Source organism: Dongia deserti (assembly GCF_003574735.1).
Classification (GTDB): domain Bacteria; phylum Pseudomonadota; class Alphaproteobacteria; order Dongiales; family Dongiaceae; genus Dongia_A; species Dongia_A deserti.
Window position 1 is genome coordinate 1 of sequence record NZ_QORW01000020.1, and the last position, 54970, is coordinate 54970.

Sequence of the window (54970 nt, forward strand, 5' to 3'; positions counted from 1 at the left end):
CCGCCTGCGCGCCAAGCGATGAAACAGCGCAGGACCTGAGGGGCTGCTTACACCTCAGGTGATGAGGCCGAAGTCGCCGTACACGAACGCTTCCGGACGATACGTCGCGAGAACAACCCTCTCCTCGGCACGCACGGTGACGAGGTTCTTCACGAAGTTGTCGCGATCTTCGGTGCTGATCTCGACCGCGGTCTCTTCGCGCTCGAATAGCTCGCAGCCGATGGCGAACTGCCCGACCAAGAACTTGTCGCGCTCCATTGCCGTGCTCAAAGCGACAGGCTTCTTGAACAGCATCGGCTCCGCGGTGGAGAGGGGACCGCCAGGAATCAAATAGTGCCCGTCCTCGGCCTTCTCCTGGAGGATCAGCTGCCAGTCCGTCGGATGCATGACGATGCCGTCCGGCTCATGGTCGATCGCCCGGAGCTGAGCGATCGCCGCGCCGATGAAGTCGGCCTTGCTCGTCAAGCTGAGGCCGGTCGGCGCGGCGAACGCCGTCGCGTCGATCGTCAGGCCCGACAGGTTCTGTCCCGTGCCGCTCCCGAAGAGAAGCTGCTGGTCCTCCTTGAGCTGGACGCCATATCGCATGCGGCCATCGAGGAAGCTTTGCAGCCGGGGCTCGTCGGCGAGGATTTGCTTCGACGCTCGCGTTGTGTGCGCGATGGTGATGGGCGTCGCGGTCACCAGCTCGAACGTGAGCGTGGACTCCGGCTTCTCCTCGCCCTCGGTCACCGGCCTGGCGTTGTTGGTGAAGCCGGTTTCGCGATTGTACTCGACTGTGCCCGAGCCCGTGGTAGTGACCGTCATGAGATCGCGGACGCGGACCGCACGCTGCGCCGGGCCGATGATCTCCGGCCGATGATCGCGCGCGCCGCTGGGGCCGTTCGGCGGGCCCGAGAGGATCGCCGCGTTGACCGTGAAGCGCGACCGGCCGTGAGCCTCGCAGCCCTTCGCCGCATTGCGCAACACGTCCGGCTCGAGCGCAGCAACGAACGAGCTGGCGGACGCGCCGCCATACCTCAGGCGGGCGAGGACGCCGGTACGCGCGGCGACCACCTTCTCGAGATCTTCGTTGCGGGTCTGGAGCGCGTCGATTCTGTCTTCGAGCTTCTCGATCTTCTTGGCCTGCTCATCGCCGACGCGCGTGAGTTCCACCTTCACCTCCGCCAGCGTGCGCATGAGGCGCGCGCTAACGTCACCCTCATCGTTGCGCACGGTGCCGATGACGCCGGCCGGACGGTCCGCAGCGCAAAGCACGGCAAGCGATACCGCTGGTAGTCTGGATTTACTCATGGAGATTTGCCTCTTTTCTGAGGCGGGATCGGAAGGCATCGCGTGCACACCCCAATCGCCGCCGTTGTTACACGGTAGTCTCACGCGCTCATTGCGCGTTCGACCGGTTGCGACTGGGTGTGGCAGCGCCCGACATGCCACGTGATCCAGGCGAGGCGGGGTTCTCCCGTCTCTAGGCAGCGCCCGGCATGCCCTGTCGCAACCGTCACCGATTCGCCTCCGTCGCGTCAATGCCGTCGTATAGAGTCGTCAATGCCGCACCTGATCGGTCCCGATTGCATCGAACGCGCCGGACTCGATCTTGTCGCCCAGCTCGCGAAAGCACCGCGCCGCCATCTCCGACCCGACCAGCTGCACCTGGCCGATCGCCGCCGCCGCTGCGAGCTCTCGCATGAGAATCGACGCAGACACACCCCGCTTGCCCGCCAGATCGATTGCTGACCTCACGATGAAGATCGCTTGCTTCGCCTGTTCGTCTTCGATGTTCCGATCCATGGTCCACCTCCGTGATGTTGATCGTTTAGATTCGATGCGCCGGCAAAATAATCGGCGGCGCCGGCGCAGCTCCACCGCACGCTCTAGATGCTGCGCATCTAAGCGACTCTGCTGACTCGAGTTTTTGAGAGCGGCTCGCGCGGCTGGAACGCAGAGGCCTCGGAAGGCCTCGAAAATCACGTCAGCCGCGAAAAAAATCTGCGCGTGACAGCCCCACCGGTCCGGAATCGGCGCGCTCCAGACTTTTGACCCACCCTCCCCCGGCGCGAAGCGCATCATCGGACCCGCCTCACGATCGTGCCGGCGCCGTCCTCGGCCTTGCGGCACGCGAACTCGTGCCCATACTTGCGCTTGTAGTAATTGGCGTTGCGGGTCGCCGCGTGAATGCCTTGCGGCACATGGAAGGTCTCGCCGACCGCGACGGTGCGCCACAGGCTCGGCACTTCAGCTGCGTGCGCGAGGAGATTGGCGCTCATGCCGTTGCCCTCGCTGGCCGCACGACGATCTCAACGCGTTCGCAGCTCGGGCTCTCCCGGCGAAAGCAGTCCAGCAACGCATCGCCGTAGTGATTCGCGATCCAGTCTCGGGCGAAGCGGCCAGCGATCGCGACGCGGACAGTCGCGCCGGTGTTGCTCTCGATCCAGGCATCCCGAAACCACGCCCGGAACATCACATCGCCGATGCGCTCCCGGAGGCGGTCGCCAGCAGGACCGAGCGCGTGCGGCTGTTCGAACTGGACGGCTGCTGTGTCAGTCATCTTGGCTTCCTCACTTCGATCTCGAGGCGCGAGATCGCGAAGCCTGCGCGCCTCCAGCAGGCGATGACGGACTCGGCATAGTCGCGGATGATCCTCTCTCGGACGAACGCAGTGGCGGAGAGCGTCAGCGTTTCCTCATCGACGCGCTCGAACTTGACGTCACGGAACCAGGTGGCGAAGGCGTGCTCGTTCTTCCTGCCGAGCATTTCCGCGAGCAGAGCGCCGGCATGGCCAAGATGGTTCCCTTGCCCTGGCGCAGCATCGGCCGCGCCCTCGCGCGCGCGCTCGCGTGCAGGGTTCAGATACGAAGTATCTGTAAGGGTAGGGAGGCCACCCGTGGCCTCCATTGCGGCCGGATTTGGCCTCCTATCCTCGCCCAATGGAGGCCACCCGTGGCCTCCATTGGGGGGTTTATGGAGGCCACCCGTGGCCTCCATTGGAGGAGGCAAAGGACGCACGCCGGTGCGTCCTTCCGACCCGGAAAGGACGCACGCCGGTGCATCCTTTCCCCGGCGAATGCGTGCATGCTCATGCACGCTTTTCCATGCCTCGTCGATGCGATCAGCGAGACGCCGGCCGGCGTTGGTCGCGGCCACCTGGCACCGCTCGAAGGCCGGCAGGTAGACGTTCGCAACGCCCTTTCCGCCATAGACGCGCCGGCCGTCGGCGCGCTGACCGAGATCGCGGCGCTGCACGATGAGATAGCCGCGGGCCTCGAGCTCGGCGATGGCGCGGCGCACGGTGCGGAGGCCAGCCCGCATCGCGGCAGCGATCGATTCCTGCCGCATGAACGTATCGCCCCTGTGCCGGTTGAAATGCGAGCCGATGATGCATCCGACTCGCAATGCTTTATCCGAGAGATCGGGATCGAGCGCCATCGCGTCGGTCCACTCCATGCGAAGCTGCTTAGGGATCAGGATCAGCTCGCCACCTGGTCGAGTGCTACCGGCCGATCGGCGGGCGAGTCGCGTCATGGTGAAACTCGATCGAAGCCACCATCACGCCGCGCGGGCCGCGCGCGCGGCGGCGCGCTGGTCCAGCCATTCCTTCACTTCGGCCTCGATGTAGACGGCAGTGTTGGGGCCGAGCGCCACGGGCCTGGGAAAGCCATGGTCGCGAATCCAGCGGCTCAGCGTCATCCGATTGTTGACGATGCCCTGCGCTTTGAGGTCGCTGAACTTCAGATAGGTCGGGAGTTGCATCACGTCGCTCCGGTTCGTTGGACGTGACGCGGAATTATCTACATGGAGCGCGGATACGCAAAAGGAAGTTTCGGAAGCTATTCGCGCGGTTTCTTTCCGTTGGGCATTTCCGCGAACAGCGGCCACACGTCCGGCGGAACGTCCCACTCACCGGCAAGCATTCTTTGCCCCTCCGGACCCCGGAGCGGGATGAGAACGGAGTTGCGCGGATACGTTGCGATCGCCTCGGCAAGTGACGTTTTCTCTGTGAACGCGCGCTCCCTCGGCCGACCCTCGTAGTACCTCTCTGCCTCGGTATGCAGCTTCGCCAGCGACGACGTGCCGTAGCCTGTCACCTCGGCGCCGAAGAGCTTTTTGGCGAACGCGGCGATGCGGTCGCACGCCGCGGTCTTGTATATGCCGTCACGCCGCATCAAGAATTCGACCGCCGTCCAGACTGCCAGCATATCGCCCCGGTTGCCCGGCGGATGTCCGCGCCCATTGCCGCTCGCCTTGGCCTTCTCCGTCACGCTCGGGGCACCATAGCGTTCGACAAGCCACGCCAGCGTCTCGAGATCATCATCCGTCCAGGGCGCGCTCACGACGCCCTCGCCTTCCTGCCGCGCGCACTCCGCGCCTGGTCGATCGGCGTGACGGTCGCCGGCGCCGGCTCGACGATGCTCAGCAGCTTGTGGGCCCATTGCTGCAGCGCGTCCCGCTTCTCGTCCTGATACTCATGCCAGTCGTAGTTTTTTTCGACACCCTTCCGGGAGTGCGAGATTACCCGCTCGCGCACGTGCTGTTCGACCTTCAACCCGGATAGCCGCGTCCGCACCGTGCGGCGGAGATCGTGAAACTCCCAATGCGTCGGCCCCCACGCCCACACGTCGGATGGCGCGGCCGATCCAAACGCGGTCAGAATGCGCGCCTCAGCCTGTTTTGGCGACGTGATCTCAGTCACGCGGCAATAGCCCCAACTCTCGCCGTGCCTAATGCCGACGATGCGGCCAACATCGGTTTCCTTGAACGGAGCGTGCCCCGTTGCGACCAGCTTCACGGTCTTGCCCTTGGCCGCGCGCTGCGTCGTGATGGAGACGGCCAGGCTTTGCCCAGGACGGGCCCTAGCCTCGCTCTCGTGCCGCCGCATCATGAGAACATCGAGCCTGTCCTTCATCTTGGAAAAGCCGTCTACGTGCTTCTCGCCATCTGTCGTGGTAAAGACGAAATCGCCTCCCTCGCCGGCCGTAATGCTGCGGAACAGATCGGCCGCGGCCGGAACTAGCGGAACGATGTGGCCGGCTTCCATTTTCATGCGCTCCGGCGGGATCACGAGCGACGGCTCGGCCTTCGGATTGTCACGCCAGCCGGCGGGCTGGATCTCCGGCCAGGACGCCTCGCCGATTTCGTCCCTGCGCTGCCCGGTCAAGACCAGAAGGCGCACCAGCGGGGCGTAGGGCTGCCCGAGCTCGCCGGCCGCATGCCATACGTCGGACAACTCAGCATCGCTCAGGACGCGGTCGCGGGGCTTCCTGCGGCCGATCAGAGTCTTTGCGTCGATCGCCTTCGCGGGGTTGAAGCCTTCTTTCAGCCCATAGCCGCGGCCCGGCTGCGCCGCCCATTTGAACAAGCCGGAAATCCAGATCAAGGAATTGTGGGCGTGGTAGGGCGCCTTGCGATCCACGATGGCCAAGATCGCGGCGCCGATGTCGTCCGACGTGATGTCCGTTATGGGCCTGTCGCTCCATCGCTTGCCCATCTCGCCCTGCAGGACCGACTTCGCCTCGCCGGCCTTCGCCAGCTTCGACGCGCGGCGCTGCAGATAGTCGACTACCACCACGGCCCAGGTGTTCGCCTTGCGCTCCGCCTCTTCGGCCCTCTTCCGCTCTTCCTCGGCGCGTTGGCGGGCCTCTTGTTCCCTCGGGTCAATCCCGCGCTGGATCAGCTCCAGCCATGCCCGGGCCTTGTCCCTGGCATCGGCCAGCGTGATCGCCCCGACTTCGCCAAGGGAGCGCGGCGTCGGGTGTTTCGGATTGAGGGGGAAGCGCGCCACCAGCACGTAGCTCTTCGAGCCGGCGTCTGTGACCCTGAGCCACATGCCCGGCACCACGCCGTCAGGAAGCATCAGGCGCTTTCCCTTTGGCGCCTTCAACGATGAGTTGACCTTGCGATCGGTGAGAGCATGTTTGCCCATGCCGGTTGCTCCTCTAAGGACACTCGGGACAACAAGGACAACGCCGGGACAACAAAATGAGCCGTTAGCCGCTGTTATTCCCTGATTTCGAGTGTTGTCGAGAAACGGGCCAATAGCAATGACTTTCCGCGATTCTGCGGGCTCGACTGTGATGCGATGTTGTCCGGAATGCTTTGTGTCCGACCGGCTGTTAACCGGTTGGTCGCTGGTTCGAATCCGGCCCGGGGAGCCAGTTTTGAACGGGTCGGAAGCCCATGGTTTCCGACCCGTCTTCATTTGATCCGGCCAATGCCTGCGCTCCCTTTACCGGGCCAGCAGCGGCACCTTTTGGCGCCGTACGGCGGTCGGTCCCAGGATCTGCGGCGTTTGATCGTACTCGAGCTCGGCGAGTTGCGCCCTGGTCTTGGCGACGAGCCGCTCGAAGCTGATTGACCGTTTGGCTGCGTTCTCGCGCCGCAGGATGTTGGCCAGCGAAAACGTGAAGGCGCCGTAGCTGACAGCGCCATGCCGGTACTCGTAGGACAACTGCTCCTCGCCGCAGGCCTCGATGATCAGCGGCAGATAGGGCCCGATCGGCTGCTTCCGCCTCCGCCCCTTCTTCAGCCGATCATACTCCCTGGCAGAGAGGCCGCGCAGCATGGCCGCCCGGCCCAGGCGCTTGGTCGCGCCGTTGTGGCCGAAATACTCGATGGCTGTTTCCTTCTGGCGCGTGAACGTCTCGTTGATCCGGTTGAAGTCCCGGCTCACCCACATCTGGCTCTTGATGTCCCATTTCAGTTCGCGGTGGCGGATATCGTCAGGCGGCGTCAATCCGCGCGGCCGATGGGCGCCATCCCGATGAATGCCACCGGAATGGCAGCAATCGAAAATCATGATCAGGCGGCATTCATAGGGCAGTTGGCTATAGAGGCCGTATATCTGGTCGTCGGAAATCGCCTTCTCTGGCGTCCAGTCGAAATCCCAGGGTACCAGTACCTCGACCTGATGGTCCGGCTCGAAGTCCTCGCCATATTGCGGAATCTTGGCGCCGTGACCGCTGTAGTAGAAGATGAGTTCGTCGCCCGGTTTCGGGTCGTCGAGCAGCCATTTCAGGCGATCGAGAATGCCTTTGGCCGTCGCCCGCTCGTCAAGGCACGTCCGGATCGCTTCCGGCGGCACGCCGCATTCCTGCAGCACCGAGCTCATCGTGAAAACGTCATTGACGCAGCCTTCGAGACGATCGGGTTCGTTCGGATAGTTGTTGATGCCGATCAGCAGCGCTTTCTGCGTCTTGCGGCGGGGTGCCGGTGCGCCACGGGCCAATGTCCTCGGCATCGCTCCGATGACTCTCGCGCCTGTCGCTTCGGCGGAGATCGGCCGCCAAACGTTCGCGATCGTCGCCGGATGGCTGAGGTAGCGTTCGGCCGTGTGATCGGCGAAACCCGCGTCGTCGAACCGCGTATCCGTCTGACGGAAATTCGCCCCTTCCCATAGGCGGATCGGCGCCGTGAAGACGTCGTCCTCCTCATTATAGAGATGATGCCAGAAATCGACATCGAGCGGCTGGATACGGCCGTTGGTGATATTGCGTACGACAAAGGGGTTGCCGATCTGCGATCCCAGCGTGACGTATTTCGCGCGTTTCAGAACGTCGCGGATCTTGCCTTCCTGCGCATCGTCATGGCTGAAAGCGTCGTACGTGATCAACGAGCCCAGGCTGTGCGCCAGAATGATATCGGGCTCGTTCTGGCGTACGGCATCCAGGATCCGTTGCCGGCTCGCGCGCTTGAAACCCTCCTCCTCGACCCAAGCGACGACGTAGCCGGCCGTCCACTGGATCTTGTCTGCGACGTCGGTGAGAACACCGCGCTTGCGGCGACTGATCGATGCAACCCCGCTGGCCGTCAGCTTCCAGAATGCCCGGGCACATTTCCAGGCTGTCAGCTTCGTCCTCTCGAAAATGTCGTCATAGGTGACGTACTCGCACACGGGTACAACACCTCCCGGGAAACTCTGCTTAAGCGCCGCGGTCCACCTTTCCTTCCAGTCGGACGTGCGATGGTCGCCAAGACCATGAACTCCCAGAACCCTCAATGACTTTGGCAAGCCACCCTCCCCCCGTTTTTCAGGTCGAGTAACTATATCGCAGGTTGCAAATCCCGGCGACAACAAACGCGTTTCTCCCACTGCGAAGACACCGGGCGCACGCCGCAGCCGGAGGAACGCGGCGACGAATGGGCCAAATTTTTGATTTGGCGGGCCCAACGCGAGCGCCTTGACAAACCGCCCCGCGCGCTATATTTAACCACATAGTTATTTAACTTGATGGTTTATCACGGATGACCCCAGACCGCCTCAGCGCCACCTTCTCCGCCCTCGCCGATCCGACGCGGCGCGCGATCCTGGCGCGGCTCACTTTGGGTGAGGCTTCGGTCAACGAATTGGCGGAACCATTCGACATGAGCCTCCCCGCCGTCTCCAAGCATCTGAAGGTGCTGGAACGTGCAGGGCTCATTGCGCGCGGGCGCGCGGCGCAGTGGCGGCCGTGCACGCTGCAGGCTGGTCCTTTGAAGGACATCGCCGATTGGGTCGAACAGTACCGCCGCTTCTGGGAGCAGAGCTTCGATCGCTTGGACGACTATTTGAAGGAACTTCAAGGCAAGGGAAAGAAACATGGCCCCAAAAAGCAACCCTGAGACCGATCGCGAGATCGAGGAACGCACGCTCGTCCTCTCGCGCGTGTTCGATGCGCCGCGTACTCTCGTCTTCAAAGTGTGGACGCAGCCGGAGCATCTCGCGCGCTGGTGGGGCCCGCGCGGCTACAGCTTGATCACCTACAAAGCCGATGTGCGTGCCGGCGGCACGTACCGGTTCGGCACGCGCTCGCCGGAGAATACCGAGCATTGGGCGCACGGCACCTATCAGGAGGTGACGCCGCCCGAGCGGCTGGTCTTCACCCATGCCTGGGAACATCCCGACGGCTCGCCCAAGCACGAGACCGTCGTGACGCTGAGCTTCGCAGAGCAGGGCGAAAAGACCAAGCTGACGCTCAAGCAGACCCTGTTCGAATCCGTCACAGCCCGCGACCTGCATCACGGCGGCTGGAGCAGCACGCTCGATTTGCTCGAAGAATACCTCGCTACACTCTGACAGGAGACAGACCATGCAGCACCGCATCGTTTCCCGCGACCAGTGGCTTCAGGAGCGCACGGCTTTTCTGGCCAAGGAAAAGGAACTGACCAAGCTGCGCGACCGCCTGAGCGAAGAGCGCCGCGCGCTGCCGTGGGTCAAGGTCGAGAAGAGCTATGTGTTCGACACGCCGGACGGAAAGAAGACCCTGGCGGACCTGTTCGACGGCCGCAGCCAGCTCATCATCAAGCACTTCATGCTGGCGCCTGGCCAGAAGGAAGGCTGCGTCGGCTGCTCCTTCGAATCCGATCACGCCCAAGCCGCGCTGGTGCATCTCGAGAACCACGACGTCTCTTATGTCGCCGTAGCACGCGCACCGCTCGCCGAGATCGAGGCCTTCCAGAAGCGCATGGGGTGGAGCTTCCGCTGGGTTTCCTCGTTCGGCAGCGACTTCAACTACGACTTCAACGTTTCCTTCACCCCGTCACAGCTGGCCAACGGCACGGCCTTCTACAATTACCGCGCCGGGCCGGTGCCGCTCGAGGATTTGTCGGGCCTCAGCGTGTTCTACAAGGACGAGAAAGGCTCGATCTATCACACCTACTCGACCTTTGGCCGTGGCGCGGAGGAACGGCTGGGCACCTACGTCTTCCTGGACATCACGCCGAACGGCCGCAACGAAACCGGCCCCAGCCATACGCTCGCCGATTGGGTCCGCCATCACGATCGCTATGGCGCGCCCGGCCACGTGAGCGCCGTCGGCCGCTGGGTTCCGGCGGAACAAGGTGCGGCTTGCTGCCATGGCAACGCCGCGGAATAGACACCTCTCACGGTGGAGGGGCGATCATGCTCTGCTGTGCAGTGGGTGTCGCGGCGGTCGCGACCGGAGCGATTGGATGGAGACGATTCCGACGTTTCTTTCCGGAGCGTCTGAATGCACAATCGCTCCTGGCCGCGGCTGTTACAGCGACGATCGTACTATCGATCACAGCCTTGACGGTGGAGCATTTTTCGCACCACGCCGCCTATGCCAGCGACAGCACGGCATTGCTGCGCGATCTCGGCTCCCTGCCCCTCTGCCGCAGCGGCACGCCGGCCGATCGCATCACGGATCTTGCGAGTATTGAGGAGTAGTCATGGCTGCGACAGCGAATGCCACCCGTGAAATGGCTCAGCACGAGCTCGTCATCACCCGCACCTTCGACGCGCCGCGCGCGCTGGTCTTCAGGGCCTGGAGCGCACCGGAACATATGGTTCGCTGGCTCGGACCCAAGAACTTCTCGGTGCCATCCTGCACCATGGACTTCCGCCCGGGCGGCGCCTACCGCGCCTGCATCTGCTCGCCTGACGGCAACGAATACTGGATGCGCGGCATCTATCGCGAGATCGTCGAGCCGGAACGGCTCATGTTCACCTTCTCCTGGGAGGAGGAAGGCGAACGCGGGCGCGAGAACCTCGTCACCGTGACCTTTGCCGACCAGGGCAACAAAACACGCATGACATTCCGCCAGGCCTTCTTCGAAACTGTCGAAACGCGCGACTCCCACAACGAGGGCTGGAGCGAGTGCTTCGATCGCCTGGCGCAATTCCTCGCTGGCGAGCGTTGAGACTAGGAGGTAACCATGAGGATCCAGGTAAGCGCGTTCCGCTGGGTGCCGCCTTTCGCTCGCGGCTACGTGCGTGATCTGCGCGTGCGCTGGGCACTCGAGGAAGCCGGCCTTCCCTACGAGGCGGTGCTGATCGACGGGCAGGTGCAGGGCTTCCCCGACTATCGCCACTGGCAGCCCTTCGGCCAGGTCCCCGCCTATCGCGCCGACGGCGTCGAGATGTTCGAATCCGGCGCAATTGTCCTGCACATCGCGGCTCGATCGGAGGCACTGGCGCCGAAGGATCCGGCCGGCTGGGCCCGCGTGATGACGTGGGTATTCGCAGCGCTCAACTCGGTCGAGCCGCACGTGCAGGGCCTGGCGCAGATCGACATCTTCCACGCCGGCGAAGCCTGGACCACGGAGCGCCGTCCGCAGGTCGTCGGCATGATCGAGAAGCGGCTCGCGGCGCTGTCCACGTGGCTTGAGGGGCGCGACTATCTCGAGCACCGCTTCACCGCAGGCGACCTGATGATGACGACCGTGCTGCGCGCGATCAAAGACGACGCGATCCTCGCGCGCTTCCCGGTGCTGGACGATTATCGGCGCCGATGCGAATCCCGCCCCCCTTTCCGCCGCGCGCTCGACGCCCAACTGCGCGACTTCCAGGAGGCTATGTCATCATGATGAAGACCTATCACGGCAGCTGCCATTGCGGGGCGGTCCGCTTCGAATGCGACCTCGACCTCGCCAAAGGCACCAGCAAGTGCAATTGCTCGGCTTGTGCCAAGGGCCGCTTCTGGAAGGCGATCGTGATGGCGGATTCATTTCGCCTCAAGCAGGGCGCGGAGGCCCTGGCGGACTATCAATTTGGCCGGCACGTCATCCATCACCAGTTCTGCAGGACCTGCGGCATCAAGCCCTTCGGCCACGCCAACGTGCAGGAGTTGGGTGGCGAATTCTATGCCGTGAACGTGGCCTGCCTGGATGATGTCACACCCGAGGAACTGGCCGCCGCGCCTGTGCAGTATGAAGACGGCCGGAATGATCGCTGGGATGCAGCGCCTGCCGTGACACGTCATTTGTGAGGAGGAGCGAAATGCAGCGTCCCGTCGTCTCCCGCGATGAATGGATCACTGCCCGCAAAGCCCTGCTGCTCAAGGAGAAGCAGCTCACGCGCCAGCGTGACCAATTGGCTGCCGAGCGGCGCAAGCTGCCCTGGGTGAAGGTCGACAAGGCCTACGTCTTCGATGGCTCCAACGGCAAGGAAACGCTTGCTGATCTGTTCGATGGCCGCAGCCAGCTCGTTATCCAGCACTTCATGTTCGGCCCCGATTGGGAAGAAGGTTGCGTCGGCTGCTCTTTCGGCGCGGACCATGTCGACAGCGCGCGGCAGCATTTCGAGCATCGCGACCTTTCCTTCGCGGCGGTATCCCGCACGTCGGTTGCGAAGATCGAATCGTTCAAACGCCGGATGGGTTGGCGATTCAAATGGGTCTCGTCGTTCGACAGCGACTTCAACTACGACTTCGGCGTCTCCTTTACCAGGGAACAGCTTGCAGGGGGCGAGGTCGTCTACAACTACGGGCCGATCGAAAGCCAGATGGAAGATCTGTCCGGCATCAGCCTGTTCTACAAGGACGAGACCGGCTCCATCTTCCACACCTATTCGACCTATGCCCGCGGCGACGAGCTGCTGAGCACGGCCTACGCCTATCTCGACCTCGCTCCCAAAGGCCGTGACGAGGAAGGCCTGCCCTTCCCCTCCGCCTGGTGGCGGCACCACGACAAGTATGAGGATGAGGGTCTCAAGGCAAAGAAGATCGGCTAACAGAAGCGATCTTTGCTGACACTCATCGCTCCGCCGAGCGCGCGCGATGTGCCATGAGCGACAAATAGTGCTCCTGCTCGAACGACTGGATCGAGCCGGGGCGGGCCCCCCTCACCTGCTGGATCGCATCGCGGGCGCTGAAGCCATACTGCATGAGGATGAGCGACGCGACTGTTCCGGTCCGCCCGAGGCCGGCGTAGCAATGGATGAAGACGCGTCCGCCCTCCTGCAGCCTCCGGTCCAGGCGCGGCCAGAGATCGACCCAGGCAGTCTCGAACCGATGGTCGGGCGCCATCATGTCGCAGATCGGCAGATGCAGCCATTCGACGCTGTGCTCGGCCAACGCCTCCGCTAGCAGATGCACAGGCGCGCCCGCTTCGGTCAGCTCATGCTCCTCCATCAGCGAGAGCATCGCGTGCGGCTTCCATTCCGCGATCGCCTTGAGGTCGTCCCTGAGGCTCTCGGGTGCGCGCACCAGTCCCAGCGGTGAGAGCCTCAGCCTATGGCCGGGGCAGCAGCCGAGGCCGAGGCGCCCGCCGTTTGGGAGTTTCAGTTCGTTGAATGTGTAGTCCATGGCCGTATCATAGCACTTCGCGCCGAAAGAAAACCCCGGCCGCGAGAGCCGGGGTTTCCGTCCTGATCTTCCGCCGGCGGCAGCTTTACATCGCCAACGCTTTCTCGATCACCACATGGGTCCAGGCGCCTTCCGGCTTCTTGCTGATGACGGGGTCGGAGCCGCCACCCATCAGCGTGTCGACGGTGCGGTTGTAGGCCGCCTCGTCCAGGTAGCCTGTCCCCTTTGGGTTCTCGCCGACCAGCTTGGCGATCTCTCCCATCATGCGCTTCTGGTGCTTCTCAGTCTGCGCGCCGGTCTCGTCATTCTCCAGCGTGATCATCGCCGCCTCGTCCGGGTTGGCGACCGCATAATCCCAGCCCTTCATCGAGGCCTTCACGAATTTGGCCAGCCTCTCGACCATCGCCGGATCCTGCAGGCTCTTCTCAAGCGTGTAGAGCCCATCCTCGAGCGTCGCCACGCCCTGATCCTCGTACTTGAAGGTGGTCAACTGGTCCGGCTTCATGCCGGCATCGATCACCTGCCAGTATTCGTTATAGGTCATGGTGGAGATGCAATCGGCCTGCTTCTGCAGCAGCGGGTCGACATTGAAGCCCTGCTTAAGCACCTTCACGCCGCCGGCGCTGCCATCGGTCTTGAGGCCCAGCTTGGCCATCCAGTTGAGGAACGGATATTCGTTGCCGCCAAACCAGACACCGAGCGTCTTGCCGGCGAACTTGTCTGGCGAGGTGACGCCGCTGTCATTGCGGCAGGTCAGCATCATGCCGGACTTCTGAAACACCTGGGCGATGTTGACCAGCGGCACGCCCTTCTCGCGCGTCGCCAGCGCCGAGGGCATCCAGTCCACCACCACGTCGGCGCCGCCGCCGGCGATGACCTGGCTGGGGTTGATGTCCGGTCCACCCGGCTTGATCGTCACGTCCAGCCCGACTTCGTCATAGAAGCCTTTGTCCTTCGCCACGAAATAGCCGGCGAACTGGGCCTGTGTCACCCATTTCAATTGCAAGGTCAGCTTCTCGGCCGCCTCCGCCGCGCCCGCTGACAACGCCACTAACGCCGCCGCTGCAACTGCGCCCCTCCAAGTTCTCGCACGCATCGTCTGCCTCCTTGTTTATGCGTTCATCGACTGCGGTAAGATGGATGCCAAAATGTGAAACTGCGCTCGAGCAGTGCCAGGATGCCATATGAGGCCGATCCGGCGACGGCGGCGACCGCAATGGTCGCCCACACGACATCGACGTTCATGATCTGAACCTGGGTGCTGATGCGGAATCCCATGCCGCCCATGCCTGAGCCGAAGAACTCCGCCACGATGCCGCCGATCAGCGCCAGGGTCGAGTTGATCTTGAGCGCGTTGAAGATGAAGGGCAGCGCCGCCGGTACCCGCAGCGCCCACATGGTCTGCCAATAGGTGGCACCATAAGACCGCATGAGGTCGAGCTCCATGCGGTCGGCGGCATTGAGGCCCGCCACGGCATTCACCAGCATGGGGAAGAAGATCATGAAGACGATCACCGCCGTCTTGGATTCCCAGCCAAACCCGAACCACATGACCATGATCGGCGCGACGGCAACGATCGGCACGGCGCTGACCATGTTGCCGAGGGGTAGCAACCCGCGCTGCAGGAACGGCACGCGGTCGACGATCAGCGCCGTACCCAGCCCGAGCAGGTTGCCGAGGATGAAGCCGGTCAGAACGGCCTTCAGGAAGGTCTCCTTGAAATCGTTCGCAAGTGTCGGCGCCTCGCTCTTCAGGGCCTGGAAGATCTCAGTCGGCGCCGGCAGAAGAACGCGCGGGATCGCGAAACCCACGACGACCACCTGCCAGACATAAACCAGCGCCACGCCGAACAGGGCAGGCACCAGCAGGGCGTGGATCCGGCTGGATGGCAGCGCCGAAATGTGCTGCATCACCGTCCAAGCGAACAGCATGATGCCAGCAATGACAAGCCAGAATCCCGGCGACGTCCTCACGCCGTCGATCAATGCCGCGACGAAACCTTCGGAGGCGGTGCGCATCGCGAGTTCCGCAGTCGGCAGCATGATCGGGCCGACCGCCGCGATCAGCGCGGTAAGCGTCCCCAACCAGACCCACAGCTCTCCCTTGGCCCAGTGCCGCAGCCAGCGTTCCCCCGCCACGACCGCCGCAATGCCGAACGCGACGAAGGCGGCGGACAGCGGAAACTGCGACCAATAGACCTTGCCCTCTTCGTAGTAGCCAATCGGCAGAGCAAGGCCGACCGCCATGAGGAACGCGCTGACCCAGGCGTATCGCGGATTCATGCCCGGCCTCCAGTGCGGCGCAACGTCGCCCATTCGATCCCGGCGATCGAGTAGACCAACGTCATGCCGAGGATGGCCGCCAGCACCAGGGCCGACCAGATCTGCACCATCTGGCCGTAGTAGGAGCCCGCCAGCATGCGCGAGCCGAGGCCGCCCTCCGCACCGGTCGGCAGCTCGCCCACGATGGCCCCGACCAGGCTGATCGCGATCGCCACCTTGAGGCTCGCGAACAGGAACGGAATGGAGGCCGGCACCCGCAGCTTCCAGAAGATCTGCCAGCGGCTGGCATTGTAGGTGCGCATCAGATCCATCTGCTGCGGATCGGGCGAGCGTAAGCCCTTCACCATGCCGATCGTGACGGGGAAGAAGCACAGATACATCGAGATGATCGCCTTCGGCACCAGGCCTGTGACTCCGACGCTGGCCAGGATCACGATGATCATCGGCGCAATGGCCAGGATTGGGATCGTCTGCGAGGCGATGATCCACGGCATCAAGGAGCGGTCCAGCGTGCGCACATGAACGATGCCGGCCGCCAGCAGGATGCCGAGCAGAGTGCCGAATGCGAACCCGACGAGCGTCGCCGACGCGGTGATGTAGGCGTGGTAGACCAGCGAGCGCTTGCTGGTGACCTTGAGCGCGGCGGTCGAGTTCCACAGATCGACCGCGATCTGATCCGGCGCCGGCAGCACCGGCCGCTCCATATTCCAGGTGCCCTGGATCAACTCGCTGATCGAATAACCGGGATCGACCTGCTCTAGTTGCTCGGAGACGCGGTTGTAATTGAGCGCGATCGCCAGCGCATACCACAGCACGATGATGATCGCGAGAACCGTGAAGATCGGCAGTACCCGCCCCTTCGGCGAAAGAAAGCCGAGCGCGGCGGTCATGCTCGCCCTCTCAGTCATACGAATGCCCGGCCTTCAGACCTTCACGGACCCGGTGCGCCAGCTCGATGGCCGCGGGCGTCTCGCGCGTCTCGAGCGTTCGATGATGCGGGAGGGTGCTGTCGATCACATCGACGATGCGGCCGGGGCGGGCGCTCATCACGACGATCCTGGTGGAGAGCAGAACCGCCTCGTCGATCGAGTGGGTGACGAAGATCACGGTCTTGCGGGTCTTTTCCCAGATCTGCAGCAGCTCTTCGTTCATCCGGTCGCGCGTGATCTCGTCGAGCGCGCCGAACGGCTCGTCCATCAGCAGCAAGTGCGGATCGAACGACAAGGCGCGTGCGATGGAGACGCGCTGCTGCATGCCGCCGGAGAGCTGCCAGGGGAACTTCCTCTCGAAGCCATTGAGGCCGACCAGCTCCAGGTAGCGCTTGGCCCTGGCCTCCCGCTCCTCTTTCGGCACACCCATGATCTCGTGGGGCAGCTCGACATTGCGCCGCACATTGCGCCAGGGATAGAGCGCAGCTGCCTGGAAGATGTAGCCGTAGGAGCGCTTCAGCCGCGCTTCGCGCGGCGAGACGCCATTGACGGTAATCGTGCCTTCCGTCGGCTGCTCCAGGTCGGCGACGATGCGCATCAGAGTGGTCTTGCCGCAGCCCGACGGGCCGATCAGCGACACGAACTCGCCGGACCGGATCGCGAGATTGATGTTTCTGAGCGCAACGACCGGCGCATCGGCGGTCTGGAAGGTCAGGCCGAGATCGCGGATATCGATGATGACATCCGACGAAGCCGCCTTGCCATCAGGCCCGCGGCCGCGGATGGGTAGATCGACGACCTTGGCCGTCGGCTCAGAGGGCATTGGCGCGCTCCACGACGGCGCGCAACAGGACATCGCAACCCGCACCGCAATCCTCGCGCGTGGCGCTCTCGATCTCGTTGTGGCTGATGCCACCCTCGCACGGGATGAAGATCATGCCCGTCGGCGCGACGCGGCTCATGTAGCAGGCATCGTGGCCGGCGCCGCTGATGATCGGCATGCTTGGCATGCCAAGTTCCTCTGCGCCCGCCTTCACCGCGCCGACACAGCTCGTGTCGAACTTCACCGGCGGCGAGTACCAGATCTCCTTGAAATCGAGCTCGAGGCTGTTCTTTGCCGCAGCTTCCTCGCAGGCAGCCTTTGCGCCGGCGGCCATCTTGGACAGCACCGCATCCTCCGGGTGACGCAGATCGATGGTGAAGAACACCTTGCCCGGAATCGTGTTGCGCGAGTTGGGGCTGGACTGGATGAGCCCGACGGTCGCGCAGGCGAATGGCTGGTTGTCGTGTCCGATGCGGTTGATGGCGGTGACAACATGCGCCGCACCGACCAGGGCATCCTTGCGCACCTTCATCGGCGTCGGGCCGGCATGGGCCTCCTGCCCCACCATGGTCACCTCGAACCAGCGCTGGCCCTGCGCGCCCTGCACCACGCCGATGGTCTTCTTCTCGTTCTCCAGGATCGGGCCCTGCTCGATGTGCGTCTCGAAGAACGCGAACACCGGGCGACCGCCGACCTCTTCTGGGCCGTCATAGCCGATGCGCTTCAGCTCCTGGCCCATGGTCTTGCCGTCGAGGTCGGCGCGCGACAATCCGTAGTCCAACGGGAACACACCGGCGAACACGCCCGACGCGACCATGGCCGGGGCGAAGCGCGAGCCTTCCTCGTTGGTCCAGACCGCGACCTCGATCGGCCGCTGGGTCTCGTAGTTGAAATCGTTCAGCGTGCGCACAACCTCGAGGCCGGCCATGATGCCGTAGATGCCGTCGAACTTGCCGCCGGTCGGCTGGCTGTCGATATGGCTGCCGGTCATGACGGGCGACAGCGAATCGTCCTTGCCCGGACGGCGCGCGAAGATGTTACCCATCTTGTCGATCTTGACAGTGCAGCCGGCGTCCTTCGCCCACTGGCAGAACAGGTCGCGCGCTTGGCGGTCGAGGTCGGTGAGGGCCAGCCGGCAGACGCCGCCCTTCTCGGTGGCGCCGATCTTGGCCATCTCCATAAGGCTGTCCCAGAGACGGTCGGCGTTGATGCGCAGATTGGTAGCCACGTTCAAACTCTCCCAGTTGTTCGCCAGCCCCAAAATCAGAGACTTAGCGGCTTTTTATCGGATTCGCCGCCCATAATTTTGTAACGAGTTTGGCGCTGTCTGACCAAACGGTCAACTCCGTTTCCGCAGGAAATCCGCGCTTTCCGGGCGTCCCGGCAGGTTGAGCCGCGCGGTCTGCGCTGGCGTTTCTGCGATCACCTTGCCGCGCCTGAGGACCGCCAGCCGCGTCGCGCGGACGCGGATCGCCTCGACCGGATCGACGGCCTGCAGGATGACCAGATCGGCGTTCTTGCCAGGTGCGATGCCGTAGCCCTCGAGCCCAAGGATGCGCGCGGGATTCTCGGTGACTGCGGCGAAGCAGGCGCGCATCGCGTCCTGCCCGGTCATCTGCGCGACATGCAGGCCCATGTGCGCGACCTCCAGCATGTCGCCGGAGCCCATGCCGTACCAGGGGTCCATCACGCAATCGTGGCCGAAGGCGACGGTGAGGCCCGCCGCCATCAGCTCCGGCACGCGCGTCATGCCGCGGCGCTTCGGGTATGTATCATGGCGTCCCTGGATGGTGATGTTGATCAGCGGATTGGCGATCGCGTTGAGCCGCGCTTCGGCCATCAGAGGGATGAGCTTGCTGACATAGTAATTGTCCATGGAGTGCATGGAGGTGAGGTGCGATCCCGTCACCCTGCCCTGCAGCCCCAGGCGCTGCGTCTCGTAGGCGAGCGTCTCCACATGGCGCGACATCGGGTCGTCGGTCTCGTCGCAATGCATGTCGACCGGCAGGCCTCGCTCCGCCGCGAGCTCGCACAAGGCGCGAACCGAGGCCGCACCGTCCGCCATGGTGCGCTCGAAATGCGGGATGCCGCCGACCACGTCGACGCCGCGGTCGAGCGCGGTCTTGAGCAGCTCCATGGCGCCGGGCGCGCGGAACACGCCGTCCTGGGGGAAAGCGACAAGCTGAAGGTCGAGATAGGGTCTGACCTTCTTCTTCACCTCCAGCAGCGCATCGACCGCCAGCAGGCGCGGATCGCAGACGTCGACGTGCGAGCGGATCGCGAGCAGCCCTTTGGCGACAGCCCAGTCGCAATAGGCCAAGGCCCGCTCGGCGATCGCCTCCTGGGTCAGCAGCGGCTTGAGCTCGCCCCACAATGCGATACCTTCGATCAACGTACCGGACTGGTTGAGGCGCGGCAGGCCGAGCGACAGGGTCGCATCCATGTGGAAATGCGCATCGACGAAGGGCGGGCTGACCAGGCGGCCCTTGGCGTCGATCTCCTTGGCGGCACTCGCATCCAAGGCCGGTCCGACCTTCACGATCTTGCCGCCTTCGATGCCGATATCGACGTCCTGCCGCCCGTCCGGCAGGTTGGCGCCGCGAATGATGAGATCGAGCATGGGTCTCTCCGTTCAGCGCTCGCCCTTGCGATAGGGGATCATCAGCGCTCGTGGATAGCCGGCGCGCCGCGACATCGCGATCAGCGCCAGGATCGACAGAATATAGGGCAGCATCAGGAACAGCTGATAGGGCAGATAGGCGCCGGCCAGCTGCTGCAGGCGCAATTGATACGCGTCGAACGCCGCGAACAGGATCGCGCCCAAAAGCGCCTTGCCCGGGCGCCAGGAACCGAACACCACCAGCGCGATGCAGATCCAGCCGCGCCCGTTCACCATGTCGAAATAGAACGAGTTGAAGGCCGACATTGTCAGAAAGGCGCCGCCCAGCGCCATGAAGGCGCTCCCGACTGCCACCGCGCCGACGCGCAGCCACGTCACGTCGATGCCCTGCGCCTCCACCGCTGCGGGATTCTCGCCGACCGTGCGCACCGCCAAACCGATCGGCGTGCGGTAGAGCACGTAGGCCACCACGATCACCGCGACGAACGCCAGGTACGTCAGCGGCGTTTGGCGGAACAAAGCGTCGCCCAATATCGGGATCTGCGACAGCACGGGCACCTCGAGTGGCGCAAAGGTCTGGATCTTGGGGGGCGAGGTCACTTCGGGGAACGCAATGCGGTACGCATAGTACGTGAGCGAGGTGGCAAGAAGCGTAATGCCGATGCCCGTGACATGTTGCGACAGGCCGAGCGGCACAGTGAGAAATCCGTGCAGCAATCCGAAGGCTGCGCCGGCCAGCGCGGCTACAGCCACGCCGGTCCACAGATCCGCGCCATGATAGACCGCGACCCAGCCGGCGAAGGCGCCGACGGTCATGATGCCTTCGATGCCGAGATTGAGCACGCCGGCGCGCTCGCAGATCAGCTCGCCCAGGGTCGCGAAGATCAGCGGCGAGGCGATGCGGATCGCCGCCGCCCACAGGCTCGCCTCGAAGATGATGCTGATCCCGTCCATGCCTACCTCAGCTTCAGGCGGAAGCGGGTAAACAGCATGGCCGTCACCATGGTGAGCAGGGCGGTCGCGACCATCACGTTGGCGATGTAGTTGGGCACGCCGACCGTGCGGCTCATGGCGTCCGCGCCGACGAACATGGCGGCGACGAAGATCGCGGCGGCGATCACGCCGACCGGATGCAACACCGCCAGCATGGCGACCACGATGCCCGTGTAGCCGAAACCCGGCGACAGATCGAGGGTGAGATTGCCCTTGAGGCCTGCCACTTCGCTGACACCAGCGAGTGCCGCAAGACCGCCGGAGAGCAACGCCGTCTTCGCCATCACCCAGTTCACCGGGATGCCGGCGAAGCGCGCGGCGCGTGGATTGAACCCAACCGTGCGCATCTCATAGCCGAAGGTCGTTCGCGCATTGATGAACCAGACGATAAGCGCCGCCCCGATTGCGATGATGAAACCAAAGTGCAGGCGCTTGCCCTGGATCAATTTGGGCAGGGCTGCATCGGCGATGACTCTCTTCGATTGCGGCCAGCCCAGGCCCATCGGATCCTTGAGCGGTCCGTCAAGCAGCATGCTCACGAACAGGATCATGATGAAGTTCAGCAGCAGGGTCGTCACGACCTCGTCGACGCCGAAGTGCGTCTTCAGATAGGTCGGCCCGAGCAGGAGCAGCGCGCCGGCCATCATGGCGGCCACCATGATCATCGGGACGAGGATCTGCGCCGGCAGCGGTAGCGCGCCCGTGCCGAGCACCACGGTCATGATCGCGCCCGCATAGAGCTGCGCCTCCGCGCCGATATTCCACAGCTTGGCGCGAAAGGCGACGGCAACCGCGAGGCCGGTGAAGATCAGCGGCGTCGCGCGCGTCAGCGTTTCGACCAACGCAAATTGCGTTCCGGCAGCGCCCCTGACCACGGCGGCGAACACGGAAAGCGGCGAAGCGCCGCCGATAAGCGCCAGGACCGCCGCGACGAGAAAACTCACCGCGATCGCGACGAGCGGCGCGATCACCCAGATGCTGCGCGTCGGTTCGGTGCGCGGTTCAAGCCGCATGGGCTTCCCCGCCGAAGCCGTGACCGGCCATCATCAGGCCGAGGTGACGGATGGTCACGTCCTTGCGCGCCATCGGCGCCGACATGCGGCCGCGATACATCACGACGATGCGGTCGGAGAGCGTGAGCAGCTCATCGAGATCTTCCGAGATCAGCAGGGTTCCGGCGCCGCTGGCTCGCGCCTTCAAGAGCTGCTGATGCACATAGCGCACCGCGCCGATATCGAGGCCGCGAGTCGGCTGGTTGGCGAGGATGATGCGGGGATCGCGCGCCATCTCGCGGCCCAGGATCAGCTTCTGCATGTTGCCGCCGGAGAGGAGCCGCGTCGCGGCCTGCGGGCCTGGGCAGCGCACGTCGTAGTCCGCGATGATGCGGGTCGCAAAGTCGCGGACGGCCCTCCAGTCGATCAGGCCGCGTTTCGAAAAGGGCGCTTCGCGATAGCGCGCGGAGATGACGTTCTCTTCCAAGGACAGATCGCCCACCACACCGACCGCGTGCCGGTCTTCGGGGATGCGCGCGACGCCGGAGGAGACCATCCAGGCGGGATCGAAATGGTGGATCTCCTGCCCGAACAGGGTAAGCGAACCGTTGCTCGGCTTCACAATGCCGCTGATGACATCCGCGAGCGCACCCTGCCCGTTTCCGGACACGCCCGCGATGCCGATGATCTCGTTGCCGTGGAGTTCGAGCGAGACCTCCTGCAGGCGCGGATGCCCCTCGCCGGCCAGCGTGACGGCCTTCAGAGCCAGGGCGACCGGGCCAACGGGGATCGGCTCGACCTTCGGTTCAGGGATCGGGCGGCCAACCATCAGCTCGGCCAGTTCGTGACGGTCCGTCTCGGCGGTGCGCCGCTCTGCCACCAGCTTCCCCTGGCGCAGTACCACGATGCGGCGGCTGACCGCCATCACCTCATGGAGCTTGTGCGAGATGAAGATGATGGCGAGGCCACGTTCAACCAGCTTCTTAAGCGTGGCGAACAGGGCCTCGGTTTCTTGCGGCGTGAGAACGGCGGTCGGCTCGTCCAGGATCAGGATGCGGGCGTCGCGGTAGAGCGCCTTCAGGATCTCCACGCGCTGCCGTTCGCCGACCGATAGATCGGCGATCCGCGCGTCAGGCCTGACGAGCAGGCCGAAGGTTTCCGACAGCCTTGCGAGTTTGGCCCGCGCGTCAGCATGTCTTGAGCGAGCGCGCCACAGCGGCTCAGTCCCCAGCACTACGTTGTCGAGCACGGTCAGATTGTCGGCCAGGGTGAAATGCTGGTGCACCATGCCGATGCCGCGTGCCAGCGCTGCCTTGGGCGAGCCCGGTGGCAGGGCTTCTCCGAATGCTTCGATGCTGCCCTCATCGGCCACGTAATGGCCGAACAGGATGTTCATGAGCGTGGTCTTGCCGGCGCCGTTCTCGCCGAGCAGCGCCAGCACCTCGCCGCGATGCAGATCGAGGCTGATCGCATCGTTCGCCACCAGCGGGCCGAAGCGCTTGGTAATGCCGCTCAGTCGGAGGACGATTTCGTTCGCCGGGTTCGGGGGTTGAGTCGATTCAGACGGCATAGCGACACCTCTTCCCCCCTTGTGGGGGAAGGATGCGGAGCCTTGGCGAAGGCAGTGAGCCTAGGCGAAGCTGGATGGGGGGTGACGCCGCACGAGCATTCGAATGGGTTCTCTGCGCTCTACGTTGCTCTGAGATGGCCAGCAATTCGTCATTGGTTGCCGACAGTCGTGCGGCGTCACCCCCCATCCCAACCTTCCCCCACAAGGGGGGAAGGGGCTCATCAAGCGCTGGCAACAAGCGAAATTACTCTCAGCCCGACTTGGGCTCGCTGTCGTCGATCTCGACGGTGAAGCTGCCGTCCTTGATGGCCTTCTCCTTCTCCGCCACCATGGCCATTGCCTCGGCCGGCACCTTGCCTTCGAAGGTGCCGAGCGGCGAGATGCTGCAGCCGCCCGCCTTCATGAAGGAATAGACGCCGTAGTCCTCGGCCTTGAAGCTGCCGGCCTTCACCGCGTTGATGGCAGCATCGAGCGTCGGCTCGAAGTGCCACAAGGCCGACACCACGACGGTGTCGGGATAGTCCGCTTGCGTGTCGATCACATTCCCGATCGCCACCACGCCGCGTTCCTTCGCGGCATCGGAGACGCCAAAGCGCTCGGCATACATCACGTCGGCGCCGGAATCGATCTGGGCGAAGGCCGTCTCCTTGGCCTTCGGCGGATCGAACCAGGAGCCGATGAACGCCACCTGGAACCTGGTGTCCGGCGCCGTCTCTCGCACGCCGTCCATGAATGCGTTCATCAGCCGGTTTACTTCCGGGATGGGGTAGCCGCCGACCATGCCGATGTTCTTCTTCTTGGTCATGGCTCCAGCAATGATGCCCGTCAGGTACGAGGCGTCCTGGATATAGTTGTCGAACACGGCGAAGTTCGGCACCGATTCGTCAGGCTTGAAGCTGGAGCCGATCAGGAAGGCGCGATCGGGATAGTCCCGCGCCACGGCGCGGGCGGCATCCTCCACCGCGAAGGCTTCGCCGACGATCAGCTGATGGCCGGCTTCGCAATATTCGCGCATCACGCGCTCATAGTCGGTGTTCGCCACCTTTTCGGAGAAGGTGTATTCGATGTCGCCGCGCTGCTGCGCTGTAGTCGCGGCCTTGTGGATGCGGCTGACCCATTGTTGCTCCACCGGAACGGTGTAGATCGCGGCAGTCTTGATCTTGCCCGCCGCCAGACTCCGACGCGGCAGAGTGCCGAGCGCGGAAACGGCAGCGATCCCGCCCGTCGCGAGCAGGACATTACGACGTGAAAACAGCATTTCTGCCCCCTATCTCCCTGTCTGTTGCCCGCTTCGCGGGCGCCTTCCCTGATCCTGTTTCCTGATCTTGCGCGCACTCTAGACTATTCCGCGGCCTTGCGCATCGGGTTGCGCGGATCCTGCGTCCAGTTGAGATAGGGCTTGCCTGTATCAACCGAAACCATGCTGATGCAGTCCGGCACCGGGCAGACATGGGCGCATAGGTTGCAGCCCACGCATTCCGCCTCGATCACCTCATACCGCCGCGTGCCGTTGTCCTTGATCTTGGCAATCGACTGGTGCGAGGTGTCCTCGCACGCGATGTGGCAGAGCCCGCACTTGATGCACTTGTTCTGGTCGATCCGGGCGATGCTCTTGTAGTTGATGTTGAGGAACTGCCAGTCGGTGACGTTCGGCACCGCCCTGCCCCGGAAGTCCTCGATGGTGGCGTAGCCCTTGCTGTCCATCCAGTGCGTGAGGCCGGAGATCATGTCGTCGACGATCTTGAAGCCGTAATGCATCGCCGCGGTGCAGACCTGCACCGTCCCGGCCGACAGGCTGATGAACTCCGCCGCGTCGCGCCAGTTAGCGATGCCGCCGATGGCGGAGATCGGCAAACCAAAGGTATCCGGATCGCGCGCGATGTCCGCGACCATGTGCATGGCGATTGGTTTCACGGCCGGGCCGCAATAGCCGCCATGGGTGCCCTTGCCGTCCACCGTCGGCGTGGGCGCCATGATGTCAAGGTCGATCGAGGTGATGGAGTTGATGGTGTTGATGAGAGAGACGGCATCGGCGCCGCCCTCCTTGGCTGCGCGTGCCGGCTTGCGGATGTCGGTGATGTTGGGCGTCAGCTTCACGATCACCGGCATGCGCGTGTGCTGCTTGCACCACTTGGCGACCATGCCGACATATTCCGGCACCTGGCCGACCGCCGATCCCATGCCGCGCTCCGACATGCCGTGCGGGCAGCCGAAATTGAGCTCGACCGCGTCGGCGCCCGTATCCTCCACCAGCGGCAGGATGCCTTTCCAGGCCTCCTCCGTGCAGGGCACCATCAGCGAGACGACGACGGCGCGATCCGGCCAATCGCGCTTCACCTGCTTGATCTCGCGTAGGTTCACGTCCAGCGGGCGGTCGGTGATCAGTTCGATGTTGTTGAAGCCGATCATGCGCTGGTCGGCGGAATGCAGCGCGCCATAGCGCGAGCTGACATTCACGATCGGCGGATCCTCGCCCAGGGTCTTCCACACGACGCCGCCCCAGCCCGCCTTGAAGGCGCGCACGACGTTGTATTCCTTGTCCGTCGGCGGCGCGGATGCCAGCCAGAACGGGTTGGGCGACTTGATGCCGAGAAAGTTGCTGCGAAGGTCGGCCATGTCGGTTCTCCCTTTCCAGCCGTTCGCTATTTCGCGCCGCGGAGAGTGCGATCGATCGCGTGGGCGGCGACCTTACCGTCCTCGACGCCCTGTACCGTAAGATCGGTGCCGCTGGCGACGCAGTCGCCGCCGGCCCAGACATTGGCAAGCGAGGTCTTCATTTCCTCATTCACCGCGATCTTGCCGTCCGCCAGATCGAGCGACTCACGGGCCTTGCCGTTGACCGGATCCTTCACGAACTTCTGCCCGATCGCCTTGAACACATGATCGCACGGGATCGCGAAGGTGTCGCCGGTGCCGACCAGGCGGCCGCGGTCATCCAGCGCGGTGCGCTCGAACTCCACTTCCTTGACCGCGCCGTTGTGCCCGATCAAGCGGACGGGGCGCGCCCAGTGCTTGATCTTGACGCCGTTGATCTGCGCGAACTCCTGCTCATGCCAGGTCGCGCTCATGTTCTCCGGCGCGCGGCGATAAACGAGCGTCACATCCTCGGCGCCAAGCTTCTTGGTCTGCACTGCGATATCGATCGCGGTATTGCCGCCACCGATCACAACGACCTTGCGGCCGACTTTTAGTTTGCCCTTGTCCGATGCCTGGCGCAGGTCAGCAATGTATCCGACCGCATCCATGACGCCGGATAGTTGCTCCTCGCCCTCCAAGCCTAGTGCATTAACGCCTGAGAGGCCGAGGCCCAGGAACACCGCATCGAAGTCGCGGCGGAGCTGATCAAGTGTGATGTCGCGGCCGAGTGCCTGGCCTGTCTTCACGCTGATGCCGCCGATGGAGAGGACAAAGTCCACTTCCGCCTGCGCGAAGTTATTGACTGTCTTGTAGGCGGCGATCCCGTACTCGTTGAGGCCGCCCAGCTTGTCCCTGGCATCGAAGATCGTGACATCGTGCCCGAGCATCGCCAGCCGGTGCGCGCAGGAGAGACCTGCGGGCCCGCCGCCGACGACCGCGACGCGCTTACCGGTCGGCGCCTGGCGCGTGAAGGGATAGCGTCCGTTCTCCATCAGATGATCGACAGCAAACCGCTGCAGCATGCCGATATTGACCGGCTTGTCTTCCGACGTGTTCCGCACGCACTTGTCCTCGCACAGAATCTCCGTCGGGCAGACCCGCGCGCACATGCCGCCGAGGATGTTGGCTTCCAGGATCTTCTCCGCCGCGCCCAGCGTGTTGCCGGTGTTGATCATGCGGATGAAGTTCGGGATGTCGATCGAGGTCGGGCAGGCCTCGACGCACGGCGCGTCGTGACAGAAGTAGCAGCGGCTGCTTTCGATCAGCGCCTTCTTGCGATCGAGCGGCGGCTTGATGTCCTCGAAATTGGCGGCAATCTCATCCGGCCGCAGGCGGCCGGCGGCAATGTCCGGTGTTGCCGATTGCGTCATCAACCCCTCCCATGGGTCTCAGCCACAAATTCACTCCGGCTCGAGGTCCGCCACGCGGCCCCTGAACCGACACTGGCTTAGTCCACGAGCAGTGTGCGGAGATTTGACCAATTGATCAAGATTTTTCTGACCGAATGATCAAGTTTTTTCTTCCCTTCATCGCCGGGAGGGAGTCCAATATGAAACGATATCAAGAGGAGATCAGGTGTTTTGGCAGTAAGCGATCAAGTGAACGCTGACGTCGGCAACGGGGGCGGCGTGCGGCAGCGCAGCCGGGCCAGCATCGAGCGGCGCATTCTGGAGGCCGCGGAATCGGTTTTCGCCGAGGCGGGATTCAACGGCGCCACCACCGCGGAGATCGCACGCCGCGCGGCGATCCCCAAGGCCAATCTGCATTATTACTTCAACACCAAGGAAGAGCTGTATCAGCAGGTGCTGACCGGCATCGTCAACACTTGGCTGCACACCGCGGACGAGATCACGATCGATGCCGATCCGGCGCAGGCCCTCGCCCACTACATCACCGCCAAGGTCGAACTGGCGCGCGAGCGGCCCATCCCATCACGCGTGTTCGCCAACGAGATCATCCACGGCGCACCGCATCTCGGGAAATATCTCGGCAGTGAGCTGCGCGCCTGGGTCGATACGAAGGCCAAAGTGATCCGCGGCTGGATCGCCGCTGGCAAGATGCGCGACATCGACCCCAAGCATCTGCTGTTCATGATCTGGGCCAGCACGCAGACCTATGCCGATTTCGCCTCGCAGATCTCGGCCGTGCTGGGCAAGGAGCAACTATCACCGCAGGAATACAAGGCCGTCGCACGCCAGGTGACGGAGATCATCCTGCGCGGATGCGGCCTGACGCCGCCGACTCAAATCTGAGCAGGATAAAGAGACGTCGCCGCGGAAAGCCGCGGCGACGTCACAAGCGTTCAGTGCCGCGTCACTTTGGATCTGTCAGCCTTGCGCATCATCATTTCCGACGCCACCTCTCCGGCAACGTCGATAAAGTGCGCGACTTCCTGCATGCGCAGTTCTCGCGCCATCTTGCTCAACCGAACGAGTTCCTTGCGAATATGGTTTTGGTCGACGTTACTCATGTGTGCTTTCCCCTCATCTAGCAGCCACACCCAAAGGCCGCCCAGCCTGATCCCTTAAGCTGGCCCCTCGTTCGGGTCATCACCCCCACCCAGCGCCACAAAGGCTCTTCGGCCTTGGTGTCCCTGCATGGGCGATGAACACTCCATCATCAAATCGATCGATCCGACGTCGAATATCCCGCGGCACATCGCAATCGAGCCCCACTTTTCCTCGCCTTGCGGCGAGGTACTCTCGCGAGCGACGCCCCGAACGTTTGCCGACCGGAACAAAAAACCTCAGGCCGTCGGCAAGCCAAAGTGTCCACAGTTTTCTTGTACCGAGTCAAGCGCGGTCCTATTTCGAGGACGTAAAGCCGCGCGCCGTTGAATTGACAGGCAAAAACCGCGGCCTCGATATCCTGCTTTTATCATACGATTGGTGACGGCAATTCTCGCCGGGCGAAAAACAAAACGGCCGGCGAAACGCCGGCCGCTTCAAGGGGAGGAGGACTGCAATTATTGCGCGGCTTTGCGCGGGACGGATCGCGGCGAACGTGCTGCATTCACCTTGGCCAACGCTTCGAACATGGAATGGAACGGCGGACGGTTGATGTAGCGGCCCGCGCCCTGCTCGACATTCAGCTGACCTTTCTCCCACACCACCTTGCCCTGGCTGATCGTGTGGCTCGGGATGCCCTTCACATTCATGCCTTCGAAGATGTTGAAGTCGACCTTCTGATGATGCGTCTTCGCGGAGATCGTGCGCGACCCTTCCGGATCCCAGACGACGAGATCCGCGTCGGCGCCGACGCTGACGGAGCCCTTGCGCGGATAGATGTTGAAGATCTGCGCCGCATTGGTCGAGGTGACCTTCACGAACTCGCTTGGCGTCAGGCGGCCGGTGCCGACGCCGTGGTGCCACAACACCGACATGCGGTCTTCGACACCGCCGGTGCCGTTGGGGATCTTGGTGAAGTCGGTTCGACCCATCGCCTTCTGGTCAGCGCAGAAGCAGCAATGGTCTGTGGCGGTGGTCTGCAGGTTGCCTGATTGCAAAGCGCGCCACAGATATTCCTGGTTCTCCTTCGGCCGGAACGGCGGGCTCATCACGTGTGCGGCCGCATAGTTCCAGTCGGGATGGCGATAGACCGAATCATCGATCAGCAGATGGCCGGCGAGCGCCTCGCCATAGACGCGCTGACCTTCGAGCCGCGCACGGATGATCGCTTCGACCGATTCCTTGCAGGAATTGTGCACGATGTAGAGCGGCGCACCGAGCACCTGCGCGATGCGGATGGCGCGGTTGGCAGCCTCGCCCTCCACCTCGGGCGGGCGCGACAGCGGATGACCTTCGGGACCGGTGATGCCGCGCTTCAGGATCTCCTGCTGCAGATGGAACACCAGCTCGCCATTCTCCGCATGCACGGTGGCAATGGCGCCCAGCTCCTGGCAGCGCGCGAAGCTTTTCACCAGATTCTCATCGGGCACCATGATGGCATTCTTGTACGCCATGAAGTGCTTGAAGCTGTTGACGCCGCGATCCTTCACCAGCGTCCCCATGTCGCGATAGACCTCATCGCTCCACCAGGTCACGGCGACGTGGAAGGAATAGTCCTGGCAGGATTTCTGCGCCCACTCGCGCCACTGATCATAGGCGGTCAGCAATGAGGTCTGCGGCGCCGGGATCACGAAGTCGATGATCATGGTGGTGCCGCCGGCCGCGGCCGCGGCCGTGCCGGTGAAGAAATCCTCGCTCGCCACCGTGCCCATGAAGGGCAGCTGCATGTGGGTATGCGGATCGATACCGCCTGGCATCACATACTGCCCGCCGGCGTCGACGACGCGGGCGCCACTGGGCGCATCCAGATTGGGACCAACCGCCTTGATCACGCCGTCGGCGCAATAGACATCGGCGCGCGCGCTGCCTTCGGCCGTCACGACGGTGCCGCCACGAATCAGCAGGGACATGTGCTGACCTCCCCTTCAATTTTTCCGGTGGGACTGCTCAGGCTGGCATCCCGAGACTTGTCCAATTGGTCAGATTCTACCGCAGGGTGAAGGGAGAGACCAGAAGGAATTCAGCGTGCCCGAGGATCAGCAAAAAAGGCAGGCCCCGAAAGCCTGCCTTTTCTGCTGATCTTTCAGCGACGGATCGCTCTTGAGGCGACCCAGAGACCGTGTCATCCCAGAACTTGGACCGTGGCTCGCGCCAACTCGAAAACGCACTGTCAGCCTGCGACCGACAGGCGCAGGAAGGTATCCCAGCTTTCCCCGGGAGTCACGCGGAAACTTCATGCCTGACCTGCATCGCCGGCATGTAGCATAACCGTCGCCTATGGCCGGCTAAGGAAAGGAAATTTGGGGCGAGTGACCGGGATTGAACCGGCAACCCCCAGATCCACAATCTGGTGCTCTAACCAATTGAGCTACACCCGCCACCGCGCCGGGGGTCTAAACCAGGGAGCCCGCCCGGTCAAGGGTTTGGGCGATAGTTGGGCTTGGTGAACTTCCCTTTCAACGACATGGCTGCTGTCGCCATTCCGCAAATTCCTGTCGGCGGGGACAGCCATCGGCCGTGGCCAAGTCCATAAAATCCGCCGCTGACTAAGGGGACCACCGGCGGCGGGCCCCATGACCGCAACGAGGACTGCGAAGAGGAAACAAGAGATGCTTCAGTTGGCGAGCGGCATGAGCCGCCTTGGCACCGAATCCGCGTTCGAGGTCCTGGCGCGCGCCAAGGCGCTGGAGGCCCAGGGCAAGTCCATCATCAGCCTGTCGATCGGCCAGCCGGACTTCCAGACGCCGGGCCACATCGTCGAGGCCGCGATCAAGGCGCTGAAGGACGGACATCACGGCTATACCCCGGCCAACGGCATCGCCCAGGTGCGCGAAGCGGTCGCCGCCGACCTCAACCGCCGCCACGGCGTGGAGGTCGATCCCGGCAACGTGCTAATCGTGCCGGGCGGCAAAGTCACCATGTATTTCGCGATCTCGATGTTCGGCGAGCCTGGCGCCGAGATCATCTATCCCAACCCCGGTTTCCCGATCTACGAATCCGTCATCAAGTTCGTCGGCGCGACGCCGGTGCCGCTGCCGCTGCTCGAAGAGAACGGCTTCGGCTTCAAGGCGGAGGATGTGCTGTCGCGCATCACACCAAAGACGCGCCTCATCATCATCAACTCGCCCGCCAACCCGACCGGCGGCATCTGCGTGAAGGCGGAGATCGATAAGCTGGTCGCCGGCCTCGCGCAGCATCCCAATGTGGCCATCATGTCGGACGAAATCTATTCCGAGATGCTCTATGACGGGAACGTGCACACCAGCCTCCTGAAGTACCCGGAGATCGCTGACCGGCTGATCGTTCTGGACGGCTGGTCCAAGACCTACGCGATGACCGGCTGGCGCATGGGCTATTCAGTCTGGCCGAAATCGCTGATCGACCACGCGACGCGGCTCTGCATCAATGTGCATTCCTGCGTGAACGCAGCCGCGCAATGGGCCGGCATCGCGGCCTTGACGGGTCCGCGCGGCGAAATCGACAAGATGATGAAGGCGTTCGACGAGCGCCGGAAGTTTGTCGTCACCGAACTGAACAAGCTCCCCGGCGTCTCCTGCATCACGCCGCTCGGCGCGTTCTATGCCTTCCCCAACATCAAGAATACAGGCCTCAAGTCGAAGCAAATGGAAGTCGGCCTGCTCGACGAAGCGGGCGTTGCCTCGATTGCCGGAACCAGCTTCGGCTCCTACGGCGAAGGCTATCTGCGCATCTCCTACGCCAACAGCCTGGAGAACATCGCCGAAGCGATGCGCCGCATGCGCGGCTTCCTGGAGCAGCACCGCAAAGCGGCGGAGTAAACTCAGGCAACAGCTTGGGAAGAAATGGGCCGGCGCAATCCGGCCCATTTCTTATTTGGCGAACACGCTGCGGTCCCAGTGGCGCAGCAGGAACAGCGCCAGGAAGCCGCCGAGCACCGGCACGCCCGCGATGAACAAGTGATTGATGGGATCGCCCCAGGGATTGATGAGTTCGCGCCACGTCACCAGCACGGTGATCGTGTGCAGGGCCAAGGCGGCGCCGTAGACGACGGTGCGGAACAGGCCCAGGATCATGCAGAGTGCGATGGCAATCTCCGCTGCGCCGAACACGTAACCGAGCGTCTGCGACACATCCAGTCCGTAGAAGTGGCTCCAGATCATGATGTTGGACTGGGGCACGACGAACTTCTCAACGCCCCACTGCAGCAGGAACAAGCCGAGCGTAATGCGCAGCGCCAACAGAGCGCGGAACAGTGCCTTCGAAAGAGCTTCGTCTGGCATCGGATCCTCCTGATGTTCTCACCGACTACCTGGGCAGCGGTGTTACCGTACCCTGCGTAGAAAGGGCACTGTCAGGAAGTGACAGCAAGCGATATGGCCGGCCAGCTACTAGCTGGGGGGAGATGCTGCACCCGCCTCCGCGACGATCATATCGGCGAGCTTGGCGTAGCCGGCGGCCTTGAGCCTCTCCACTTGGCCCTGATCGGAGCTCGCACGATTGATGGAAGCGCTGATCGCGCTGTTTTCGATCGACTCCGGCAGGATCATGCGCCAGCGGCCAGTTTCCACCTCGATGATCGCCGCCTTCAACCGGATGCGCATGTCCTGCGATTCATCCGGAACGACAGCACCGACAATCGGAACCCACGAGATGGCCTTGGTGACGCCGCCTGACCGCAGAGCTTCCAGTTCACCCCAATAGACCAGGATATGCCGATAGCCACCCTGTGCGGCCGCCAGGCGGAGCCGTTCGCCGAATGAGCCCGGCTGCGCGGTGCTGGCCGTGTTGGCATGCGGGTAAGCGGGCCGGCTTGGAACGCCGGAGAACGGTGACACTTGGAAGTGGTGCTTGAGCGCGTCAGTCATGAATTCATCCGGCACCAAAGCACCGGATTGCACGACCAGCAGCGGCTTGCCAAGCTCGGCCGCGACGGGACGGTTGTCCGCCAGGGCGGCCTTGATGTCGCCGCCGAACTTCTGGTCGCGCTCTTGCGGAACAAACAGGTCGAGCTCGTCGATCTCGCCTTGATAGAAGGCGTTCCTGCCGTAATAACCGTCCTCCTGATAGCCGGAATTCGAGATGGAGCGCGAACTGCAGGCGCCGAGGGCAGCCGCCAGCAGCGCCAGCGCCATGACGCAGGTCCGAAACATCGATGTCCCCTGTCTTACCGTAGACCGGACTTCACTACCGCCACGCTGCGGCTAGAATGCGGCGGGATTGGGGAAAGACCGGGACGAAGAAAAGTTTGCGTGCCCTGTCGAAATCCGCCGCGGTCGAACGTCATTGAGCCGGCGGTGCATGGGCGCCGCAGCAACGGCCAGGAGATGATCATGAAATACATGCTGCTGATCTACGGTGACGAAGAGAAGATGCGCGCGATCCCCAAGGAGGACGCCAGCAAGATGCTGCCGGCCTATTTCGCCTATACCGAGGCGCTGAAGAAGGCGGGCATTCTGCTGAGCAGCGATCGCCTGCAGTTCACGAGCAACGCCACGACGATCCGCATCCGCGACGGCAAGACCAATGTGGTGAACGGCCCGTACGCGGAGGCCAAGGAGCAGTTGGCCGGCTATTACCTCATCGATGTGCCCGACATGGACAGCGCCCTGTCCTGGGCCTCGCGCTGCCCTGGCGCCAGCTCCGGTACGGTCGAGGTCCGGCCGGTCTGGGTGATGCAGTAAGTAGGTCCGTGACGACAAGGCAGGGCGAGCAGCCGGGCCACGTGGCGGCGGAAGCCATCGCGCGCCGGAGCTATGGTAAGCTGGTCGCCTTTCTTGCCGCGCGCACGCGCGATGTTGCAGCGGCGGAGGACGCCCTGTCGGATGCCTTCGCCGCCGCGCTCGCCGAATGGCCAGCACATGGAACTCCCAGGCGACCCGAAGCGTGGCTGCTGGCGGTGGCGCGGCGCAAAGCGATCGATGCCGCGCGGCGCCGCCACACCTGCGATGCCGCCGCAACCGACCTGCGCCTGATGGCCGAAGAGATTGAAGGCCGCATGACGAACGCATCGGAGATTCCCGATGAGCGCCTGTCGCTGATGTTCGCCTGCGCGCATCCGGCAATCGATGCCTCCATTCGCGCGCCACTAATCCTGCAGACCATTCTCGGCTTCGATGCGGCAACCATCGCATCGGCATTCCTGGTGGCACCGGCAACGATGAGTCAGCGCCTGGTGCGCGCGAAGCAGAAGATTGCGATAGCGGGCATTCCGTTTCGCACTCCCGAGCGCGCCGATCTGCCGGAACGTTTGGACGCGGTGCTGGAAGCAATCTACGCCACCTTCACCGAAGGCTGGTCCGATCCCGTCGGCACGGAAGCAAAGCGGCGCAACCTGGCCGAAGAGGGAATCTGGTTGGGCAGGCTCGTCGCGTCGCTGCTGCCGGACGAGCCGGAGGCACTCGGTCTGCTCGCGCTCATGCTCTATGCCGAAGCACGGCGAGCAGCGCGGCGCGATGCCCAAGGCGACTATGTCCCACTGGAAGAGCAGGACACTGCGGTCTGGGACGCGGCACTCATCACTGAAGCGGAAACGCTGCTGCGCGCCGCCAGCATGAAGGGCGCACTCGGGCGGTATCAGCTGGAAGCGGCGATCCAGTCCGCTCACGTGGTGCGTCGCCTCGCCGGCCGATCCGATTGGGATGCCATCACCCAACTCTACGATGCGCTATTCGCCCTCACCCGATCGCCGGTGGTGGCGGTCAATCGCGCGATCGCAATCGCCGAGACGCGCGGCCCGGCGGCGGGCTTGGCTGAACTCGACGCATTGCACGCGCATCGGCAGTTGGCCGCGTATCAGCCGTACTGGGCGGCGCGGGCCGGATTGCTCGCCCGGTCCGGCGCAGCGGCGGAAGCGGATCGGGCGTACGAGCTGGCGATTGGACTGGAATCCGATCCGGCCGTCCGGGGCTTTCTGGAGCGGCGCCGAGAAGCGATCTGGGCGCGATAGCGCATCTGCCCAAATTGCAGGCACAGTCGCACAAATCTTGGGCAAAGAGGGCGTTGGACATGGCCCAAAAATGGCGCAAAGCTGGGTGTTGACCCGCGTTGTCGCTTGGCATGACCCTTGCTGATACGCGGTTGGTCGCAGGCCATTCAGGTGTTCAAATGAAGAAAATCGAAGCCATCATCAAGCCGTTCAAGCTCGACGAAGTGAAGGACGCGCTGCACGAGGTCGGCATTCAGGGCTTGACCGTCACCGAGGCAAAGGGCTTTGGCCGGCAGAAGGGCCATACCGAGCTCTATCGCGGAGCGGAGTATGTCGTCGATTTCCTGCCCAAGATGAAGCTGGAGGTCGTGGTGGAGGACCACATGGTGGAGCGTGCCATCGAGGCGATCCGCCAGGCGGCCGCCACCGGACGCATCGGCGATGGCAAGATCTTCGTACTGAACGTCGAGGAAGCGATCCGCATCCGCACCGGCGAACGCGGCCCGGAAGCGATCTAACCAGAACCCGTTGTGGGGGGCACCGGCGGCCTGACCGCCGGACTAGTCAATCATCTTCAGAGATCAGGAAGGTATCATGTCGAGCGTCAGAAAAGTGTTGGATCTCATCAAGAAGGAAGAGATCCAGTATGTCGATTTCCGTTTCACCGATCCCATGGGCCAGTGGCAGCATCTGGCGCATCACGTGTCGACCATCACCGAGGAATTCCTGACCGAAGGCGTGATGTTCGACGGTTCGTCGATCACGGGCTGGAAGGCCATCAACGAATCCGACATGACGCTGATGCCGGACTGCGACACCGCGGTGCTGGACCCCTTCTCCGCCCAGAAGCTGCTGGTCATCTTCTGCGACGTCGCCGAGCCGCTGACCGGTCAGGCTTACGGTCGCGACCCGCGCTCGATCGCCAAGAAGGCGGAAGCCTATGTGAAGAGTTCCGGCGTCGGCGACACCTGCTATTTCGGCCCAGAGGCGGAGTTCTTCGTGTTCGATGACGTCCGCTACGACGTCAAGATGAACGAGACCTATGTCTATCTCGACTCCGAAGAGGGACCGTACGTCTCCGGCAAGAAGTTCGAAGAAGGCAACCACGGCCACCGCATGAAGGTGAAGGGCGGCTACTTCCCGGTAGCGCCGCTGGATTCGGGCGGTGACCTGCGCTCGGAGATGCTCTCCACCCTCGCCGCCATGGGTGTCGAGGTGGAGAAGCACCACCACGAAGTCGCGCCGAGCCAGCATGAGCTGGGTGTGAAATTCGGCACGCTGGTGCACTGCGCCGACGCGATGATCAAGTACAAATACGTGGTGAAGAACGTCGCACACGCCTACGGCAAGACAGCGACCTTCATGCCGAAGCCGGTCAAGGGCGACAACGGCTCGGGCATGCACGTGCATCAATCGATTTGGAAGGGTGGCAAGCCGCTGTTCGCGGGCAACGGCTATGCTGATCTGTCCGAGACGGCGCTCTACTACATCGGCGGCATTATCAAGCATGCCAAGGCCATCAACGCCTTCACCAACCCGACAACGAACAGCTACAAGCGCCTGATCCCCGGCTTTGAGGCTCCGGTGTTGTTGGCCTACTCCTCGCGCAACCGCTCGGCCTCCTGCCGCATTCCGTACGTGGCGAGCCCGAACGGCAAGCGCGTCGAGGTCCGCTTCCCCGATCCGCTCGCCAATCCGTACCTGGCCTTCTCGGCCATGCTGATGGCGGGCCTGGACGGCATCCAGAACAAGATCCATCCGGGCGACCCGATGGACAAGAACCTCTACGATCTGCCGCCGGAAGAGCTGGCTGACGTGCCGACCGTGTGCGGCAGCTTGCGCGAAGCGCTGCAGTCGCTGGAGGCCGACCACGCCTTCCTGCTCAAGGGCGACGTGTTCAACAAGGACTTCATCGAGGCTTACTCGGCACTCAAGTGGGAAGAGGTGTATGCCCTCGAGCACACGCCGCACCCGATCGAGTACCAGATGTACTACTCCAACTAAAACCCTACCGCGGCCTGCGACCCGCGGAATACCGATCGCCCGCCCCAGATGTCTCCCTCGGGCGGGCGATCTTTTTGTTTGACATCGTATCGGCTAGCTTGGGCGCTCACTTCACCCCCTATTGCGAGCTGGCCCATGACCACCAATTCTCTCTCCCTCGAAACCCTCTGCGCGCAGGCGATGGGCTGGATCGAGCCGACGACCAAGGCAATCGTCCAGCCGGTTCACGTGGCGACCACCTATCTGCGTGACGAGGACAACGAATACAGGTCCGGCCGCTCCTATATTCGCGAGGACAATCCGACCTGGGACCAGGTGGAGGAGCTGCTGACGCGGCTGGAAGGCGGTGCTGCGACCCTGCTGTTCTCCGCCGGCATGGCGGCAGCGACCGCATCCTTCCTGGCGCTCCGGCCCGGCGATCACGTCGTGGTGCCGCAAGTCATGTATTGGGGCCTGCGCAAATGGCTGCTCGGGCCCGCGACCGATTGGGGCCTGAGGGTCGATCTCGTGGACATGGCCAGCCTCGATGCCGTGCGCACAGCCATGCGGCCGGGCAAGACCAAGATCATCTGGGCGGAGACGCCGTCCAACCCCATGTGGCAGGTGTTCGATCTGAAGGCGCTGGCGGAGATCGCCCATGGCGCCGGCGCTCGCCTGGCGGTGGATTCGACCTGCGCGACGCCGATCCTGACGCAGCCGATCGCGCTCGGCGCCGATCTCGTCATGCACGCCGCCACCAAATACCTGAACGGCCATTCCGACGTGCTGGCCGGCTCTCTCACGACCGCGCGGCAGGATGAATTCTGGCAGCGCATCTGCGGCGTGCGCACGAGTTGCGGTGCCGTGCTGGGCAGTTTCGAGGCCTGGCTGTTGCTGCGCGGCATGCGCACACTGCCGCTGCGCGTGAAACAAGCCTCTACCAACGCGCTCTACCTGGCGGAACAGCTGGAGCGCCATCCCGGTGTGGCACAGGTGCTCTATCCCGGCCTTCCCAGCCACCCGCAGCACGAGCTTGCGACGCGCCAGATGCAGGGCGGCTTCGGCGGCATGCTCTCCATCCGCGTCAAAGGCGGCGAAGCGGCAGCGATCCGGTGCGCCGCCCGGGTGCAGCTGTGGAAGCGGGCCACCTCGCTCGGCGGAGTGGAAAGCCTGATCGAGCATCGCGCTTCGATCGAAGGTGCGGGCACGCCGGTTCCGGGTGACCTGCTGCGCCTGTCCACCGGTATCGAAAAGGCTGAGGACCTGCTGGCAGACCTGTCCCAAGCCCTGGCACCATAAATAGCCGGCACATCAGGGAAACGGGCGTTTGCTGTACGGCTCTTAGTAGTCTCTTTACCGCTCCGCCTTAGCCTTAGGCGCCAACAGCCTCGATTAAAGGTGGCGGGTGCCATGAACATTTGGGGAAAGATGATGGTGTCGGCCGGTGGCGCCGTGCTGGCAACCATGCTGGTGGGCGCGGTCGGTCTTTTCGGCATGGAGCGAATCAATGGCGCCATCTCGACCCAGGTCGCCGTGGGATCGCTGCTGAAGCAGCACATGGCCGCCGACCTCGGCCGCGCCAAGCTGGTCAATGTGGTGGAGCGCGCCATCCGCATCGGGCGCATGAACCGCAACGAAGGGCCGGCCATTGTCGAAGGGGCCAAGGCCGATGTCGGCGCGCTGGTGCCGAATTTGGTTCAACAACCGCCTGAAATGCTGCCCGAGGATTTGGGCAGAGAGGTGATGGAGGCGCACGCCGCCATGCGATCCTTCACCGACCAGGTGAGCTCGCTGGTCGAGATGGCGTTCGCCGACAATTACAAGGCGAACCAGGGGCTCGAGCCATTCCTGGGCCTGTCCAAGGAACTCACGCAGCGGATGGCGGACCTCAGCAACAAGCTCGAGGCCGTCAGTGAAGCCACGGCCGCGGAGACCGCCGATCTCAAGCAGACACTGATGATGGCCATGATTGGCGTCATCCTGGTTGCCGTCATCGGACTGATCGCCTTCAACCTCGTAGTTTCCCGCTCCGTCTCGCGCCCAGTCGCCCTGGTCACCAGCATCATGGGGCGCATGGCCGGCGGCGAGCGTGCGATCGACATACCGGCGATGAACCGCTCGGACGAGATCGGCCAGATGTATGCCGCGCTCTCCTCCTTCAAAGAAAGCCTCAGCCACGCCGATCGCCTGGCGGAACAGGAGCAGGCCGCGGCCGAGGCGCGCGCCAAGCGTGGCGACCGGATGGAGGCCATATGCCACAGCTTTGACCAGACGATCACAGATTTGCTCAAGGGGTTCGAGGACGTCATGAGCGAGCTGCGCCGGTCGGCCGAGAGCATGGCGGAAGCAGCGCGCCAGACCGAAGCCGAGGCGAAGGCCGCCAACACCGCCTCGCAGTCGGCGGGCAGCAACGTCAACTCTGTTGCCGGCGCGACCGAGGAACTGGTCGCGTCCGTGGGCGAGATCGGACGCCAGACCGAGCGCTCGTCGGAGATCGCGGCCCGTGCAGCGGCGCGCGCGAGCGAAACCGACAAGCAGATCCAGGGCCTGGCAGATGCCGCACAGAAGGTTGGCGATGTGGTCAAGCTGATCACCGACATCGCCGAGCAGACCAACCTGCTGGCACTCAATGCGACGATCGAGGCCGCCCGCGCTGGCGAAGCCGGCAAAGGATTTGCAGTGGTCGCCAGCGAAGTGAAGAACCTCGCCAACCAGACCGCCCATGCGACCGAGGAAATCGCGCAACAGATCGCTGCGATCCAGGGCGAGACCAAGACCGCGGTCACCGCGATCCAAGGCATCTCCGGCATCGTCGGCGAGATCAACCAGATTGCTGCCGCCATCGCCGCCGCGATCGAGCAACAGGACTCGGCCACCCGCGAGATCGCGCGCAACGTCGAAGGCGCGTCGAGCGGTACTCGGTCGGTGAGTACCAGCATAGGGCATGTCTCCGAGGCAGCCACCGAAACAGGCGGCGCCGCCAAGGCCATGCTCGGTGCGGTTGCCAAATTGGCCGATCGGTCAGCTCAGGTTCAAAGCAAAGTCAGCGACTTCCTGCGCGACGTCCGAAGCGCATAGCGCGGGAACTACTTAGCACTTACTCCGTTTTGTCCTCGCCGGGGCTCTTGCTGGCGACCGGCGCCCGCTTAACGGCTCCTTAAGGCTGTTTGGCATAAGCTTTGCTCAAAGGGAGGTGATGCAACGATTCGGCGGTCGCCGTTAGTCGGCGACTGGAGGTTGACATGCTTCGCTGTGTACGACTCGCGTTCCTTACCCTTTTCTGCGGCGCGCTGAGCTGCTTGCACGCAGCCGCTGCCGAAGAACTGAGCACCGACGCCAACATTATCACCGGCCTCGATGTCTCGAGTTCTATCAATGCCCAAGAAACAATGCTGCAAATAGACGGCATGGCCCAGGCCATCCGCTCGCCGGCGATTCTCGCCGCGATCCAGCACGGACAGCACGGCCGGATCGGCTTCGCGGTGTTCGTTTGGGCCGACGGTGACTATCCCGAGCTGGTCTCATGGCGGACCATCGGCTCGCAAGAGGACGCGGAAGCAACCTCTCAGGAGATCTCGTCTCGGCTTGACGCCCTGCTATCGTCAGCCACGCGCTCGGTCGGCACACTGACGAATCTGTCGGGTGCGATGGACCATGCGTCCGACATGCTCGCGCAGGCGCCCTATCGCGCCAAGCGCGCGGTCGTCAATATCATCGGGAATGGTGAGGACAACGTCGGTGAAGATCCGCAACGCGCCCGGGCTGACCTGCTGGCGCGTGGCGCCACCATCAATGGCGTCGTGGTCGGCGGCGATCCTGCGGTGCTCAACTACTATCGCAATCGGGTGATCGGCGGAAGGACAGCCTTTGTGCTGCCGGCCGATAACGCCGAGACGCTGGTCCAGGTGTTCGCGATGAAGTTCGTATCGGAGATCGCGCTTCACGTTCAACCGGCCGAACGGCCGGACCGGTTGTAAGCTCAAACGAATATTCGGCTTGACGCCCTCCCGCGGCGGGGCGAAAGCTATGCTTCGTGCGCCGTCTGCTTACACTCGTTTTTTTGGGCTGCGCCCTATTCGTTGGCCGCATCGGCCTCGCGGACAGCGTTAGGACGGATGCCAATATTGTCACGGGCCTCGACCTCTCCGGCTCGATCGAGGCCCCTGACGCGCGGCTGCAGATGGACGGCATCGCAATGGCGATCCGCTCGCCGCAGATCATCGCCGCGATCAAGTATGGAACCCATGGCCGCATCGGCTTTGCTTTGTTCGTGTGGGCCGACGGCAACTATCCTGTGCTCGCCGCCTGGCGCCTGATCAGCTCACCGGAGGAAGCTCTGGCGGTCTCGGAAGAAGTCGCCGAGCAGTTGCGCGCCATTCGGGCCTCCGACATCGTGGTCAGGCTCGGCGCGCTCACCGATGTCTCAGGCGCCATCGATTATGGCCGCGAGATGTTGCAGGCCGCCCCCTTCGACACCAACCACCGCATTATCAACATCGTCAGCAACGGCGTCGATAACGTGGGTGAACACGCCTGGTTGGCGCGTGACCGCGCGATCGCCCAGGGCGTGACGATCAATGGCATCGCGCTGGGCCGTGACCGGACCATCTACGACTATTTCAAGCGCGAGGTCATTGGCGGTCCACAGGCCTTCGTCTTCTCCGCTACCGATCCCGAGCACATGGTGGAGGTGCTGGCACGCAAATTCACGACCGAGATCGTCTCGACGACAGACCCGACTGATCAGGGGTTCAGATAACTTGCGGCTAGCTCGGCGTAGTGCTGCGCCGTGTAGCCGAAATATTTCAGTTCCGCGTCGGTCAGCGTCCGCATGAGCTTGGCCGGACTGCCCGCCCACAGCTCGCCGCGCTTCACGCGCTTGCCCGGTGTCACCAGCGCGCCGGCCGCGACCATGGCGCCCGATTCCACGACCACACCATCCATGACGCAGGCTCTCATGCCGATGAAGCACCCGTCTTCCAGCGTGCAGGCGTGGATCAGTGCCATGTGACCGATCGTGACATCCGATCCGATGAATGTCTTCGTGCCGGCCGCGCCTTCGCGTTCATGATTGATGTGGACGATCGTGCCATCCTGGATGTTGGTGCGTGCGCCGACCCGGATCGTATTGTCGTCGCCGCGCAACACGCAGCCATACCAGATCGAGGCCTGCTCCCCGATCACGACGTCACCGATCACGACAGCCGTCTCGGCGATGAAGGCACTGGCGGCGACGGTGGGTGTCACGCCATGGTGCGTGCGGATGAGGCCGGCCATGCGATGCTCCTATGGGAACAGGGGCAATTGCTCGAGCGCCGTTTCTTCCGGGAATCCGGCCATCACGTTCATGTTCTGCACCGCCTGACCGGACGCGCCCTTCACTAGGTTGTCCTCCACCGACATCAGGATGGCGCGGTTCGGCACGCGATCGGCATGGACCGACATGAGGACAAAGTTGCTGCCGCGGACGTGGCGCGTCGCAGGGACCGCGCCGTTGGGCAGGACGCGCAGGAAATACTCGTCGCGATAACGCTCCGACAAGGCGGCGCGCAAATGATCGGCCGTGACGCCGGGCGCCATCTTTACATAAATGCTGGCGAGAATGCCACGGCTCATCGGCATCAAGTGCGGCGTGAAGTTGACGATGATCGGCTTGCCGGCGGCTTCCGACAGCCCCTGCTCGATCTCCGGCGCATGGCGATGGTTGGCAACACCGTAGGCATGGGTGCCCTCGGTCACTTCCGAGTAGAGGCTGCCCAGCTTCACGTCGCGTCCGGCACCGGTCACGCCCGACTTCGCATCGATGATGATGTCGTCGACCTCGACCAGCTTCTTCTCGAGCAGCGGGATCAGGGGCAATTGCGCGGCAGTCGGATAGCAGCCGGGATTGGCGACCAGGCGCGCCTTGCGCACCGCATCCCGCTTGATCTCGGTCAAGCCGTAGACCGCTTCCTTCTGCAAGTCAGGCGCGTGATGCTCGTGCCCGTACCAGGTGGCGTAGGAGGCGATATCCGAGAGCCGGAAATCGGCGGACAGGTCGACGATCTTGAGATGCCGCGGCAGCTTGGCAATGACCTCCTGCGTCAGGCCGTGCGGCAGGCCGCAAAACACGAAATCGACGCCGTCCCACTCGACATCATCGATCTTGCTCAACGTCGGCAGATCCAACAGCTGAAGCTGCGGAAAGACGTCGGCGGCGGGTTTGCCCGCCTGCCGGTCTGCGGTCAGCGCAACGATGTCGACCTGCGGATGGCGCGACAGCAGGCGCACCAGCTCGGCGCCCGTGTATCCGCTGGCGCCCAGGATCGCGACCCGAAGCTTGTTGCTCGCCATTTTCCGACCTCGACAGGGTGTGCCCGTTCCGGGGGAGTGCTATCGAAAGCGAGGCCCCCCGACAACAGAAATCATTGTGGCAGGGCCGATTGGCAAGCCTGGCCGCCCGCCCTACTCTGGGTCGAAATCAAGTCCGGATTCTGCCATTGGAAAGGGGATTTCGTGGCGCTACTGATCGGGGGGCTCATTCTCTTCATCGGTATCCACGTCCTGCCGACCTTCGCCGGCCTGCGGGGCGTGCTGATCGCAGGGTTGGGCGAAAAGGGTTACAAGATCCTGTTTTCGGTTGTATCGGTCGCGGGACTTATCCTGACCGGCGCCGGCTACGGCCAGGCGCCACAGCAGCAAATCTTCGAGCCCTCGCAGACGGGCCGCATTTTTCTGCCGGCCGCCATGGCGGTCGCCTTCGTGCTGGTCGCAGTCGCCAACATCCCCGGGCGCATCCGCCGCGTGGTACGGCACCCGATGCTGGCCGGAATTCTGATCTGGGCCGTCTTCCACTTATTGGCGAACGGCGACCTGGCATCGAACATCCTGTTCGGTTCCTTCGCCTTGTGGGCAGTGTTCGCGATCCTCTCGGCCGAATATCGCGGCAAACGCCTGGGCAGCGGCCAAGGCAGCCTCAAGCTCGACTTGGTGGGCGCCGTCGTGGGCCTGCTGGTCTATGCAGTTGTCTTCTACTTCCACGCTGATCTGTTCGGCGTCTCGCCAGTTTGACGTCGCCGCGCGTCAAGCCAAGCGCCGCCAGGCCTGCTCCTCCAGCGCCTCGTTAAAGGCGTTAGACGACCACTCCTCCGCCAGCGCCCTCAGCATGAGCTGAGCCTGCGTTTCAGGCGCGAGGCCGTAGAGCGGCGGGTCGCGATCCAGGTTGGTTGGGAAGGAGTAGCCTTCAGCGCAAGCGGCCACGGCGTTCGCGCACTCTTCGGGGCTGAGCTCGCCATCGTCGCGCGTCGCCAGCAGAGCGGGATAGAGCGCCTGACTCATGCGCGTGCGGTCCACGCTTTCCATGGCACGACCGTAGGCGGACGACACCTGCAGCAGGTTCGCAATGCGTTTGACGTCCGTGGTGCGGTTGCTGCCGGCCGCGTGGAACAAGGCAGGATTGAAGAACACCGCGTCGCCCTTGTGCAGCGGCAGCTGGATGCGGTGGCGCCTGAAATACTCGATGAACTCCGGCCTCCGCCAGGCGAGATAGCCGAGCTCGTAGGTCTGCGAATACGGCAGATAGAGCGTCGGCCCAGTCTCCACCGGCATGTCGCAATGGGCGACCGCACCCTGCAACGTCAGGACCGGCGACAGGCGATGCGCATGCATCGGGAACTGCGCCAGCACGTCTGCCGTCTGGAATCCCATGTGGTAATCGCGGTGCGGCTGCTGCGCCTCGCCGCCCGGATTGACGACGTTGATCTGCGACGTGATCTGATAGCCAGGTCCGAGCCAGGCCTCGCTCGCCAGCGCGATCGGCATATTGCCGTAGTAGCGCGCGAACAGGTGCGGATCGCGCAAGCACAATTTCTCGAGCGCGTTCCAGATCCGGTCGTTGGCACCGGGTTTGGCGAAGTGATCACCGGCGTTGTCTCTGCTGGCACGCTGCTCCGCGATCATGGTGAAGAACCGATCGCTCGCCGCATCGACCACTGCGGGATCGGGAAAGGCGTCTCGGAACAGCAGGATGCCGGGACCGTCCATCAGCGCCCGCGCCCACTCCCCCATCAGCGCCTTACGGCTCTCCGGCTCGGCGGCGGCGCGGCGGATGTCAGTGCCTTCGTAGGTCAGCACGTTCGAGTGAACGGCATTGGCCATGGGATAGTCGGCGAGCCGCGCGTGACGCTCCACCAGACGGCGGAAATCCTCAAGCCGGCAATCGGCGTCGCTGATCCAGATGCGCTGCGCCTGTTCCATGCCGCAACAGTGCCGCAAGCCGCCTGAAAAGACAAAGGCCGGGACAATGCCCGGCCTTCGCTGGTTGCTCGTTCTGGAGCGCTTAGCGTTTCGAGAACTGGAAGCTCCGGCGCGCCTTCCGGCGGCCATACTTCTTGCGCTCGACAGTGCGCGGGTCGCGGGTCAGGAACCCACCCTGCTTCAGCGCGGGGCGAAGATCCGGCTCGAACAGGGTCAAGGCACGGCTGATGCCGTGGCGGACCGCGCCGGCCTGGCCGGAGAGGCCGCCGCCGAGCACGGTGCAGACGACGTCGAACTGGCCCGTGCGGTTCACGACGCCAAAGGGCTGGTTGATCATCATGCGCAGCACCGGCCGGGCGAAATAGACCGTGCTGTCGCGGCCGTTGACGGTGATCTTGCCGCTGCCGGGCTTGATCCAGACGCGGGCGATGGCGTCCTTGCGCTTGCCGGTCGCGTAGGAGCGGCCCTGGGCGTCGACCTTGCGCTCGTACCTGGGCGCGGCGGCCGGCTGCTGCGTACCGCGGGCGACGGTGCCGAGATCCCTGAGGTCCTTCAGGTCCGTGACGCGGCTGGTTTCGTTGCTCATGTTACGCGCTCCGCTTGTTCTTCGGGTTCATGGCTCCGACATCCAGCGTCTCGGGCTGCTGGGCGGCATGCGGATGATCGGCACCGGCGAATACGCGCAGGTTCTTCATCTGCTGGCGGCCGAGGGGACCGCGGGGCACCATGCGCTGCACCGCCTTCACGATCGCGCGCTCCGGGAAACGGCCACCCAGGATCTTGCCCATGGTGACTTCCTTGATGCCTCCGGGATGGCCGGTGTGCCAGTGAAAAACTTTGTCGTTGAGCTTGTTGCCCGTGACCTTCACCTTGGCCGCATTGATGATAACGACGTTGTCGCCACAATCGACATGCGGTGTGTAGGTCGGCTTGTGCTTGCCGCGCAGGCGGTTCGCCACGATCGAGGCAAGGCGGCCCAGCACGACGCCGTCGGCGTCGATCAGGACCCACTTCTTGACCACCTCGCTCGGCTTGGCGGAATAGGTCTTCATTTCATCTGCTCCTGTTGGCCGGCCCGGGAGCAAAGCCCTGCCGGCAGCCGGCGGATCGTATAGTGGAGCAGATTGAGCACGTCAATGGCGCTAAATCCATAAAAATCAATAACTTATTATTTTGGTATCATGATACCACACAACTCGACCTCGCTCTTCTCGACTTTTCTACGGGGTTTGGGAATGATGGGTCGAAATGGACGACCATGTCGCCCGACCCTGACTACGACCTATACAGCGACCAGGACCTGTCCCGGCAGATGATGCCGCGGATCGCGGTGCCGGATCACGAGCATTGGCTGGCCAAGGACCTGGGGCTTTCGGACGAACTCAAGGGCCGTATCTCCCTCATCCCAGACGAGCGTTATGGCGCCGGGCCGCGGCAGGTCGCAGACCTGTTTCCGGCGACCCGCCCGGGCGGCCCCATCGTTCTGTTCTTCCATGGCGGCTTCTGGCGCACCTTGTCCAAGGATCATGTCGGCCACGTGGCCGGACCGCTGGTCGAAGGGGGCGCGGCGGTGGTTCTGCCCGGCTACGACCTCTGCCCGGTCGTCTCATTGCTGACGGTGGTTACCCAGGCCAAGCAGGCCCTGCTTTGGACGCGGCAGCAGGCACGGCGGCTGAACGCCGATCCCGACCGCATCTACATCGCCGGCAACTCGGCCGGCGCGCACTTGGCCGCCATGTTGATGATGGAAGATTGGACGCGCCACGGCCTGCCCCGCGCACCAATCGCAGGCGCGATCCTGGTCACCGGCATTTATGACCTGCGGCCCATCCCGCGCATCCAGGTGAACGAGGATGTGCGGCTGTCCGCCGAGGACGTCGTGACGCTGAGCCCGCAATTCCTGCCGCTCCGTTGCCGGGTGCCGGCGATCGTTGCGGTCGGCAACGCCGAGCCGCCGCTTTGGATCGAGCAATCGCGGCGCTTCGCCGCCAAGCTGTCCGCCACCGGTGCCGACGTCCGGCTGATGGAGTTGCCGGGCCTGCATCATTTCTCGATCACCCATTCGCTGTCCGATTCAACCGCGCCGCTTACGCGCGCCTTACTTGATCTGGTTCACCGATGACCACCATGAGCAGCCTCGCCATCCAACCTCTGTATGACAAGATTGGCGCCACTTATGACGCGACGCGGCATGCCGAGCCGGCCATCCTTGATGCGCTGACCGAGTTGCTGGACCTCCAGCAAGGAGCTGACGTGCTCGATATCGGCTGCGGCACCGGCAATTACACGACTGCGCTGGGCGCGCGCGGCTACGCCATGCTGGGCCTCGATCGCTCGGGCCTGATGCTCCGCACCGCACGCACGAAGGCGCCCGGTTTGCTGCTGATCGGCGCGGACGCTGCCAATCTGCCCTTCCCCAATCGCACCTTCGACGGCGCGATCTGCACCCTCGCGATCCACCATTTCGATGACCTGGAAGCATCCTTCGCTGAAGCAGCACGCGTGCTCGATCGCGGGCGCCTCGTAATTTTCACCGCGCTGCCGGAGCAGATCAAACGTTACTGGCTCAGCGCCTATTTCCCCGCGATGATGGCGGACGTGGCGGACACGATGCCGGACTGGCATACGATCGAGATTTCGCTGCGGCGAGCCGGCTTCCGCACGTGGACACAGAAACTCCATTGGATGCCGGAACAACCGGTCGACATGCTCCTTTACAGCGGCAAGCACCAAGCCCATCTCTATCTTGACCAGCGGGTGCGGGCAAACATCTCCGCCTTCGCCAATCTGGCCGACCCGGACGAGTTGGGCGAAGGGCTCGAGCGTCTGCGCCGCGATCTGGCGCGAGGAAAGTTCGAGGATACCACGGCCGAATATGAAGACGTCGGCGGGGACTATTTGTTCATCGCCGCGCAAGTCTGAACACCGGGAGAAGCGCCATGGATATTGCCCTGACATCATTCGCCGACAGCGACCAGCCTAGGGTTTGCCCCGAGACCGATTTGATCCTGCGGGACGAGTTGGAGCACGGCATCGTACGATTGACGATGAACCGGGCCGAGGCACGCAATGCCCTCTCGCTGGAGATGATCCGCCAACTGATGACTCAGTTCGAATCGATGGCCCACGACGACAAGGTGCGCGTCGTGATCCTCGCCGGTGCCGGCCCCTGCTTCTGCGCCGGGCACGATCTGAAGGAGCTGCGCGCCAATCCGGATATCGATTTTCATGGCAAGGTCTTCAGCCTAGTCGGCCGTCTGATGCTCGCCATCGCGGATTTCCAACGGCCCGTGATCGCGGAGGTGCAAGGTATCGCGACGGCAGCGGGGTGCCAGCTGGTTGCGACGGCAGACATTGCAATCGCAGCGGAGGACGCGCGCTTTGCGACGCCCGGCGTCAATATCGGCCTGTTCTGCTCGACGCCGATGGTGGCGTTGAGCCGCGCGGTCTCGTCCAAGCATGCGATGGAAATGCTGCTGACGGGCGACATGATCGGCGCCAAGGAAGCGGAACGCATCGGCCTCATCAACCGCGCGGTGCCCGCGAGCGAGCTGACCAATACGACAATGGCTCTGGCGCACAAGATCGCAGGCAAATCGATCCAGACGCTGAAGATCGGCAAGGGTGCGTTCTATCGACAGCTCGATATGGATTTGAAGCACGCTTATGACTATGCCGCGCATGTGATGACCGAGAACATGCAGGCGCTCGACGCGGCGGAAGGCATCGATGCTTTCCTGCAGAAGCGGAAGCCGGTCTGGCAGGACTGCTAAAGACCTCGGGTTTGCCCGACTCGCCTGCTCGACTCTAGTGTTGGAGCTTTCACGCTTCGATATTGGAGCCTGCGTACCCCATGAGCCGTCGCTATCCGCGCTGGACCACACTCGAATTTCTCGACTTCTGTCACCCGCGTATTCGCGAGATTTATAACTATTGGAACGGCAGGCGCGGCGACCGTTTGATGCCGCGGCGGGCCGATATCGATCCGATGGACCTGCCGAGCTTTCTACCCGGCATTGTCATGGTCGATGTCGGATATGAACCTTATAGCCTCACCTATCGTCTGGTCGGCACGCGCGAGGCGGAAGCGCGCGGGCATAATCCCACCGGCAAGAGCGTGTTCGACGGCTGGGACGGCCGTTCGCTCGACGACGTGCTGGAGAACTACCGGCTCGTGGTCGAGAAGAAGTGCGTGCTCTATGACGCCGACCGCACCATGGATCCGGAGCGCGACTGGCTGGAAGCCGGAACGGTCTTTCTACCGCTGTCCGACGACGGCGAGACGGTGAACAAGATTCTTATCTACACGGAATACAAGGACCGGCAGGGGTAAAGTCCCTTCAGCGCCCATTCCGTCACCCCGGACAGCCGCAAAGCGACATGATCCGGGGTCTATGTATCCGGCGCATGAGCGGTTGAAGGATGCCCCCCGGCGCAGAGGCCGGTGAGGTGGTGTTGTTTGATAGGCCGCGGTATCCGCGCTACCGCGTCAGCACCTTCAGCGGGTCGACGGCCTTGGTGCCTTGGCGCAGTTCGAAGTGCAGTTGCGGCGTGTCGACGTTGCCGCTGCTGCCGACGCGCGCGATGGTTTGGCCTTGGCCGACCTTCTCGCCCTTTTGCACCAGCAGCGATGAATTGTGTGCGTAAGCGGTGACCCAGCCGTCTTCATGACGCAGCAGCACCATGTTGCCGAAGCCACGCAGCTCATTGCCAGCATAGGCCACGACGCCCGCTGCCGAGGCCTTGACCGGCGCGCCGACCGGGGCCGCGATGTTGATGCCGTCGTTGCGCAGATTGTCGTTGGCCGGCCCGAACCTGGAGATGACCTTGCCGTCCACGGGCCAGATGAACGGGCTGTCGGGCCTGAGCGTTGGCAGCGGATCGCCAGACGGAACAGTCTTCGCCGCCGGCGGTGGCTCGATCTGCGCGGTCTGAGTTGGTGCTGAAGGTTCAAATGGCTTCGGCGTCGGCGCGGCTGACTGCACCGGCGCCGGTGTGGCCTGTGCCGGTGCCGGCTGTGCGGCGCCCTGCAACGGCGGCAACCCGCCCGATGTGATGCCGCCCGGCTGAGGCGTCGCAGCGACGTTGCCGCTTTGCGTCGGGACGGCCGCGGCACCTTGCGGCACGAACGGCTTCGGCTGCTGGCCGCCCGGCAAGGCAACGGGCTGCGGTGCGCTCGCGACTGTGCCCGGCGCATCGACGCTGGTCGGCAGCACGAGCGCCTGCCCGATCTGCAGCGTGTAAGGCGGGCCCAGTTTGTTGAGCTGAACGAGCGCGCTGACCGAAACGCCCTGACGCGCCGCGATGCCGGAAACGGTATCGCCCTTCTGGACCACATAGCTTCCGCGCGGCTGCAGGCTGAGCAGCTGGCCCGCCTTCAAGGCATACGGCGGATTGAGGCGATTGAGATCGATCAGCGTGCGGATCGGCGTGTTGGTGCGCTCCGACACGATCGCGACCGTATCCCCGGGCGCGACGACATACTGGCCGTTCCTGACCTCGCCGAAGGGCGAGTCAGCCGGCACGGCCGGATCGGGAGCCGGTGGCGCGGCGAGCATGGTGTCGAGATTGCAGCCGGCGAGCATCACCGCCGCGAGGGCGACGGCGAACACGCCGCGGAGAGGGAGACGCTCACCCATCACGAACGGCCGTTTTGCGCCGCGCGCGCGACGCGGCCCTCCTCCTCCGGCGGCGCGCCGCCGACCAGGGGCACAAAGCGAACTTCGGAGAGGACTTCCTGGTGTAAGCCGTTCGGCATCTTGGTGAGCCGCAACAGCACCTGATCGCCACGCTCGGCTCCGACCGGCACCACCATGATGCCGCCTTCCGCCAGTTGGTCCACCAGGACCTGCGGCACGGTATCGGCGGCAGCTGTCACGATGATGCGGTCGAACGGCGCCTGCTCCTTCCAGCCCTTGCCGCCGTCGGCGACCTTTGACGTGATGTTGTGGATGCGCAGCGCATGAAAGCGCGCTTCCGCTTCCTTGAGCAGCGATGCGAACCGTTCGATGGTGTAGACGCGCCGCGCCAGCCGCGATAGCACGGCGGCCTGGTAACCGGAGCCGGTGCCGATCTCCAGCACCTTGTGGCTCTTCTCGACCTGCAGGGCCTCCGTCATCAAGGCCACGACCTGCGGCTGGCTGATCGTCTGCCCCTGTGCGATCGGCAGCGCCTGATCCTCATAGGCCTGGTCGTGGAAATGTGGCAGCACGAAGTGCTCGCGTGGAATGCGCTCCAGCGCGGCCAGCACGCGCGTATCCGTGATGCCCGCGCGCCGCAGGCTCATGATGAGGCGGATCTTGCGCGCTTGCAGGCTCATCCCACTGCCCGCTTGCGTGTAGCCTTGGCGCGGACCGGCTTCATGTCCACGAAGCGCGCCGCGATCTTCGGCAAGGTCGCCTCATGAGTCGAATCGCATTCGAGCGGAGTCACTGAAACCATGTTCTCCAGGATCGAGCCAAGATCGGTATGGGGATCCTTGGGATCGTCCGTCGGGAAATCACCGATCCACAGCACGTCGCGGCCAAATGGATCCTTCGCCATCTTGACTTGCGTATGCTCGAGACGCCTGCCCTGCGGCGCGACCTTGATGCCGGTGACCCGCTCCGGCGGAACGGGCGGAAAGTTGACGTTCACCAGGATGGATTGCGGCCAGCTGCCGTTATAGAGCCGGCGGATGATCTCCGGCGCAAACTTCTCCGCTGTCTTCCAGTACAGCGTGTCGCCCTTGCGCACCTGGCTGAAGGCGATCGCGGGCAGGCCGAGCAAAGCCGCTTCGCGCGCGGCCGCGACCGTGCCGGAATAGAACACATCCTCGCCGAGATTGGCGCCGCGATTGACGCCGGAGATCACGAGGTCCGGTGGGCGATCCATGATGATGTGCTTCACGGCCATCAGCACGCAGTCGCTAGGCGTGCCGCCGACCGCGAAGCGCCGTGGCCCGATCTTGTGGACCGGCAGCGGCCGGCGCAGCGTCAGGCCATGGCTGGCGCCGCTCTGCTCGGCCTCGGGCGCGATCACCCACACGTCCTTCGAGAGCGAGCGCGCGACGCGTTCCAGCACTTTTAGGCCAGGTGCGTGGATGCCATCGTCGTTGGAAACCAGGATGCGGGCTTCGGACAGACTTTTGAGCGGTGCCTTAGGCATTTGCTTTTGTGATTCTTTCCAGGCCGTTCATGTAGGGACGCAGCACGGCGGGAATGGCGACCGATCCATCCTGCTGCTGGTAGTTCTCGAGGATGGCAACCAAGGTACGCCCAACCGCAAGGCCCGAGCCATTCAGCGTATGGACGAAGCGCGTACCCTTCTCGCCCGGTCTGCGGCAGCGCGCCTTCATGCGTCGCGCCTGGAACTCGCCGCAATTCGAGCAGCTCGAAATCTCGCGATAGGCGTTCTGGCCGGGCAGCCATACCTCGATGTCGTAGGTCTTTTGCGCCGAGAAGCCCATGTCGCCGGTGCAGAGCGTGATGACCCGGTACGGCAGGCCAAGGCGCTTCAGCACTTCCTCCGCGCACGAGGTCATGCGGCGATGCTCTTCATCCGAATGATCGGGATGCGCGATGGAGACCAGCTCCACCTTCAGGAACTGGTGCTGACGGATCATGCCGCGCGTGTCCTTGCCCGCCGCGCCGGCCTCCGAGCGGAAGCACGGCGTCAGCGCGGTAAAGCGCCAGGGCAGCGCCGTCTCGTCGATGATCTCATCGGCCGCCAGGTTGGTGAGCGGAACCTCCGAGGTGGGGATCAGCCATAGGCCTTGCTCGGTGCGGAATTGATCTTCCGCGAATTTCGGCAGCTGGCCGGTGCCGAACAGGGCGCTGTCGCGCACCAGGAAGGGCGGCGAGACTTCGGTGTAGCCGAACTCTCCCGTGTGCAGATCGAGCATGAACTGCGCGATCGCGCGCTCCAGTCGCGCCAGTGCGCCTTTCAGCACGACGAAGCGCGCGCCAGAGAGCTTCGCCGCATCGTCGAAGCTCATCAGACCGAGCGACTCGCCGATCTCGAAATGCTGCTTGGGCGTGAAGGCGAAGTTCGGCTTCCCGCCGACCGCGCGCTCCTCGCGGTTGCTCTTTTCATCGAAGCCCTCCGGCACATCATCGGCCGGGAGGTTGGGAATGCTGACGAGGATGCTCTCCAGCTCCTTCGCCGCCGCCTGCTCGGCCGCTTCCGCCTCCGCCATCTTGTCCTTGAGGGCCGCGACCTCCGCCATCACGGCACTGGCGTCCTGGCCCTTCGACTTCAGCTGGCCGATCTGCTTGGAGAGTTCGTTGCGGCGCGCCTGCATCTCCTGCCAGCTGGTCTGCGCGGCACGACGCTTGGCATCGAGCGCAATGATTTCGGCAGACAAGGGCGGCAAGTTGCGGCGCGCGCGGCCACGGTCAAAAGCCTCGGGGTCATCCCGAATCCATTTCACGTCAAACATGTGCGCACGCCGTCAAATTCATGAGCAAAGCTTGATGCGGGTTATAGGGACCAACGCCGATTCCGTAAAGCTGACACGCTCACCGTCCCGTGACGGGCAGGGCGCCATCCGACTTCACGGTGCGGATCGCGAAGTTGCTGCGGATGTCGCGCACCATGGGCATGGTGAGCAGAGTCCGTGACAGGAACGCGTCGTAAGCGGCTAAATCTGCAACAACCACCTCCAACAGAAAATCGGCCTCGCCCGAGACCATGTGGCACGCCACCACCTCCGGCAGCGCCTGCATGGCTTCCTGGAAAGCCCGGGCGTTGTAGTCGCGGTGGCCGTCGACCTTCACGCCGATAAAGATCGTCATGCCGAGGCCAAGACGCCGCCGATCCACCTTCGCCTTGTAGCCGGCGATGTAGCCCTCCTCCTCCAGGCGCTTCACCCTGCGCAGGCAGGGCGAGGGCGAGAGGCCGACCCGCTCAGCCAACTCCACGTTGCTCAACCGGCCATCCTGTTGCAGCGCCGCCAGGATCTTGCTGTCCAGGGCGTCGAGCCCTGCTGAGGCATTTTCAGCTGCCAAACTGAATTTCTCCGCTACTTTGTTGCTGCAACGATAGCGTATTGCGCCATCTTCGCAATGATTTTTGCGCAGTATCCGCCATATGTTCCAGCCTGAGAGCCGAAATTGGCAGGAACATGCGCCATGCAGCGGATGACAGGCATTTCATCAAAACCGATGCTGGTGGGGTCGCTGGCAGCCTTGTCCTCAGTGCTGATCTGGAGTGGCTGGATCGTGTTCACCCGCCACGGCGTCACGACGGACGTGCCGCCTGTGACCCTCGGTCTTCTCCGCTACTCCATCCCCACCGTAATCATGTTGCCCCTCCTGCTGCGCAGCGGAGGAGCGTACAGGCGTGCCGGTTGGGCGAAATGCGCGATCATGATCTGCGGGTCGGGGGCGCCGTTCTTCCTGATCTGCTCGCTGGGCATGACCTTCGCCCCGGCGGCGCATGTTGGAATCATGCTGCCTGGCGTCATGCCGATGTTCGTCGCCCTGTTCTCCGTCCTGCTGTT

The 54970-nt window shown here is 63.7% G+C and carries 60 protein-coding genes and 1 tRNA gene (1 of these 61 cut by a window edge); 24 read left to right on the forward strand and 37 right to left on the reverse strand.

Annotation, left to right across the window (positions count from 1 at the left end; genetic code table 11):
• Positions 1-54 precede the first annotated feature (54 nt).
• From DTX69_RS24290 to DTX69_RS24335, 9 genes are all read right to left on the reverse strand, one after another.
• Complete coding sequence (locus tag DTX69_RS24290; RefSeq protein ID WP_162917523.1) at positions 55-1290, reverse strand: phage major capsid protein; 1236 nt, start codon at positions 1288-1290, stop codon at positions 55-57.
• A 249-nt stretch (positions 1291-1539) separates the two neighbouring features.
• Positions 1540-1785 carry a hypothetical protein gene (locus DTX69_RS24295; RefSeq protein ID WP_119304179.1) on the reverse strand — a complete coding sequence of 82 codons (246 nt, stop codon included), beginning with the start codon at positions 1783-1785 and terminating at the stop codon, positions 1540-1542.
• 275 nt (positions 1786-2060) lie between these two features.
• Positions 2061-2261 (reverse strand): hypothetical protein, encoded by a 201-nt coding sequence (locus DTX69_RS24300; RefSeq protein WP_119304180.1) that lies wholly within the window; start codon positions 2259-2261, stop codon positions 2061-2063.
• Positions 2258-2542 carry a DnaA N-terminal domain-containing protein gene (locus DTX69_RS24305; protein WP_119304181.1) on the reverse strand — a complete coding sequence of 95 codons (285 nt, stop codon included), beginning with the start codon at positions 2540-2542 and terminating at the stop codon, positions 2258-2260. Before DTX69_RS24305 ends, DTX69_RS24300 begins: the two co-directional genes overlap by 4 nt.
• Positions 2539-3516 (reverse strand): helix-turn-helix domain-containing protein, encoded by a 978-nt coding sequence (locus DTX69_RS24310; RefSeq protein ID WP_119304182.1) that lies wholly within the window; start codon positions 3514-3516, stop codon positions 2539-2541. Before DTX69_RS24310 ends, DTX69_RS24305 begins: the two co-directional genes overlap by 4 nt.
• Positions 3517-3540: 24 nt before the next feature.
• Positions 3541-3744 carry a helix-turn-helix transcriptional regulator gene (locus DTX69_RS24315; RefSeq protein ID WP_119304183.1) on the reverse strand — a complete coding sequence of 68 codons (204 nt, stop codon included), beginning with the start codon at positions 3742-3744 and terminating at the stop codon, positions 3541-3543.
• A 77-nt stretch (positions 3745-3821) separates the two neighbouring features.
• Positions 3822-4325, reverse strand: a complete 504-nt coding sequence (locus DTX69_RS24320; RefSeq protein ID WP_119304184.1) for a hypothetical protein — start codon at positions 4323-4325, stop codon at positions 3822-3824.
• A complete protein-coding gene (locus DTX69_RS24325; protein WP_119304185.1) occupies positions 4322-5914 on the reverse strand; it encodes a tyrosine-type recombinase/integrase in 1593 nt (530 codons plus the stop codon). Before DTX69_RS24325 ends, DTX69_RS24320 begins: the two co-directional genes overlap by 4 nt.
• Before the next feature lie 303 nt (positions 5915-6217).
• Positions 6218-7882 (reverse strand): caspase family protein, encoded by a 1665-nt coding sequence (locus tag DTX69_RS24335; RefSeq protein ID WP_284736042.1) that lies wholly within the window; start codon positions 7880-7882, stop codon positions 6218-6220.
• A 350-nt stretch (positions 7883-8232) separates the two neighbouring features.
• Between DTX69_RS24335 and DTX69_RS24340 the strand changes: the two genes are divergently transcribed.
• From DTX69_RS24340 to DTX69_RS24375, 8 genes are read left to right on the forward strand one after another with little or no spacing between them, the layout of a single operon-like run.
• The gene (locus DTX69_RS24340; RefSeq protein WP_119304187.1) at positions 8233-8589 is read left to right on the forward strand and encodes an ArsR/SmtB family transcription factor; all 357 of its coding nucleotides are present in this window, start codon (positions 8233-8235) and stop codon (positions 8587-8589) included.
• A complete protein-coding gene (locus tag DTX69_RS24345) occupies positions 8567-9043 on the forward strand; it encodes an SRPBCC domain-containing protein (protein WP_119304188.1) in 477 nt (158 codons plus the stop codon). Before DTX69_RS24340 ends, DTX69_RS24345 begins: the two co-directional genes overlap by 23 nt.
• 13 nt (positions 9044-9056) lie before the next feature.
• Positions 9057-9842, forward strand: a complete 786-nt coding sequence (locus DTX69_RS24350) for a DUF899 domain-containing protein (RefSeq protein ID WP_119304189.1) — start codon at positions 9057-9059, stop codon at positions 9840-9842.
• Between the two features lie 26 nt (positions 9843-9868).
• Positions 9869-10156 carry a hypothetical protein gene (locus DTX69_RS24355; protein ID WP_162917524.1) on the forward strand — a complete coding sequence of 96 codons (288 nt, stop codon included), beginning with the start codon at positions 9869-9871 and terminating at the stop codon, positions 10154-10156.
• 2 nt (positions 10157-10158) lie between these two features.
• On the forward strand, positions 10159-10629 hold the full coding sequence (locus DTX69_RS24360; protein ID WP_284736043.1) for an SRPBCC domain-containing protein: 471 nt from the start codon (positions 10159-10161) through the stop codon (positions 10627-10629).
• 15 nt (positions 10630-10644) lie between these two features.
• Positions 10645-11295 (forward strand): glutathione S-transferase family protein, encoded by a 651-nt coding sequence (locus DTX69_RS24365; RefSeq protein WP_119304191.1) that lies wholly within the window; start codon positions 10645-10647, stop codon positions 11293-11295.
• Positions 11292-11696, forward strand: a complete 405-nt coding sequence (locus DTX69_RS24370; RefSeq protein WP_119304192.1) for a GFA family protein — start codon at positions 11292-11294, stop codon at positions 11694-11696. The genes DTX69_RS24365 and DTX69_RS24370 overlap by 4 nt, the downstream gene beginning before the upstream one ends.
• A gap of 11 nt (positions 11697-11707) precedes the next feature.
• On the forward strand, positions 11708-12439 hold the full coding sequence (locus DTX69_RS24375; protein WP_119304193.1) for a DUF899 domain-containing protein: 732 nt from the start codon (positions 11708-11710) through the stop codon (positions 12437-12439).
• A gap of 22 nt (positions 12440-12461) precedes the next feature.
• On the opposite strand, the gene DTX69_RS24380 is transcribed toward DTX69_RS24375, so the two are convergent.
• The 13 genes from DTX69_RS24380 to DTX69_RS24440 all read right to left on the reverse strand — a co-directional run bounded on the left by DTX69_RS24380 (position 12462) and on the right by DTX69_RS24440 (position 27230).
• On the reverse strand, positions 12462-13013 hold the full coding sequence (locus DTX69_RS24380; protein WP_119304194.1) for a phosphatase domain-containing protein: 552 nt from the start codon (positions 13011-13013) through the stop codon (positions 12462-12464).
• An 85-nt stretch (positions 13014-13098) separates the two neighbouring features.
• Positions 13099-14109 carry an ABC transporter substrate-binding protein gene (locus DTX69_RS24385; protein ID WP_119304195.1) on the reverse strand — a complete coding sequence of 337 codons (1011 nt, stop codon included), beginning with the start codon at positions 14107-14109 and terminating at the stop codon, positions 13099-13101.
• 23 nt (positions 14110-14132) lie between these two features.
• A complete protein-coding gene (locus tag DTX69_RS24390; RefSeq protein WP_284736044.1) occupies positions 14133-15296 on the reverse strand; it encodes an ABC transporter permease in 1164 nt (387 codons plus the stop codon).
• Entirely contained in the window at positions 15293-16186 is an 894-nt protein-coding gene (locus DTX69_RS24395; protein ID WP_119304196.1) for an ABC transporter permease, read from the reverse strand. The genes DTX69_RS24390 and DTX69_RS24395 overlap by 4 nt, the downstream gene beginning before the upstream one ends.
• A 10-nt stretch (positions 16187-16196) precedes the next feature.
• The gene (locus tag DTX69_RS24400; RefSeq protein WP_119304197.1) at positions 16197-17048 is read right to left on the reverse strand and encodes an ABC transporter ATP-binding protein; all 852 of its coding nucleotides are present in this window, start codon (positions 17046-17048) and stop codon (positions 16197-16199) included.
• A complete protein-coding gene (locus tag DTX69_RS24405; protein WP_119304277.1) occupies positions 17038-18282 on the reverse strand; it encodes a Zn-dependent hydrolase in 1245 nt (414 codons plus the stop codon). The genes DTX69_RS24400 and DTX69_RS24405 overlap by 11 nt, the downstream gene beginning before the upstream one ends.
• A gap of 105 nt (positions 18283-18387) precedes the next feature.
• Positions 18388-19668 (reverse strand): amidohydrolase family protein, encoded by a 1281-nt coding sequence (locus DTX69_RS24410; protein WP_119304198.1) that lies wholly within the window; start codon positions 19666-19668, stop codon positions 18388-18390.
• A 12-nt stretch (positions 19669-19680) separates the two neighbouring features.
• Positions 19681-20622 carry an ABC transporter permease gene (locus tag DTX69_RS24415; RefSeq protein ID WP_119304199.1) on the reverse strand — a complete coding sequence of 314 codons (942 nt, stop codon included), beginning with the start codon at positions 20620-20622 and terminating at the stop codon, positions 19681-19683.
• Positions 20623-20624: 2 nt separating this feature from the next.
• Positions 20625-21674, reverse strand: coding sequence for an ABC transporter permease (locus tag DTX69_RS24420; RefSeq protein WP_119304200.1), 1050 nt, complete (start codon positions 21672-21674; stop codon positions 20625-20627).
• Entirely contained in the window at positions 21664-23223 is a 1560-nt protein-coding gene (locus tag DTX69_RS24425; RefSeq protein ID WP_119304201.1) for an ABC transporter ATP-binding protein, read from the reverse strand. Before DTX69_RS24425 ends, DTX69_RS24420 begins: the two co-directional genes overlap by 11 nt.
• A gap of 250 nt (positions 23224-23473) precedes the next feature.
• Positions 23474-24481: a BMP family protein gene (locus DTX69_RS24430; RefSeq protein ID WP_119304202.1), complete on the reverse strand. Its 1008-nt coding sequence runs from the start codon at positions 24479-24481 to the stop codon at positions 23474-23476.
• A gap of 83 nt (positions 24482-24564) precedes the next feature.
• Complete coding sequence (preA, locus tag DTX69_RS24435) at positions 24565-25839, reverse strand: NAD-dependent dihydropyrimidine dehydrogenase subunit PreA (protein WP_119304203.1); 1275 nt, start codon at positions 25837-25839, stop codon at positions 24565-24567.
• Between the two features lie 26 nt (positions 25840-25865).
• Positions 25866-27230: an NAD(P)-dependent oxidoreductase gene (locus DTX69_RS24440; protein ID WP_119304204.1), complete on the reverse strand. Its 1365-nt coding sequence runs from the start codon at positions 27228-27230 to the stop codon at positions 25866-25868.
• Between the two features lie 228 nt (positions 27231-27458).
• On the opposite strand from DTX69_RS24440, the gene DTX69_RS24445 reads away from it, so the two are divergent.
• On the forward strand, positions 27459-28112 hold the full coding sequence (locus DTX69_RS24445) for a TetR/AcrR family transcriptional regulator (RefSeq protein WP_119304205.1): 654 nt from the start codon (positions 27459-27461) through the stop codon (positions 28110-28112).
• Between the two features lie 50 nt (positions 28113-28162).
• Here DTX69_RS24445 and DTX69_RS24450 read toward each other — a convergent pair whose 3' ends face one another.
• The 3 genes from DTX69_RS24450 to DTX69_RS24460 all read right to left on the reverse strand — a co-directional run bounded on the left by DTX69_RS24450 (position 28163) and on the right by DTX69_RS24460 (position 30745).
• Positions 28163-28330, reverse strand: a complete 168-nt coding sequence (locus DTX69_RS24450) for a hypothetical protein (protein WP_162917525.1) — start codon at positions 28328-28330, stop codon at positions 28163-28165.
• A 495-nt stretch (positions 28331-28825) separates the two neighbouring features.
• Positions 28826-30277, reverse strand: a complete 1452-nt coding sequence (gene hydA / locus DTX69_RS24455) for a dihydropyrimidinase (RefSeq protein WP_119304207.1) — start codon at positions 30275-30277, stop codon at positions 28826-28828.
• A 391-nt stretch (positions 30278-30668) separates the two neighbouring features.
• A tRNA-His gene (locus DTX69_RS24460) sits at positions 30669-30745 on the reverse strand.
• A 231-nt stretch (positions 30746-30976) separates the two neighbouring features.
• Here DTX69_RS24460 and DTX69_RS24465 point away from each other — a divergent pair.
• Complete coding sequence (locus DTX69_RS24465; RefSeq protein WP_119304208.1) at positions 30977-32164, forward strand: pyridoxal phosphate-dependent aminotransferase; 1188 nt, start codon at positions 30977-30979, stop codon at positions 32162-32164.
• 51 nt (positions 32165-32215) lie between these two features.
• Here the strand turns inward: DTX69_RS24465 and DTX69_RS24470 are convergent, their stop codons facing one another.
• A complete protein-coding gene (locus tag DTX69_RS24470) occupies positions 32216-32626 on the reverse strand; it encodes a DoxX family membrane protein (protein WP_119304209.1) in 411 nt (136 codons plus the stop codon).
• A 108-nt stretch (positions 32627-32734) separates the two neighbouring features.
• Entirely contained in the window at positions 32735-33496 is a 762-nt protein-coding gene (locus DTX69_RS24475) for an aminopeptidase (RefSeq protein WP_162917526.1), read from the reverse strand.
• Positions 33497-33676: 180 nt separating this feature from the next.
• Here DTX69_RS24475 and DTX69_RS24480 point away from each other — a divergent pair, with 180 nt between their 5' ends.
• The 8 genes from DTX69_RS24480 (at position 33677) to DTX69_RS24515 (ending at position 42013) form a co-directional block, all read left to right on the forward strand.
• Positions 33677-34027 (forward strand): YciI family protein, encoded by a 351-nt coding sequence (locus tag DTX69_RS24480; RefSeq protein ID WP_119304278.1) that lies wholly within the window; start codon positions 33677-33679, stop codon positions 34025-34027.
• Positions 34028-34035: 8 nt separating this feature from the next.
• Positions 34036-35292 (forward strand): RNA polymerase sigma factor, encoded by a 1257-nt coding sequence (locus tag DTX69_RS24485; RefSeq protein ID WP_119304211.1) that lies wholly within the window; start codon positions 34036-34038, stop codon positions 35290-35292.
• Positions 35293-35450: 158 nt separating this feature from the next.
• The gene (locus tag DTX69_RS24490) at positions 35451-35789 is read left to right on the forward strand and encodes a P-II family nitrogen regulator (protein WP_119281141.1); all 339 of its coding nucleotides are present in this window, start codon (positions 35451-35453) and stop codon (positions 35787-35789) included.
• Positions 35790-35865: 76 nt separating this feature from the next.
• Positions 35866-37275, forward strand: coding sequence for a type I glutamate--ammonia ligase (glnA, locus tag DTX69_RS24495; RefSeq protein ID WP_119304212.1), 1410 nt, complete (start codon positions 35866-35868; stop codon positions 37273-37275).
• A 135-nt stretch (positions 37276-37410) separates the two neighbouring features.
• Complete coding sequence (locus tag DTX69_RS24500; RefSeq protein ID WP_119304213.1) at positions 37411-38553, forward strand: trans-sulfuration enzyme family protein; 1143 nt, start codon at positions 37411-37413, stop codon at positions 38551-38553.
• 111 nt (positions 38554-38664) lie between these two features.
• On the forward strand, positions 38665-40332 hold the full coding sequence (locus tag DTX69_RS24505) for a methyl-accepting chemotaxis protein (RefSeq protein ID WP_119304214.1): 1668 nt from the start codon (positions 38665-38667) through the stop codon (positions 40330-40332).
• A gap of 164 nt (positions 40333-40496) precedes the next feature.
• On the forward strand, positions 40497-41231 hold the full coding sequence (locus tag DTX69_RS24510; RefSeq protein ID WP_119304215.1) for a DUF1194 domain-containing protein: 735 nt from the start codon (positions 40497-40499) through the stop codon (positions 41229-41231).
• Positions 41232-41287: 56 nt separating this feature from the next.
• On the forward strand, positions 41288-42013 hold the full coding sequence (locus tag DTX69_RS24515) for a DUF1194 domain-containing protein (protein ID WP_119304216.1): 726 nt from the start codon (positions 41288-41290) through the stop codon (positions 42011-42013).
• Here the strand turns inward: DTX69_RS24515 and DTX69_RS24520 are convergent.
• Positions 41998-42531 carry a gamma carbonic anhydrase family protein gene (locus DTX69_RS24520; RefSeq protein WP_119304217.1) on the reverse strand — a complete coding sequence of 178 codons (534 nt, stop codon included), beginning with the start codon at positions 42529-42531 and terminating at the stop codon, positions 41998-42000. The two genes, DTX69_RS24515 and DTX69_RS24520, sit on opposite strands and share 16 nt — an antisense overlap.
• A gap of 9 nt (positions 42532-42540) precedes the next feature.
• Positions 42541-43587: an N-acetyl-gamma-glutamyl-phosphate reductase gene (gene argC, locus DTX69_RS24525; protein ID WP_119304218.1), complete on the reverse strand. Its 1047-nt coding sequence runs from the start codon at positions 43585-43587 to the stop codon at positions 42541-42543.
• Positions 43588-43749: 162 nt separating this feature from the next.
• Here argC and DTX69_RS24530 point away from each other — a divergent pair, with 162 nt between their 5' ends.
• Entirely contained in the window at positions 43750-44304 is a 555-nt protein-coding gene (locus DTX69_RS24530) for an NnrU family protein (protein WP_162917527.1), read from the forward strand.
• 12 nt (positions 44305-44316) lie between these two features.
• Here the strand turns inward: DTX69_RS24530 and DTX69_RS24535 are convergent, their stop codons facing one another.
• From DTX69_RS24535 to rplM, 3 genes are all read right to left on the reverse strand, one after another.
• A complete protein-coding gene (locus DTX69_RS24535) occupies positions 44317-45489 on the reverse strand; it encodes a phytanoyl-CoA dioxygenase family protein (protein WP_119304220.1) in 1173 nt (390 codons plus the stop codon).
• 82 nt (positions 45490-45571) lie between these two features.
• Positions 45572-46075, reverse strand: coding sequence for a 30S ribosomal protein S9 (gene rpsI / locus DTX69_RS24540; RefSeq protein WP_119304221.1), 504 nt, complete (start codon positions 46073-46075; stop codon positions 45572-45574).
• A gap of 1 nt (position 46076) precedes the next feature.
• Positions 46077-46541 (reverse strand): 50S ribosomal protein L13, encoded by a 465-nt coding sequence (gene rplM, locus DTX69_RS24545; protein WP_119304222.1) that lies wholly within the window; start codon positions 46539-46541, stop codon positions 46077-46079.
• A 62-nt stretch (positions 46542-46603) separates the two neighbouring features.
• Here rplM and DTX69_RS24550 point away from each other — a divergent pair, with 62 nt between their 5' ends.
• From DTX69_RS24550 to DTX69_RS24565, 4 genes are all read left to right on the forward strand, one after another.
• Positions 46604-47611, forward strand: coding sequence for an alpha/beta hydrolase (locus tag DTX69_RS24550; protein WP_162917528.1), 1008 nt, complete (start codon positions 46604-46606; stop codon positions 47609-47611).
• 5 nt (positions 47612-47616) lie between these two features.
• Positions 47617-48411, forward strand: a complete 795-nt coding sequence (locus DTX69_RS24555) for a class I SAM-dependent methyltransferase (RefSeq protein ID WP_162917529.1) — start codon at positions 47617-47619, stop codon at positions 48409-48411.
• Between the two features lie 17 nt (positions 48412-48428).
• The gene (locus DTX69_RS24560; RefSeq protein ID WP_119304225.1) at positions 48429-49262 is read left to right on the forward strand and encodes an enoyl-CoA hydratase; all 834 of its coding nucleotides are present in this window, start codon (positions 48429-48431) and stop codon (positions 49260-49262) included.
• A gap of 80 nt (positions 49263-49342) precedes the next feature.
• Complete coding sequence (locus DTX69_RS24565) at positions 49343-49822, forward strand: PAS domain-containing protein (protein WP_119304226.1); 480 nt, start codon at positions 49343-49345, stop codon at positions 49820-49822.
• Positions 49823-49970: 148 nt separating this feature from the next.
• Here DTX69_RS24565 and DTX69_RS24570 read toward each other — a convergent pair whose 3' ends face one another.
• From DTX69_RS24570 to DTX69_RS24590, 5 genes are all read right to left on the reverse strand, one after another.
• Positions 49971-51128, reverse strand: coding sequence for a peptidoglycan DD-metalloendopeptidase family protein (locus DTX69_RS24570; RefSeq protein ID WP_119304227.1), 1158 nt, complete (start codon positions 51126-51128; stop codon positions 49971-49973).
• Positions 51128-51808, reverse strand: coding sequence for a protein-L-isoaspartate(D-aspartate) O-methyltransferase (locus DTX69_RS24575; protein ID WP_119304228.1), 681 nt, complete (start codon positions 51806-51808; stop codon positions 51128-51130). The genes DTX69_RS24570 and DTX69_RS24575 overlap by 1 nt, the downstream gene beginning before the upstream one ends.
• Positions 51805-52635: a 5'/3'-nucleotidase SurE gene (surE, locus tag DTX69_RS24580; protein ID WP_119304229.1), complete on the reverse strand. Its 831-nt coding sequence runs from the start codon at positions 52633-52635 to the stop codon at positions 51805-51807. The genes DTX69_RS24575 and surE overlap by 4 nt, the downstream gene beginning before the upstream one ends.
• On the reverse strand, positions 52628-53908 hold the full coding sequence (gene serS / locus DTX69_RS24585; protein ID WP_119304230.1) for a serine--tRNA ligase: 1281 nt from the start codon (positions 53906-53908) through the stop codon (positions 52628-52630). The genes surE and serS overlap by 8 nt, the downstream gene beginning before the upstream one ends.
• Positions 53909-53987: 79 nt before the next feature.
• Positions 53988-54476, reverse strand: a complete 489-nt coding sequence (locus DTX69_RS24590; RefSeq protein ID WP_119304231.1) for an Lrp/AsnC family transcriptional regulator — start codon at positions 54474-54476, stop codon at positions 53988-53990.
• 123 nt (positions 54477-54599) lie between these two features.
• On the opposite strand from DTX69_RS24590, the gene DTX69_RS24595 reads away from it, so the two are divergent.
• Positions 54600-54970, forward strand: the beginning of a protein-coding gene (locus DTX69_RS24595; RefSeq protein ID WP_119304232.1) for a DMT family transporter. 565 nt of this gene lie beyond the right edge of the window; 371 of the gene's 936 nt are visible here — the first part of the coding sequence; the start codon lies at positions 54600-54602; the stop codon falls past the right edge of the window.

Excerpts from the sequence above, each read along its gene's own strand:
- preA (WP_119304203.1), bottom strand. The coding sequence starts at position 25,839 with ATGGCCGACCTTCGCAGCAACTTTCTCGGCATCAAGTCGCCCAACCCG.
- DTX69_RS24425 (WP_119304201.1), bottom strand. The coding sequence starts at position 23,223 with ATGCCGTCTGAATCGACTCAACCCCCGAACCCGGCGAACGAAATCGTC.
- DTX69_RS24500 (WP_119304213.1), top strand. The coding sequence starts at position 37,411 with ATGACCACCAATTCTCTCTCCCTCGAAACCCTCTGCGCGCAGGCGATG.
- DTX69_RS24430 (WP_119304202.1), bottom strand. The coding sequence starts at position 24,481 with ATGCTGTTTTCACGTCGTAATGTCCTGCTCGCGACGGGCGGGATCGCT.
- DTX69_RS24340 (WP_119304187.1), top strand. The coding sequence starts at position 8,233 with ATGACCCCAGACCGCCTCAGCGCCACCTTCTCCGCCCTCGCCGATCCG.
- DTX69_RS24575 (WP_119304228.1), bottom strand. The coding sequence starts at position 51,808 with ATGAGCCTGCAAGCGCGCAAGATCCGCCTCATCATGAGCCTGCGGCGC.
- hydA (WP_119304207.1), bottom strand. The coding sequence starts at position 30,277 with ATGTCCCTGCTGATTCGTGGCGGCACCGTCGTGACGGCCGAAGGCAGC.
- argC (WP_119304218.1), bottom strand. The coding sequence starts at position 43,587 with ATGGCGAGCAACAAGCTTCGGGTCGCGATCCTGGGCGCCAGCGGATAC.
- DTX69_RS24535 (WP_119304220.1), bottom strand. The coding sequence starts at position 45,489 with ATGGAACAGGCGCAGCGCATCTGGATCAGCGACGCCGATTGCCGGCTT.
- DTX69_RS24565 (WP_119304226.1), top strand. The coding sequence starts at position 49,343 with ATGAGCCGTCGCTATCCGCGCTGGACCACACTCGAATTTCTCGACTTC.
- DTX69_RS24305 (WP_119304181.1), bottom strand. The coding sequence starts at position 2,542 with ATGACTGACACAGCAGCCGTCCAGTTCGAACAGCCGCACGCGCTCGGT.
- DTX69_RS24290 (WP_162917523.1), bottom strand. The coding sequence starts at position 1,290 with ATGAGTAAATCCAGACTACCAGCGGTATCGCTTGCCGTGCTTTGCGCT.
- DTX69_RS24470 (WP_119304209.1), bottom strand. The coding sequence starts at position 32,626 with ATGCCAGACGAAGCTCTTTCGAAGGCACTGTTCCGCGCTCTGTTGGCG.
- DTX69_RS24440 (WP_119304204.1), bottom strand. The coding sequence starts at position 27,230 with ATGACGCAATCGGCAACACCGGACATTGCCGCCGGCCGCCTGCGGCCG.
- surE (WP_119304229.1), bottom strand. The coding sequence starts at position 52,635 with ATGCCTAAGGCACCGCTCAAAAGTCTGTCCGAAGCCCGCATCCTGGTT.
- rpsI (WP_119304221.1), bottom strand. The coding sequence starts at position 46,075 with ATGAGCAACGAAACCAGCCGCGTCACGGACCTGAAGGACCTCAGGGAT.
- DTX69_RS24555 (WP_162917529.1), top strand. The coding sequence starts at position 47,617 with ATGAGCAGCCTCGCCATCCAACCTCTGTATGACAAGATTGGCGCCACT.
- DTX69_RS24315 (WP_119304183.1), bottom strand. The coding sequence starts at position 3,744 with ATGCAACTCCCGACCTATCTGAAGTTCAGCGACCTCAAAGCGCAGGGC.
- DTX69_RS24510 (WP_119304215.1), top strand. The coding sequence starts at position 40,497 with ATGCTTCGCTGTGTACGACTCGCGTTCCTTACCCTTTTCTGCGGCGCG.
- DTX69_RS24475 (WP_162917526.1), bottom strand. The coding sequence starts at position 33,496 with ATGTTTCGGACCTGCGTCATGGCGCTGGCGCTGCTGGCGGCTGCCCTC.
- DTX69_RS24385 (WP_119304195.1), bottom strand. The coding sequence starts at position 14,109 with ATGCGTGCGAGAACTTGGAGGGGCGCAGTTGCAGCGGCGGCGTTAGTG.
- serS (WP_119304230.1), bottom strand. The coding sequence starts at position 53,908 with ATGTTTGACGTGAAATGGATTCGGGATGACCCCGAGGCTTTTGACCGT.
- DTX69_RS24370 (WP_119304192.1), top strand. The coding sequence starts at position 11,292 with ATGATGAAGACCTATCACGGCAGCTGCCATTGCGGGGCGGTCCGCTTC.
- DTX69_RS24480 (WP_119304278.1), top strand. The coding sequence starts at position 33,677 with ATGAAATACATGCTGCTGATCTACGGTGACGAAGAGAAGATGCGCGCG.
- DTX69_RS24390 (WP_284736044.1), bottom strand. The coding sequence starts at position 15,296 with ATGAATCCGCGATACGCCTGGGTCAGCGCGTTCCTCATGGCGGTCGGC.
- DTX69_RS24325 (WP_119304185.1), bottom strand. The coding sequence starts at position 5,914 with ATGGGCAAACATGCTCTCACCGATCGCAAGGTCAACTCATCGTTGAAG.
- DTX69_RS24300 (WP_119304180.1), bottom strand. The coding sequence starts at position 2,261 with ATGAGCGCCAATCTCCTCGCGCACGCAGCTGAAGTGCCGAGCCTGTGG.
- DTX69_RS24400 (WP_119304197.1), bottom strand. The coding sequence starts at position 17,048 with ATGCCCTCTGAGCCGACGGCCAAGGTCGTCGATCTACCCATCCGCGGC.
- DTX69_RS24465 (WP_119304208.1), top strand. The coding sequence starts at position 30,977 with ATGCTTCAGTTGGCGAGCGGCATGAGCCGCCTTGGCACCGAATCCGCG.
- DTX69_RS24450 (WP_162917525.1), bottom strand. The coding sequence starts at position 28,330 with ATGAGTAACGTCGACCAAAACCATATTCGCAAGGAACTCGTTCGGTTG.
- DTX69_RS24355 (WP_162917524.1), top strand. The coding sequence starts at position 9,869 with ATGCTCTGCTGTGCAGTGGGTGTCGCGGCGGTCGCGACCGGAGCGATT.
- DTX69_RS24365 (WP_119304191.1), top strand. The coding sequence starts at position 10,645 with ATGAGGATCCAGGTAAGCGCGTTCCGCTGGGTGCCGCCTTTCGCTCGC.
- DTX69_RS24295 (WP_119304179.1), bottom strand. The coding sequence starts at position 1,785 with ATGGATCGGAACATCGAAGACGAACAGGCGAAGCAAGCGATCTTCATC.
- DTX69_RS24570 (WP_119304227.1), bottom strand. The coding sequence starts at position 51,128 with ATGGGTGAGCGTCTCCCTCTCCGCGGCGTGTTCGCCGTCGCCCTCGCG.
- DTX69_RS24360 (WP_284736043.1), top strand. The coding sequence starts at position 10,159 with ATGGCTGCGACAGCGAATGCCACCCGTGAAATGGCTCAGCACGAGCTC.
- DTX69_RS24410 (WP_119304198.1), bottom strand. The coding sequence starts at position 19,668 with ATGCTCGATCTCATCATTCGCGGCGCCAACCTGCCGGACGGGCGGCAG.
- DTX69_RS24420 (WP_119304200.1), bottom strand. The coding sequence starts at position 21,674 with ATGCGGCTTGAACCGCGCACCGAACCGACGCGCAGCATCTGGGTGATC.
- DTX69_RS24310 (WP_119304182.1), bottom strand. The coding sequence starts at position 3,516 with ATGACGCGACTCGCCCGCCGATCGGCCGGTAGCACTCGACCAGGTGGC.
- DTX69_RS24395 (WP_119304196.1), bottom strand. The coding sequence starts at position 16,186 with ATGACCGCCGCGCTCGGCTTTCTTTCGCCGAAGGGGCGGGTACTGCCG.
- DTX69_RS24520 (WP_119304217.1), bottom strand. The coding sequence starts at position 42,531 with ATGGCCGGCCTCATCCGCACGCACCATGGCGTGACACCCACCGTCGCC.
- DTX69_RS24345 (WP_119304188.1), top strand. The coding sequence starts at position 8,567 with ATGGCCCCAAAAAGCAACCCTGAGACCGATCGCGAGATCGAGGAACGC.
- DTX69_RS24490 (WP_119281141.1), top strand. The coding sequence starts at position 35,451 with ATGAAGAAAATCGAAGCCATCATCAAGCCGTTCAAGCTCGACGAAGTG.
- DTX69_RS24380 (WP_119304194.1), bottom strand. The coding sequence starts at position 13,013 with ATGGACTACACATTCAACGAACTGAAACTCCCAAACGGCGGGCGCCTC.
- DTX69_RS24560 (WP_119304225.1), top strand. The coding sequence starts at position 48,429 with ATGGATATTGCCCTGACATCATTCGCCGACAGCGACCAGCCTAGGGTT.
- DTX69_RS24505 (WP_119304214.1), top strand. The coding sequence starts at position 38,665 with ATGAACATTTGGGGAAAGATGATGGTGTCGGCCGGTGGCGCCGTGCTG.
- DTX69_RS24375 (WP_119304193.1), top strand. The coding sequence starts at position 11,708 with ATGCAGCGTCCCGTCGTCTCCCGCGATGAATGGATCACTGCCCGCAAA.
- rplM (WP_119304222.1), bottom strand. The coding sequence starts at position 46,541 with ATGAAGACCTATTCCGCCAAGCCGAGCGAGGTGGTCAAGAAGTGGGTC.
- DTX69_RS24415 (WP_119304199.1), bottom strand. The coding sequence starts at position 20,622 with ATGGACGGGATCAGCATCATCTTCGAGGCGAGCCTGTGGGCGGCGGCG.
- DTX69_RS24350 (WP_119304189.1), top strand. The coding sequence starts at position 9,057 with ATGCAGCACCGCATCGTTTCCCGCGACCAGTGGCTTCAGGAGCGCACG.
- glnA (WP_119304212.1), top strand. The coding sequence starts at position 35,866 with ATGTCGAGCGTCAGAAAAGTGTTGGATCTCATCAAGAAGGAAGAGATC.